This is a genomic window from Moorena sp. SIO3I8 (assembly GCF_010692325.1).
Lineage (GTDB): Bacteria > Cyanobacteriota > Cyanobacteriia > Cyanobacteriales > Coleofasciculaceae > Moorena.
Map to the genome: position 1 here is coordinate 173,015 of NZ_JAAHHW010000003.1, position 41,237 is coordinate 214,251.

Here is a 41,237-nt window from a genome sequence, read left to right on the forward strand (position 1 = left end):
TCCTGTGATGGTATTTTTTTTATACTATCTATAGCTAAGGGAAAAGGGAGTAGGGAGTAGGGAGTTGGGAGTAGAAAGATAGAATAGTTCGGATAGTTTTAAACTATGACTGGTTTTGCATCTTTTAGGATGGTACAAGATATTGAACACTGTGGCATAGTGACAGGCATTATGTAATCTATGCTAAAAATGATTAGAACCAAGCGCCTGGATTACCAGATGAGTTATAAATAGATAAATTTTGCTAGAGATTTTTGCTCTATCGATCGGGTGCATCTCACTTTTGCTGTTTGATCCGGTGGGTGTAACGGGCATCTTGCCCGTTACAATTTTCGGGCGAGTCGTGCCAACAAGGCGCTCAGAGGCTGAAAATCAGGGCTAGCCCCTCCCTAAACCACCACTAGCAACATTTACGTGCGACCTGTGGCGAATTAAATTCGCCAAGGTCAAGCGCACCTTTACAAATATTAGATGCAACCTATCGATCTTTGGAGGAGTGAAAAGGTGTCGGAAGAGAACACAATAGGACTTACGGAACTGATTGAACAGGTCAAGCAGGAACTACTCATCACTTCCCCTGACCAAGAGCCAGACATCCCGCTTTTGAGCGTAGATTCCGTAGAGCTGGAGCTACAAGTTACTGTTAAGAAGGAAGCCAAAGGCGGGGTAAAAATTTATGTTCTTGACTTAGGCGGGGGAGGAAGCCGGGATGATGTGCAGAAGGTCAAGGTTAAACTTTCCCCTCTTGTGAGTAAGGAAACACTTCTGAAAATCTACAGGAAGCGCTATCCAGATCGCTTAAGGGAACTAGTCGAGCAATCTATTGAAGGGACTTTAAAAGGCAGTGAGGACAATTTAAGCGATCAGTTCTGAGCAAACCTAGACTAACAGATTAAATGGAACTATTTGAGCTGTATCTATCTCCCATCAATGGGACTCGGTTCAAAGCCATCGTTACCCAATCTCCTGTCGGTGAGGGTGAAAGCGAGTCAGAGTTACCCTTTATTGAGGGTAGGAAAGACTGGAGGATTAGTTTAATCAAGGCTCTGGAGAGTACTAGTTTTTGTTCTGAAAACTTTCCTGAAGAGGGAGAACAAGAGTGGCTGGTCAAAGCAGGTATTTTAGCTTCTGACCGCAATACTTTTCATCCTGACTATCAAGCCAACATTGGCAGAGCGCTCTATCGGGTACTTTTTCCCTCAAACAGTAAAGTAGAAAAAGCTCTCCAGAAATCTATCAGTCTGGCTGAGGATAAACACACACAACTGCTGATTCGGCTCAAGTTTGAAGCTGATGTGGTACAGCGTTCTCGGTTGGCGGATTATCCGTGGGAATTACTGCATAACGGGCAAAAATTTTTATGCCATCATCAGGTTGGGTTAGCACGATACATTGCTCACGACACCGCCCCTCCGTCTTTACCCCGTGTTGAGCAGGTGAATGTGTTGCTGGTTTCATCGGCAGCTTGTGACTCAGACTTAGGACTCAAGCCGCTTTCAAAACAGGAACAGCAAGCAATCCGTGATGGTCTGGAGAAAGCTAGTGTTGCTGGACATATTCGTCTGAGTGAGCTATCTTATCCCACCCTCAAAGAGCTAAGAGCTTATCTGACCGAATATCAAGGGGATAAAGCTCCCCAGGTACTCCATTTTGATGGACATGGTTTGTTTGGTAAGCGCTGCTCTAACCAAAAGTGCCGTACTATGCACAAGGGTATCAAACGTGAGCGATGCCGAGCTTGCAAGGCACTATTACCGGAGCCTCAAGGGTATTTGGTTTTCGAGGATGAGTATGGCAGAGCTGATTATATCAGCGGTTCGGAGTTAGGAACATTACTCCAGCAGTCGAGCTTAAACGATAGCATTAGCCAAAGTAGAGGCATATCCCTTTGTGTGCTGAGCGCCTGTCAATCAGGCATGGCAGTAGCAGGGGAATCTGCGTTCAATGGTGCGGCACAAAACCTGGTTGGTCACCGAGTCCCTGCTGTGGTAGCGATGCAATACTCTGTCAGTGTTGAGAGTGCTAGCAATTTTGCCGAACAGTTTTATCGTTCCTTAGGACAGAAAAATTCACTGGCTGTGGCTGTCAGTCAGGGACGAGAGGCCATGGGAGTGGAAAACAACCAGTGGTATCGTCCGGTGCTTTACCTGCGCTGGCCAGAAGGGGGTCAACTATTTGCCACTCCCCCAACATCTGCTGGTATTTTACCTGCAAGTATTCCCTCAAACCTGCCCCGCAGTGGTGTGATTAAATTTGTTGGACGTGGCAAAGTTCTTGAAACCCTACACCAACAATTGCAGCAGACAGAACGAGTTGGTATTTGTGCGATCGCTGGCATGGGTGGTATTGGGAAAACAGAATTGGCTCTGCAATACGCCATGCTTCATAAAGAACTGGGTACTTACCCTGGTGGTATCTGTTGGTCGGAGGAAGCAGCAGTAGGTCTTGACATTGTCAGCTTTGCTAAGGTGCAGTTGAATATGCAGTTACCATCGGGATTGGATTTGGAGGAGCAGGTAGCTTACTGTTGGCGAAACTGGCAAGAGGGTGAAGTGCTACTAATCTTGGATGATGTTAGAGACTATCTACAAGTCAAATCCTATCTTCCACCACCTGAGCCACGGTTCAAGGTACTGTTTACTAGCAGGAGGCAATGGTTGGGTGAATCCTTTGAAACACTTTCCTTGGATGTTCTTTCTGAAGAAGCAGCTACAGAACTGTTGACTTCATTAGTTGGAAAAGAGCGTATTGACCTAGAACTTGACCAAGCCAAACAACTGTGTTTGGAGTTGGGATTTTTGCCCTTGGGCTTGGAGTTAGTAGGACGATATTTAAAACGCAAGCCACATTTGTCTATAGCTCAAATGCGGCAGCGACTGGGACTAGAGCATCGTTCGCTACAAAAGCCATCTGGGGAAATGACGGAACAAAGGGGAGTAGCTGCAGCTTTTGAACTCAGTTGGCAAGAACTTGACCCACTGGCTCAGCAATTAGGTTGTTTGCTCAGTCTATTTGCACTGGCTCCCTTTGCTTGGCAATTAGTCAACCAGTGCTTGCCTGACTCAGACGAAGAGGATTTAGAGGATATCCGAGACTATGCCCTTACAGAATATAGTTTGCTGCAACAAACTGGGGAGGAAACCTACAGCCTACATCAACTGATTCGGGAGTTTTTTCAGAATAAATTGAAGCAGTTTGAAAATGGAGAAAAGGCGAAGCAAGTCAATGAAATGAAACAAAATTTATGTTTTGTAATGGTAGCTGTTGCCAATACAATTCCACAGTATCCTACCCAAGAATTTTTGCTAGAAGTAGAAGATATTATCCCTCATGTTGAAGAGGTTGCCATAGCATTAAGGGACTATCTAAGTGAGGCAGATTTTATTACACCTTTCCAAGGGTTAGGAAGATTCTACGAAGGAAAAGGACTTTATAGTCAGGCAGAGATATGGTACAAGCGATGTCGAGATCAGGTTGAGGAACGATTTGGTGCTGAGCATTTTTATCTGGCTAGGACTAGTAATAACCTAGCATCTATTTACCAAGCTCAAGGACAATACTCTAAAGCAGAACCTCTCTATAAACAAGCATTGGAGATTAGGCGCAAGCTATTGGAGCAAGAACATCCTGATACAGCAGAAAGTCTAAACAATCTAGCTTTACTTTACAATTATCAGGGGCGTTATGAAGAAGCGGAACTTCTCTATAAACAAGCATTAGACATGAGGCGCAAGTTATTCGGAGAAGAACATCCTGATCTAGCAGAAAGTCTCAGCAATCTAGCTTGGCTCTACCAGGATCAGGGGCGTTACGAGGAAGCAGAATCCTTGTTTTTACAAACGTTGGAAATGCGACAACGCTTACTTGATGCAAACCATCTTCGTATTGCAGATAGTTTTAATGCTCTGGGATCTTGTTACTACCATCAAAAGCGGTATCAAGAATCAGAAAAGATGTATTTGCAAGCACTAAATCTGTACAAGGAACTTTTTGGGGATAAACATCGTGATGTTGCTATGGCTTCAAATAGTTTGGCGCTAGTCTACTCTGAGCAGGGGAAATACGAAGCAGCAGAACCATTGTTGACAAAAGCATTGGAAATCCAGAAACACATATTAGGAGAGAAGCACCCTGATGTGGCAACTGGACTCACTAATCTCGCAGCTTTATATGAGGATTTAGGTAATACAACTAAAGCTGAATCTCTATACCACCAAGTGTTAGATATGAGGAAGCAACTGTTAGGGGAGATGCACCCTGATGTGGCAATTAGCCTGAACAATTTAGCCAAGTTTAACTACAATCAGAAACGATATGAAGTAGCTAAGCCACTTTATAGTGATGCAGTAAGGATTTTAGAAACAAAGTTAGGATCTAATCACCCCAACACTGTTAAGGTTAAGAACAACCTGGAAGATTTAAAGTCAGTGATGGATAGCAGAGTAGATTAGATGGTTTGTAACTATTTGGTTTCACATGCTACTGTGATACATCCATTAACGTAAACCCTGCCCAATTGATTGGATCTTGATGTTGCTTGTCGTTTTTAACTGTGAGCATTGCCTTGCGTAGAGCTTGAGGTTCATCAATTACTCTGCCCTGGGCAGCTTGTATTCTCATCTGGGTATAAAAATCAGACATTAGGATTTGGGTTGATTCATCTGGTACTGACCAAAGAGAAACAGCTACACGAGGAACTCCAGCTAGACCAAGAGATAGGGGAAGTCCTAGCACTGTACTGTACCCGAATTCCCCATATGCAGTATTGCAAGCACTCAAAACTGCTAAGCTGGCATTCAGTTTTAGATTTAAAATTTCCTGAGAGGTGAGGTAAGAACCATACAATTTAATGGCACCAGGTAAAGAACCTTTGGTTCTAACTATATGCCACGTTTTCTCTTCTTCTCTATCAAACCAGAAACTATAGGATACACCATTACTTATTCGTTTAGAATTTGGAACTCCTTCTATCCTGTGGACAAATGTGCTGTTTTTTCCTGTTTCTATGACCATCATCACATCTCGTGGTTTGGAGGGTCGTACATCCAAGACACCATGTGTAGCAAAGTGCAGAATCTTAGCATTACTGATTCGAGAACGAACTGTGTTCTCATTCGATTCGTTTCTGATAAGAGCATCACTTCCTGATCGCTGAGCAATATTTATAGCTTCCTTTTCAGCTCCTGGCAAGTTAAGTACATTTCGATCAGCCGGGTTTCCTACAATCAGGATATCTCTACCTCTAGGAAATCTATCCAAGGGGCGGCGTTTATGAAGGAGACTGTGTAGATTCGGAGCCGTCCGAATAGTATGTTTTTCAATTAAGTAGCGACCAGAGGAATCTTTTAGAGCAGGGAAAGGCACTAAGAACAGAGAATTTTGTGGTATGAAAACCACATGCTCTTCAGGAGATGCAGGCAATAAGTCTTCTATAGGATCAATAAGACGTTGGTGTAGTTGTTTAAGTTTTTCTTGATGCTCGGACTCACGTACAAATCTTTCCTCTAGATTTCTTAGCTTGAGGTCGCGAACTGGTTGAATTGATTCTTTTCTTTCATTTCCTCGATCTAGATAAGAAGAAGCTGCTCTATATCCACTTTTAACAAGTTTATCCAAAGAAATATCAGAAGGAGTAAAATCTATTTTTCGGAAGTATACTTTACCTGTCGGCTGAGCAATCCATGCAAAAAGTTCGGTTTCAGAAGCCACTGAATAGTAAACTATTGTAGATTTTTGCTCTTGAGCAATTCTCCTAAAATCCTTATAGGATAAATTATCGGGAAATGTCAGTTTTGGTAATAACGTGTTATCGTATACTCTTGTTCCCTGGTATACCTCATCACTTAGAGCATAGGCAGCAAAGGGGACAATTCTAAGTAGCTCAAGATTGCGAATTAATTGTGCAGCTTTGAAGGCTTCTTCTTCAAACTTGTCGTCCTTCCCTTGTGCGACAAATACTCTTTGCAGTAGTTGTAGAGTTTTTAATTCTAAACTGTGAACATCTTCAAGAGTGTCCACTCCAAAGTTTGAGATTTCATTAGTGTTTTCCTCTTGTGGAGTATCATCTAAATTAGGAGAGTTACCTTGTAAGCTTTGTATAAATTCTTCTACTGACTCCTTGATCTCCTCATTACTTACCTGTAAAGCTGCTTCTGAAGGATTATAACCTTGAGTAATAAGATATATTATTTTGGCATAAAGATTATCCAAAGGTACAAGAAAATTAGAGATATTGCTAGCTACTGGAATAGTCTTTGAAGATTCTATATTTAAAATGAACGGAATCTTAAAAGAGAAACCTTCCTGACGTGTTTTAGGGTTATTAAACCCTCGTAATGAACCAGCATCTAATAAATCCAAAGCCATTTTTAGTGATTTTTCTGCCTCTGAATATTGAGCATTTTTATACTGTCGATTTCCTTGCTCAAAAAGTTGCATCGCTTCTCTTAGATTACGTAGTATTGGAGATTTATTAGAGCGGTCTACATCTGCCTCGGAATATAAGTTAGGATTTGAATAATCCGCCACACTCTTAGTTGGCAAATAAAAATTTACACTCAGGATGACAGAAGCAGAAATTAGTGAAGTTAATAGCCTAGTAAGACTTTTCTTGGCAAGGTACATATTTACTAGTAACGCTCATGATTATTTCACGATCCGAGATTTTAACTACTGCCTTGGTTAAACCCACTTCCCGCACTTCAACTTGGATGCATCTGATTAAAGCCTGATTGACCCGGTGGATGGAATGGGCATGTTGGTGGAATGGGCATGTTGGTGGAATGGGCATGCTGGTGGAATGGGCATCTTGCCCGTTATCAATATTTCCGGACGCCCTGTCCTAACACTGGCTACAAAAAAAATGAAGACTCGCCTTTGGGTGGTGCGTTACGGGGCAGGTTGTCTCAAAACTGTCCCTCGGTGTTGAACATGATGGCAAGCCCGCCCCTCACGCACCCTACGCACCCTACGCACCCTCTCAATAATCAAGCCTAGAATCCACTTCCTTCGTTGACAACTCTCTTGTAATAGGTTTGAAGTGCGGAATGTCGATCCAAACCAGTCATAGTTGAAAACTATCGGAACTCTTATATTTTAACTGGGGAATTTGGATTATAGGATTTATATTTGAGATGTAAACAGATCATTAAACGCTTTAGGGAACATAAAACTCCCGATAGGGTAACAGGAGTAAGGAATAGAGACTATTTTTCCTTAGAAAAAATTAAAATATAGTTTTAGAAATCATTTGTAAACCCTATATAACTACCGTAATCAATGGCTCAAAAAACGGCGTTGCTGAATTGAAGTATGAATCCGCGATCCTCTGGTTTTGGGCAAGCCCCCTAAATCCCCCAACCTTGGGGGACTTTAAGAGTTTTGTTCCCCCCAAAATTGGGGGGCTAGGGGGGCTCAATGATACCCAGAATCAGCAAAACCCAAAAAGCTCTAGGGGTAAGGGTAAAACTCAGAAGTTTTAAAGAGGGAACAGAGTAGGAAGTACGATAAAAGCGATGCAGCCCGGTCTTGGGGTAAACCCCCTCAGATCGGCGCTGCATCACTTAAAACCCTCTTTACTTTTGCCTCTTGCCTCTTGCCTTTTGCCTTTTGCCTCTTGCCTTTTGCCTCTTGCCTTTTTACCTAAGAAAGCTTCGTCAGGAATTCTAAAAATGTTTTAGTTCTTGGTGTTAAGAGAGTGCGGCGATAGGCATCTGCCGCTTTTTTAATTCCTTCTGCTTGAGTGGGATAGGGATGAATTACGCTGGAAAGCTTACTCAAACCAATCTTATGGACAATTGCTGTAGTCACCTCAGAAATCATTTCTCCTGCATGAGTCGCCACAATAGTTGCTCCGAGGATTTGATCTGACCCCTTCTTGTGGTGAATTTTAACAAATCCCTCTTCTTCGCCATCTGCGATCGCTCGGTCTACAGTACTAAACGGAATTTTAATCGTATTAACATTAAACCCTTTCGCTTGAGCTTCATGTTCATACATCCCCACATGGGCAATTTCTGGATCAGTATAAGTTGCCCAAGGCATCACCAAGTTACTCAGTTTATATTTACCCAAGCCAAAGGGAGAAAATAGAGTATTCTTAATCACAATCCGTGCGGCTGAATCCGCTGCATGGGTAAACTTCCAGTCCATGCAAATATCACCAGCAGCATAAATTTTGGGATTGGTAGTCTCAAGGTAATCATTCACCTTCACTCCTTTACGCTGGTCATACTCTACCCCTACCAATTCCAAATTTAACCCTTCCACATTGGGCGCACGTCCAGCACCGATCAAAATTTCATCTACTGTGACCGACTCTTCCAAACCAGTGCAGCTATTGAAGTGTAAGGTTTTACCTGCCTCTGTCTTCTCGACCCGCTTCAATTGGGCACTCAGGACTAAACGGATACCTTCTTTTAAAAAGACTTTTTGAACAATATCGGCGGCGTCAGCATCCTCTTTATTTAAAATGTGAGAACGGCGATGGAACAGCACCACTTCACAACCTAAACGGCGGAAAGACTGAGCTAATTCACAGCCAATGGGACCGCCACCAATAACAGCTAATCGATTGGGACGTTCTGTCAGAGAAAATACCGTTTCATTGGTGAGATACCCCGCCTCTTCCATGCCCTCAACTCGGGGTCTTACTGCTCTTGCTCCTGTAGCAATTACCGCTTTCTTAAACTTGAGGGTAGTATCGTTTACTTCAATGGTATCATCACCGGTAAACCGACCATTTCCTAAAAATATATCAATACCATAAGTATCTTTGAAGCGTTTAGCAGAATCGTGATGGCTAATCCCTGCCCGTAGCCGACGCATCCGTTCCATCACTGCGGGAAAGTCTACTTCAATATTATCTGGAACTTTAACCCCAAAGGCTCCCGCATTGCGCATCTCAGCCACTACCCGAGATGACCGAATCAAACACTTGGAGGGGACACAACCTACATTTAAACAATCCCCACCCATCAAATGCCGTTCAATCAACGCCACCTTCAAACCAACACCAATACCTGCTGCACCTGCTGCTGTAACTAATCCAGCTGTACCAGCACCAATAACTACTAGGTCATAACAATCAACAGGTTTTGGATTAACCCAATCTCCTGGATGAACGTAGTTAACCAACCTCTGGTTATACTCGTCCATAGGTGGAACAATAACTCTTTGATATTGAGAACTTGACATTTATAATAACTCCTTTGATAGTTCAAAATTCAATTAATTTTTTAGGGAGTAGGGAGTAGGGAGTAGGGAGTAGGGAGTAGGGAGTAGGGAGTAGGGAGTAGGGAATCGGGAGTAGGGAATCGGGAATCGGGAATCGGGAACAAAAATTTACGGATCTCTATAACCTTTAACCTTCTAACCTTTAACCTTGGCCAATAGGCCACGCTACGGGAACAACTTCCTAACCTTTAACTTCCTAACCTTTAACCTTCAACCTTCAACCTGCTAACCTTAAATCTCCTAACCTTAAATCTCCTAAACTGTCTCCTTAGAAACGCTTTTGGCTAAAGCCTTCTTAGCCAGATTAGTAATAAAAAGTGTTATTGCCACAGTGGCGATAAAACCAATAATCCGAATTGCCCACTGGAAAGTGGGATTGGTGGGTGCGTCACCACCACCGATCATGGCCAGGTCTCCAGCCAGAGAACCGATGTAAACGTACATGACTGTTCCTGGAATCATGCCAATGGAGCCTAAGACGTAGTCTTTCAGAGAAACCCCAGTTAGACCATAGGCATAGTTTAAGAGGTTGAAGGGAAATACAGGAGAGAGTCGAGTCAACAGCACTATTTTGAATCCTTCCTGACCTACTGCTTCATCAATGGCACTAAACTTGTCATTGCCAGCAATTTTTTGAGCAATCCAGTCCCTAGCTAGATAACGCCCAACCAGAAAAGCAGCCGTGGCTCCGATAGTGGCTCCGATGAACACATAGATTGAGCCTAAGGCAACACCAAATACTACCCCAGCCCCTAGGGTAAGGATGGACCCAGGCAAAAATGCTACGGCAGCAATGATATAGATTGCGATAAATGCGATCGCTCCGATGGGTCCAAGACTATCAATCCACTGCAAAGCATTGCGCAGTAGTTCTTGAGGATTGAATCCTCCACTACTAGCGGATTCCTGTGCGAAACTCGGCTCAGCGTGTACCACCAGTACCATCACCATTGCCAGTAATGTTAATGAAACTAACTTGAAACCCTTCATGACGTTTCGGGGATGAGATTGACTGCTTCTTCTTGTACTTATCATGAGTTGGGACCGTTGCAATTCAACTTGAGACATAGTAATCAAATTATCTAGAGATTCTGGTTATCTTAAATGGCTTGTTTGGGGATGAAATTAACAAAAGTTTATAACTTTACAGGTAAGCTATCAGCTATCAGCTAATGCGCTACTTGAGATGCTACTTGAGGTGCTATCAGCTAATCCGCTACATTGGTTTAATCTCTGTTACCTCAGCTGACGGCTGACTTCTGACCGCTGACGGCTGACGGCTGACGGCTGAGGCCAGTTATGGATTCAGCCTTGAGCCTAGGGCGATCAGCTTTCTAGAGAGTGGCCAACAAACAATTGCAGTATCAATTGCTTGTTGATGATCATCATACAATACTTTTTAGGAGCTAAAGCTAGTGAAACTAATTTAAATTTAATAATAATATTTTTTGGGGATTTTCAGCTTAATATTAGCTGATACTCAGGAAAAAATAAGCTTTATTAATATAGCGGATATTAACTATAAAAAAGTCGATGGGAGATTAATTTTGTAACAAAGTAACAGCAGCTCTGAAAACAGTTGTTTTTAAGTTATAGCAAAAATTAAATAGTTCAGCTAAATTAAAGCTAAATTTAAAGTTATGGGGGGTATAAGTCACAATCCTATTAGATACTCATGATAGTCAGGAGTTGCCCAGTAAATCTACATAGCTGTAGCAGTTTTTATTAATGCATCCTAGTAGTTATAGGGTTGGTTTACAAGTTTTGCCTAAGTCCTGTAGCTGTGAAAACCTTTCCTTAGCAGGATTATTACAGAAGGATACTAAGGGATTGAGTAAACAAAAAAAAAAAGTTTTTTTTAATAAAATTTAACTCGATTGGATGGCAAAACTAAAAAAATACTGCTATACTTTCCGTAAAAGCTTGATTTACAAGACATGCAACTGACAACCATGAATCTTAAATCTGCTCAAGAAGACCATATTAATTGGATCAAAACTCAGCTAGAACAAACCCAGCGAGAACTTACTGAAGCGGAAGCAAACCTGGTTGAGGTAAAGGCTTTAGTGGAGCAAAAACGGGCAAACGTTGCCTATTATCAGAATAAGCTTGAAGCCGAACTATCCAGCAACGATATTGCAGCGGAAAACGATATTGCAGCGGAAAACGATGATATTGCAGCGGAAATATCGAGTGCTTTCCGGGAACTTGAGGTTAATGCTAATCATTTATCTGAACAAGCTCCCACTGTGAATTCAAGTGGCAATGTCGGTCAAGTAACTTTTGTTGATGAGGAATTAGAAGAGGAATCCTTTGAAGAAAACCAAAGGGAAAACCAAGACGATGAGGAGGGTCAAAAGCGCAATCCCAGAGATATGTTATATCCAGAATTTAGAGGTAAGACATTACGGGAAGCGGTAGAGATTATCTTAGATAACTTTGCTGCTCCGGTTAACCGAGAACAGATTGCCAGCAGACTATTTGATGCCAAATCTGATCATGAACAACTCCGTGCTAAAAACTCCTTGTCTACGGAATTGCGTCGAGGTGCAAAAGAAGGGAGATGGAAGAAAGTGGGACGAGGTCTTTTTGCTTCTAATTCTTTCCAGGAGCAAGTAACTGATGAAGTTAATAACTAAAATTAATAACTAAGAGTTTTAGGTTCAGATCTCTTTTGCCTGGAAAATGCTCTCATATCAGGAGTGATCGAAATCGAAACCGTACTTGACCCAATTAACCCATAAAAAAGCTGATTCGCTTTTTGCTAACCTATATAATAGACGTTTGTTGACACCTGTACCTATTTCCCCATGTCTGCTAAGGATCAATTCCATGATCTAGTTAAGGATGCTCTAATCAATGACGGTTGGATCATTACTCACGATCCTTATCGCATTGATCTGGGTTTTACCGATATCTACATTGATTTGGGGGCAGAACGCCTGATTGCTGCTGAACGCAATAATGAAAAAATAGCTATTGAAGTTAAAAGCTTTCTATCAACTTCAAGAATTTCAGAATTCCATGGTGCAATTGGGCAGTTTATTAACTATCGTCTTGCCTTAGAAGATGAGGAGCCTGATCGAACACTTCATCTTGCGGTTCCTAACAATATTTACAGTGCTTTTTTCAGTTATCCCTTCATACAAAAGTCGATCAAGCGTAATCAGGTTCCTATTTTAGTTTATGATATTTCTCAACCAAGGATTACTCAATGGATAAACTAGAGGTGTATCGACAGCACATTCAGGACTTGCTTAAAAAACGCGCCAGTATTAAGTCGGCTAATCCGGCCATCGAAACCCAGCTCATTTTTGATACGGAACGGGATCATTACCAGATGGTTCATACCGGTTGGAAAAATAACACCACACGTATTTATGGGTGTTCTGTACATGTCGATATTAAAGATGCCAAGATTTGGATACAGCATGATGGGTCGGAGATTGCGATCGCAGATCAGTTAGTTGAGCTGGGCGTACCAAAGCAGGATATTGTGTTGGCCTATCAGGCACCGATTATGAGGCAGTATACCGAGTTTGCGGTGGGGTGAGCTGTTGTGCATTTAAACTGTATATTAGTCAAATCAAATAAAAACGATAGATCCTAGTCCTCTTTTGCCAATAGCCATGCATGCCTAAAGCCATTGCTAAAACCTTGATCTGAGCTAACTATTCCTGTAGTCACCTAATGTTGTAACTTATATTAACCAGTGGTATCTATAATCTAAAACTTGTTCTCGATGCTAAGGCCAGCTAAGTAATTCATAGACTCTGCCATGATTGCCAATCCCCAGTCCCAGAAAATGACTGTCGAAGCTTACTTGGAATGGGAACCACGCCAGGAACTTCGATACGAATTTATTAATGGTGACATTTTGGCTATGACAGGTGGCAGCATCCCCCACAACGATATTGCGATTAATCTACTAGCTGCGCTACGTCCCCACGTTCGTCCCAAAGGCTGTCGCATCAATATTGCTGATGCCAAAGTAAAGGTTACCGAATCTATCTACCGTTATCCAGATGTGGTGGTGAGCTGCGATCAGCGAGATAGAATAGCGATTAACGCGATCCAATATCCAAAACTTATCGTTGAAGTGCTCTCCCCCGGTACAGAAGCTCTCGATCGGGGGAAAAAGTTCAAAGAATATCGCACTCTACCCAGCCTAGAAGAATACGTCCTGATCAGCTCTACCGAGATCAACGTCGAGATTTACCGGAGGGGCGAAGGGCGGTTGTGGCTATACACGGCATACCAAGCTGGAGATGTGATCACCCTGGAGAGCGTTGGTTTTGAGTTTGCGATCGCACTCGTGTATGAAGATATCCCACTAGACCGGTGAACTATCTCAGACTAAGGTTTGGTGGTGCGATCGCCCAAGCAATGATGAATAGATTCGCTCTAGCATATAATTTTACCAGAAAAGCTTCCTGTTTATTTTAAAAGCTCATGGCAAAGGATCCTTTCCACAATGCAGTGAGAACTGCCCTAGAAAAAGAGAACTGGGTAATTACTGCCGATCCCTATCAACTGAGTGTTGGGGGAGTCGATTTTGAAATTGATCTTGCTGCAGAGCTAATCGCTGCAGAACGAGCAGGAGAAAAAATTGCTGTGGAAATCAAAAGTTTTATTGGTCGATCCGTTGTATCCGATTTTCATACGGCCCTTGGGCAATGCATCAACTATCAATTTGCTCTAAATGAAGTTGATGCCCAACGTAATCTTTACCTTGCCATTCCTGAAACAATTTACCAATCTTTTTTCCAACGACGGTTTGTACGATCAGTCATTGATAAGACTCAAATCAATTTACTCATCTATGACCAAACTCAGGAGGTTATTCGGCAATGGCTGTAGAAGAATCTGTAGAACAATATCGTCAATGGATTCAGCAATTACTTCTAGAACGAGCCAATCGCAAACCCACCTTCCCGGAAATTGAAACCCAAGCAGTGTTGGACACCGAACGAGATCATTATCTGTTACTGCACACGGGTTGGAAAGATAACCGTCGCACCCACGGCTGTAGCCTCCACTTAGATATCAAAAATGGTAAAATCTGGATTCAGCATGATGGCACCGAAATTGGCATTGCTACCCAATTGCTTGAACTGGGTGTTCCAGCTGAGGATATTGTCCTTGGCTTCCACTCCCCCAACATGCGCCAATACACTGAGTTTGCTGTTGATTAACTAGATTTCGGGCGTTGCTGAATCTTTCAATGAATAGGAGTAGAGTGGGCATCCTGCCCGCCCCAAAAGATCGCCAAACAGGCAAGATGCCTATTCCCCAAACAGGCAAGATGCCTATTCCACGGGTAGAGTGGGCATCCTGCCCGCGCCAAAAGATCGCCGAACAGGCAAGATGCCTATTCCACAGGATTTTTTCCCAGATCCGCTGTTCCCTGTTACCTAAAAACATGTACTTCACCAATTGAAAACCGCTATATTAATAATAATCATAAATAACAATAGCAATTAAAGCCATGAGTAGCTCGAATCAAAAACACTATAAAAGAATCGGGAGTATCTATGATGATTTGTGGAGTTACTCAGAAGACTACATTAGATTTATGGGGTTAAAAATCATTGAATATTTACGCTTAACCTCAACAGATAGTCTTGTGGATTTAGGCTGCGGTACAGGACTTTTTAGCCAATCAATTCCGAAGGAAATACAGTTAGATAATCCGATTATCTGCGTCGATCCTTCTGAAGAAATGCTCTCACAAATCCCCTTAAGCCCTCAATACCAAATTAGGGCAGTAGATGCGATTACTTTTGTTTCTGAAACCTCAGGTTATAATAAGGTCTATATGAAGGAAGCAATTCATCATATAGACAATAAAGAATTACTATTTAGTAGTTTGTTTCAAAAGCTAACTAGTGGAGTAATTTTCTTGCTAATCCTTCTGCCTCCTACTATTGAGTATCCTTTATTCAAGAAAGCTTTAGAGCGATATGAAAGAAGGCAGCCTAACTATAACGATCTAACTAGTTTACTTGAAAAAGTCGGCTTCAACGTCTCAGTTGATTTTGTTGAATATCTTCAGTCAATTCCTAAAGAACAATACTTGAAAATGGTAGCAAATCGCTATATGTCCTTACTGTCATTATTTGATGATCAACAGTTACAGGAAGGTCTAGCAGAAATCTCAGAAAAATATGCTCAACAATCTATCCTTGAATTTCCTGACCGTTTTGTTTTTATTACAGCAACTAAGTAGTGAAAGAGGTTTGCAATTCGGTGAGGTACAAAGTTCGGGATTTTAGGGAGCAGGGAGCAGGGAGCAGGGAGCAGGGAGCAGGGAGCAGGGAAGAGGGAAGAAGGATAAAATTCTGTGTACTTGATAGTTATGCAAACCGCCGTAAGCTATCAGCTATCAGCGATTAGCGCTACGCGCACGCTACTTGAGGTGCTATCAGCTATCAGCGATTAGCGCTGCATCGCTACTCCATACTCCCTGTTCCCTATTCCCTGTTCCCTATTCCCTTTGCTGTAGTCGCGATCGCATCAGCTCTAGCATTCAATCGCTTGAGTAAGGTTGTATGGGAGAGATTGGGATCATCCTCAAGATTGACCAGACCAAAACTAATCGGGGGTGTATGACCGGGCAAATCTACCCAACGATACCAGGTATAACCGACAAGAGCGGGATGAGTCAAAGCCCTGGCTAAGGACTTAGCGCCATTACGCATCATCCGTGACCTTTCGGAAAACCCGTCTTCTGGTTCATCGGGTAAGGCTCGTTGAGTAAACCTGGTGTGTCCCCAACTAAACTCAGTGTTGAGCACTGGCAATTTTGTAGCTTGGTAGTATAGGTCTATCCGCTCATACATGTTGTAGCGATAATTGTTAGCAGATACTACATCTACCCAAGGTCTTTTGATGGCGGAAAATACAGCATTAGAAGGAGGTGCCCCAAACCGACATCCCAGGATTAAATGATTGTGGTCATAGCGGTGGATTGCTGCTGCAGTTTCCTGAAAATAGCGTCGAGCAAATTCTGCTTGAAACCCATTCTGATCCACTAAGTAGCCTTTAGAAACAATCCCTTGTTTTGTCTTAGTCCATTCTTTAATCGTGTCTCTAGATTCAATAGGGACCTGCCAATCTTTTGCTAACTGCTCTAAACTATTACCATGGCGCTTTAAAACAAAATCCCAAGCAGCACTATAGGCGGGTTTTTCTGGATTGAGGCTAAGGCAAAATTGCAGTAAAGATGCCTTAGCGTTATTGGTGAGCAACAACTCTGAGTTAACCTTTCGGTCTGGTGTTTCAGCGTGTGCCCAATTGAGTTCATTGTCAGTAAAATATCCCACTAGCAGCTTACTACTTGCCACCGGTGCTACGATTTCCTTAGCTTTAGCATCAATCCCTTCAATCCATTTCGGATCAAACACATCGGGTAACTTTAGCTTCCTGTCATCAACCCTAAGTTCGCTGTCTGGAGCAGCTTTGACGAAATTTAGGATAACCGTGTAGGGCATACCCTGATCCCACAATTGAGGTGGTGTCCATGCTCCTAGGGCATTAAAATTCCAGCTCCGCAGCCGCTCAAAGGTAGCTTCCCGAAATGCAGCGGGGTCTTGACCATATTTATCCTCGACAACCGGAACATAGGGATCAGGATAGCCAAAGTTGACGGAGGTGACACCCCGGTAAAGGAAGGGTTTGCCATCGGGGTCAATCAACCACCAACGACCTTTGTGGGATTTGCCAACTCGGAAAAAATCCTGCTGACCTACTACGGTTTCGGTCTTGATGCGTACTTGGGCAAGAGGACTAGCAGCTTGAGAGGCAAGAAGACTATTGGGTAGGGCAGAGCTCAGCAGTACGATAACTGCTGAGAGGATGAATAGAATAAATCGGGATAATACTTTCCAATGTCGCATTTCAGTTTTGTTAATCCCTGATTGAGATCCCCCGTTGGTTCCCCTTAATAAGGGTAGGGCTGTTTCATTTCATTTATAAACCCTATATAGGCCGGCGTTGCTGAATTAAGGAATGAATGCGCGATTATCTGATTTTATTACAGCCCCCTAAATCCCCCAACTTTGGGGGACTTGTCTTGATGCAGTCGCTCATGGGGGAAACCCCCAAGACCGCGCTGCATCGCTTGAGAGTTTTGTTCCCCCCAGAATTGGGGGGCTAGGGGGGCGAAAGCATACCCAAAATCAGCAACGCCATCAATTTTTGCAGAGATTGCGATCGCTCTCGTCAAGATTGGGATTCGTCTCCAAATAGTCTCGGACCCAATTACAACCCTTGACTATTAGTTCATCCAATCCTCCTATACGCCATAACTTGGCATTTCCGGATCTGTCAAGAGTGGCTAATAAACTGCCATCAGCACTAAGACTTATACTTGTAACTGTACTTACATCAACTGTACTTTCATTAACTTTACTTTGATGCCCATCTTTGAAAGCAGTCAATAATTTTCCTGACATATCCCATACATAGGTATAACCCTTCTCCTCCATATGAGAACCATTATCCTCCAAATAACGCCGCTCCGCACTAACCACTAAGCCACCCTGGGTACTAAAACCGATACTATCACTATCAAACCTGGGATTAGCACTCTTAAACTTAACTAATTCCTGACCAGACTCCAATTCTTTTAAAAAGATATTACCTCGCTCTACATAGTGATCAGGTAAAGCATTCTGCGCCACTAACAGCTTGCCATCGGAGCTAAAAGCGATTTCACCCCATAGCTTAGGTTCAGTTTTCCAGATTTTACTGTTCAAATTCAACCGATGGAGAGTACTAGTATTCTTATCATCATAACCCTGCGGATATACAGTACTATCGTTCTCCACAACAAGCAATTGTGTACCATCAGGGCTAAAAAGAAGCTGGCTAATTGTTTTATTAAAATTTTTAGATTTATACAACTGATTGCCATTCAAATCCAATAAGCGAATCCTATTATCTTTACCAACTCCAGCCAATTGTGTACCATCAGGGTTGAAAATGATTTGCCTTATTTTTGTTTTAAGATCGGGAAATCGCTTCAACACCTTACCAGTCAAATCCAACCGACGAATAGTGTCATCACTTCCGACAACAGCTAGTTGCTTACCATCGGGGCTGATGCTGATACTTTTTAAATTCGGAATTAGCTCTAACTCCTCTAATGGCTTCTTATCTAGTTTCCACCAGACCAGGGTATTGTCATCACCTAAACTAGCAAGTTGTCTGCCGTTCGACGAGCTAGAAATCACCTCACGAATACCACCTTGATGCCCTTTCAGTTCAAATTCCAAGGCGTCTGACAAAGAGTCATTAATCTTATATGGTTCATCATAAACACTAATAATACCCTCACCCTCTTGCCCAATAATCAGACGACCTTCGGTATCAAAAATGATACTGCTAGCTCTACTTATGGGTTTAAACTCCTTCCAATATTCGCTATCTAAACTACGAAAGTAGGCAATGCTTACATCATCTCCAAACAATCCTGCTAAGTATTCACCATTAGGACTAATAGGACTAAAAACCAGATTTCCCGAGAGTGTAGGACTAAAAGCCAGATATCCAGAGGGTGCCTGATTAAAATTTTTAAACTCTGCCAACTGATTACGACTCCTGTAGTCCGACAAGCTGAGGGTATTGCCAGATTGGTTAGCTACTACTAGCTGGTTATTGGAGTTAAAGCTAATACTATAGAAATTGCCTTCCTGTTTCAATAGCTTCGGTTTATCTCCCGTTTCCCACAGGCAGATAGTACTGGAATTGCCCTTCTCAGTTACCCTTTGTAAATAGGCTAGAAGCTTCTTGCTATCAGGACTGAAACTGATCCCTCTGTCATATACACCGAAACCAGTAGGAGATAGATTTAAATCAGTATATGTAAACCCTGAAATACAGTCTGTAAGCTGACGTGGCTCTTCCTGTTTTCCTTCTAAGTTCCAGAGGCGAAAAGTCCCTTGCTGGTCAATTGTTGCTAATAAGCGACTATCCGGACTAACATCAAGATCTACGTCCCCCTCATGTCCTGAAAATACTTTGGGTTGTTGTCTGCCTTTGAAGTCTTGTAAGCGGACAGTACCATCCTCTGCTGTAGCAATCATTAACGTACCATCAGGCTTAAAAAACATCTTCTCAAAACCTTGAGGTACTTCTCTGCGGTTATATTCTCTAGTTGAATATAATGCCATTCGTAAAGTTTGTAACACTTCAGCTTGAATCTTACTGTCTGGCTTGAATAAGGATAAGTATCCCGGCCAATCTTGAATAGATTTTGCTGCCCGTAAACTGGCAAGCAAAGCTTCTAAATCTGGATAGAATCCAAATTTGGCTTCAGCGGCTTGCCGATCGGCCTTAATTTGACCGAATAGGGCGTTTCTTTGACCAATTAAGGAGAATAAACCTGTAATTAACCCTACTATAACTGCGATCGCAACACCCGAATTACGATTAGTATTGAAGCTTTTTCGTCGGACGCTACACCGCACAAACTCAGCTTCTACTTGGTTAAGCCAGTTATTATCAGAATTGAGTACCTTTTTCAACAAATCCAGACGTGGGTTAGTATGCCAAAGAAACCTTGCCGTCTGCTGGCTTTCCCACTCCTGGGCTGCGGTCGTTAACCGCCGTTGCAGAAGTAAATTTTCCTCCTCCTGTTGCTTCCATCCCAGCAATCTTTGCCATCCCCGCACTAAAGCATCATGGGCTGGTTCTACATAGGGATTCCCCTCAGCATCTTGTCCTTCTACTAATAACCGTGCTGTGCTAAAACCCTCAATTACTTCCTTGACTAAATCATGTTTCTGAGGCGGATATTCCAATTCCCATAAAGGTACTTGCCTACGGGCTAACTCACCTCCACCTAGTGCCACCATCCGCAGCATCACATGACGGATCACTTGGTCATAAGCGGGATTTTCTTGAACTAGCTTCTGATACTCCTCATCCGCCCTTTGAGTTAGCGATCGCATTACTCCCCCCAATTCAATATAATCGGCTTGAGTCAACGCCCGGTCAATAGTCATACCCATATATTGTGACTGCCGTTGCCGCCTTAAATACTTGAGATACAGTTCACTCAAGGCAAAAGACAGCAGGGGTAATGCTCCCGGCATATCCGCCACTTCATCAATTAATTCTTCTACTAATTCGTGGGGTTGAAAATACATTACCCGTGCTTGAGCCGGTTTTTCTATCGCTTCCCTTAGTTCCCCTCGTGTCATGGCTGGTACAATAAATCGTCCACTTTGCCAAAGATTTATCAGTACCGTGGTTCCCAATTGATTTAGTACTTCCGGTGCCAACTTTAAGCCCACATCTGTGATTTGGGGTTCAAAATCAGAACGTAGGCTTAATACTACTCGTAATTGCTCCCGATAGCCATGAATTGCTGCCAGTATCTGTTGAAAAAATTCCTGGCGCTCCTGCTCATCTTGACAGAGTGTAATGATTTCTTCGCTTTGGTCAATAAAGATTAATAACTTGGATTTGGGATTGTTTTTAACCCAAACCGCAATACTTTCAGTGAGAGTTTTTTGTTTGTTCCCTAACTCGACTTTTGGTAATCCCGCCTCAACCAGGGCTTTATTGAGAGCTTGGAAGGGGGTTTCTCCGGGACGAATTGGTGACACTATCGACCATTTATCGGTATTTTCCTGTTTCAACTGGGGAATTAATCCGGCTTTCACCAAACTCGATTTACCCGAACCGGAAGCACCTAAGACCACAGTTAAGGAATGAGTATTGACAAAATCCTGTAACTTTTCTACTAGTAATGTTCTACCAAAAAATAGTTGACTGTGTTCCTCTTCAAAGGAGTTTAAACCCCGATAGGGATTTTTCGACTCATCTAATGGTGGTGCGGGGGGTAAGTTGAGTTCATGTCCTGGAGACAGAAAGATATACTCGCCTTTATCGTGCTTGTCTAAACACCAAATACCAGGGGTTTGCCGCACACGGCATTTTTCTGTGGGAATTTCGACTCTATCCCGTAAATATAAATATAATTTTGTGGCTGTAATTACCCCATCGACCGCCGGTTTGCCATTCGTGGCAGGAGGATAGATATCTGCTGCACCTTCTAGGGCTTCTAATAATGCACTAGCAAAAGGGGAATGATTGCCGATTTGACCGCGTTCGCTATCTAAATTAAAGTTATCTAAAGCCTTTTGATCCGAAGCTGAGGAAGTAATGATTTGCCAGGCCGGGTCAGTAATAAAACGGTCATAACGCTCTTGGTGAATTACTTCTGGCGATGTGAGTAAATCCCTGGTACTCGACCAACGGAAAGCACCAGCAAAACAGCAGTCTAGGATACCCAAGAAATGACGACAAGGTAATTGATGGAAAGCATCGTGTAACTTGGTCATGGGCAGATAACTATTAGTATCCCCCAGTTTGGCATCTTGAGGAATTAGGTAACCAGCCGGGCCATCATCCCCATTGAGGGCAACTCCATGACCAGCGAAGTAAAATAATAAGCGGTCATTTTCAGTGACTTGTTCGGGTAGGGTTTGGTCTAAAAATTTGTTGAAGTTAGAGAGGGTGGCTACTTCGTCTAAGCATACCCAGACTTGATAACCATGCTTCTCGCGCAGAATTTCTATTAGTTTTTTGGCATCGTTTACGGCGGTGTTCAGGGGGGAAATGCCGTTTTGGTAGTTGTTAATGCCGATGATCAAGGCGAGATTGCGGAAGCCATGGGTCGAATTGGTGATTTCCTGAATCCGAAAGCCTTCTATGTCCGGATTCACCAAACCATTTACGAAGCTGCTTTATTACTTTATAGCCAGGGGAAACCGACGGATTTGATGAGTGTTACTACCTGGCTTTATGACAATGACTTATTAGAGAAAGTTGGGGGTCAAGCTAAGTTAGCTCAGCTAGTTGAACAAACGGTTTCAGCGGTCAATATTGACAGGTTCGCTAAGTTAGTGATGGACAAGTACCTGCGCCGTCAGCTAATCGAAGCCGGTAACGAGATTTTTAAGTTGGGTTATGAGACATCCTTGGAATTGGAAACAGTCCTTGACCAAGCGGAACAGAAAATTTTCAGCCTCACCCAATTGCGTCCTCAGCAAGGTCTCATCCCGATTTCTGAAACCCTAGTCCAGACGTTCCAAGATATAGAAAATCGGAATCAGGGTATTGATTTGCCTGGTATTCCATCAGACTTCTATGATTTGGATGCCCAAATTGGGGGGTTAAGTCCGTCTGACTTAATTATCATTGCTGGTAGACCATCAATGGGAAAAACTAGCTTAGCGTTAGGAATTGCTCGTAACGTAGCTGAAAAATTGCCAGTGGCGATTTTTAGCTTGGAAATGTCAAGAGAACAACTAGTGCAGCGGTTGTTAGCTAGTGAAGCGAAAATTGACAGTAACTTTCTCAGAGCTGGGCGCATTGCTCAAAATCAGTGGGCACCCTTGAGCGAAGCAATCGGTATGTTATCAGAGTTGCCGATTTATATTGATGATACCGCTAACCAGACTGTGATGCAAATGCGATCGCATGCTCGTCGTCTTCAAGCAGCCCAAGGGAGCCCATTGGGGTTAATTTTAATCGATTACTTACAGTTAATGGAAGGCAGTGGTAGTGAAAATCGAGTTCAGGAGTTGTCTCGGATTACTCGCTCTCTTAAAGGATTAGCTCGGGAACTGAAAGTCCCAGTGGTTGCTCTGTCTCAGTTAAGTCGAGCTGTGGAATCTCGCACCAACAAACGACCCATGATGTCGGATTTGAGAGAATCGGGTTCCATTGAGCAGGACTCGGATTTAATCATGATGCTTTATAGAGATTCTTATTATAACCCAGATTCACCAGATGGAGATACGGCAGAAGTCATCATTGTTAAAAATCGTAATGGTCCGACAGGAACGGTGAAACTTATCTTTAAACCTGGGTTAACCAAGTTCCTGAATATGGCCAATCAAAGAGTGTGAACTCCTACAACTCAGAAGTGAACGTTATGTGATCTAACGTTTGGAACCGCTACGCGATGCTCAGCAAAGAGCCGCTACGGGAACGCATTTTATACCATTAACCTCTAGTTTAGTTGTGCATTTTAGTTCTGCACCCAGATTGTCTTAATCTTTTGTAACAAAAATGCGATCCTATTTCTCGTGTTCTTCTGTTAACTAAAACTCCCAATCAGCGAGAATTCACCAACTGGGAGAAAGTATTCAGCTCATCGCTGAATTAGCTAATTTATTGCTAATTTATTAGTTAATTTTCAACAATTCCACATCAAAAATTAACGTAGCATTAGGCGGAATTACCCCACCCGCGCCACGGGCACCATAACCCAATTCTGGGGGAATGATCAGCTGACGACGACCACCAACCTTCATAGAACCAACCCCTTCATCCCAGCCTTTAATCACTTGTCCTATACCGATTTTGAAGGAAAAAGGACTATTGCGATCGCGAGAACTATCGAACTTGCTGCCATCCTCCAGGGTACCAGTGTAGTGAACCACTACCGTCTGTCCCGTCTCAGGCATTGCTCCCTCACCCTCAACTATGTCAATGTACTTCAAGCCCGACGGTGTTGTAACCGCCTGATCCAAATTGCTTCCGCTTTCTGAACTAGAATCCATAGCTAGATCTTGTTTATCATTAACATCTGGGTTAGCACTGTTAGCTGTTGTCACTACTTCCAGCTGAGTGTTGGTAATTTCTCCAGCAGTGGTAGATTTTTTACCCATACCCACTTGAGCCACAACCAACAGCAACCCAAAGGCTACTATAACGCCTATGCTGATCAGAATTTGTTTCAAAATCTGTTCTCCTAATTGATTATCAACGCCAGAGCTTATTTTCTAAATCCCGCACCTGACGCTCCAGACGGTCAATACGACCTCGCAATTCATCCATTTCTGATTGGCGAGGAACCCCTAAATCCTGCAACATATTGCGCAACTGCCGTTCCATGTTGCTCTCAAAGTTACCCTGCTCTGACTTGATCTGATTCATCAGATCATCTACAAAAGCGGTAGCTTGGTCGGAGTTAATTTTACCATCTTTAACCCATTCATCACTTACCTCTCGCAGTTTTTCGGCAACCATTGAGGTTGTGCCAACCCCAACCAACAATAACTGCTTGAGCCAGTCGTTATTATCCATAATTGTTATCCTGTTATCCTGTTATCCTGTCACTCGGCACTTTATGGGGCTGGGATCAGCTAGGCTTTCCTATGATTGGAGAAGTTTCATTGATTCCCAGCCTACAGTTCTATTCTGTGACATCTTTCCTAGAACAGGAGAAGAGGGAGAACAGTCGGAGGAGAACGGAAGAGGTGCAAGAAGGTTATATATAAAGCAACCTAAATATAAAGCAAGCTAGTGACATACTCCCACACTGACTCGTTGAGTTCAGTGTGGGCTTCTTGCCAACTCCACCTATCGGTATCGGCTTTCGCCGACGCTGCGCGAACGGATACTCGGCAAGCTTTATTAACGATACGGTCAGAAGTTACCGCAAGAAGAGTGGAGCCTTTATGGTTAGCAGGCTATGCATAAAAGGGTTAAAACTTTATGATTAAGGCTCCACTCTTCTAAGGTTTCGTCTCCGGGATGCCCCTCCGCACGCCTTACAATACAGAAAAGTTCGATTTTAAAGCACGTAGGTGGCGGTTAGCTCTTAATTTGTCTTCCCTACTACTTTCATTATAGACGATCTCAAAACGATGAATCGCGGTCTTAGCTAAAACGCTTTGGTGAATCAGTGGTGATGGTGATGGTGATGATGGTGCTCTAATGCCTGCACAGCTGCCAACTGGGGGTTGATAGATAGAGCATTTTCTGATATAAGTACCTCAATTTGAGGATTAGCCCACTCCGCTGCCATCTGTAAAAATTCTGGATGATCATTAACACAGGGCATCTCTACGTAGGTAACCTCTGAGTTACGACGTTTTAGAGCGTGAACAATGTGATGCACATCTAACAGGGTTTCGTGATTCTCTGTGGCAAAGCCAATAGGCATAAACACAATCGCTTTAGCCCCTAAGTTAATCAGGTTCTGGGCTGCTAATTCCGCGTGAGGCTGAGTCCACTTAATTAAGGGAGTTTGGTGGTTAAGCCAGCCCACAGAGATTAGGGGATACTTATACATCAACTGTTCCCTTACTGCCTCATACAATGCCTGACTTTCGTCAATCCCAGAGACAAATCCTTTAGCTTCGTGGGGACAGCCATGGTTCATCAGGACAATGCCAATTTGGGAGGGCAGATAGGCTTGAGCTAAATCGGTAGTAATTTTCTCTTCCACCAATCGAGCAGTTAGATTAATGTATTCTGGTTCGTTATAGAAAGACGGGATGTAACGCAATCCGTGAACCCAGTGTTGATCTCCATCCTCTAATTTACCTAGGGCTTTATTGACTTGTTCCACCGCAATACCGCTAGTAAAGATGGAATCCACCACTAGCAGGGGATAGATCAGCAGTTTTTGGAAACCTTGCGCCTTAATTTCACTGAGGACTTGTTCTGGCAGAAAGGGAGCGCAGAAGTTAAAGGCTTTGAATACCTTCACCTGATCGCCCCATTTAGCTTGCAGTTGTTTTTCAATACCTGCCCGTTGCTGTTCAAAAATCTTGTTGTGGGGTGAAATAAAGTTGTCATGCTGGTGCCCCCACTCGTGGAAGTCAAACATTGCCAATATTTTGGCTAAGGGTGGATAGATCCAGTTGGGGACTGGGGCAAATTTGGCAGTGAGCAAGTTTAAGGCTTGTTCGTTGTAGTTGGCGAAGTCTTCATAGCTTTCGACTTCTCCATAACCCATGAGTAAAACCGCAACTCGCTCGTGACCATGGGTTGGGGAAGGTTTTACTGATTGAGATTTTTCTGGAGTGGCAACCACTTGGTATTCCTGCTGGCTAAAGGTCGATTGCTGGGGTATCCCTGCCTTGTTTTTGGTGGAGAATGTACCCCTGGCATTTATTAGGCTAACATCCCCCATGGGGGGATAAAGGAGATACCAAAAACCCCGGAAAAGTTCGGTAAAGATACTAATAACAAAATCTCGATTAGGTTATAATAGGATTTCTGGTCTTAATTAAATCTTATTAAATGAGCTGATCAGTCCGAGATTAGCCCCCTAGCCTCTACCAAACGCGCAAGCTTTGCCCCTTGGTTGAAGGTTGAGGTGGTGTTTTTTGACGGAAAGCTCAGGTCAGGTTTTGTCTAATAACTTATAATGGACATAAATTGGGGTAAATTTATGTCTATTTGATAACCAAAGCCGAAAATGCCCTTAGGTTTTGACAGTAGACCCAAAACCTGATTGGAATAGAGCAATTAAAATCAGATCAGATTCAGATCACAAACTTGGCGGTGAGGCATCCCGTCAAGAGTAAAGCTTGTCGAGTACCCGAATGCGGATCGGTTTCCGTAAGGAAATAGCGATAGCTGGGGTTGGCGAGAAGCCCACACCTACCCCCTTACCCCAACAGGTGTGGGAGATGTCACAAGTAGGACAACGCAATGTCGGTGTAAGCAGCACAATGCTGACGTGCTTGTACATCAACAGGAGGCATAGTCATTAAAACCAAATCAAACTAGGACAAACAACGCACATGCTCAGTCAGAAAACAAAAACTACAGATATAGGATTCACTCACGAAGATTTTGCTGCCCTTCTGGATAAGTATGATTATCATTTTAACCCAGGGGATATAGTTCCGGGTACGGTATTCAGTCTAGAGCCGAGGGGCGCTCTGATTGACATTGGTGCGAAAACCGCAGCCTATATTCCGATTCAGGAAATGTCAATAAATCGAGTTGATAATCCTGATGAGGTTTTACAATCCAACGAAACACGGGAATTTTTCATCCTGACCGATGAAAATGAAGATGGACAGTTGACTCTCTCTATCCGTCGCATTGAGTATATGCGAGCGTGGGAGCGAGTGCGCCAACTACAAGCAGAGGATGCTACGGTGCGTTCTCTGGTATTCGCCACTAACCGTGGTGGAGCGTTGGTACGTATTGAAGGGTTGCGCGGTTTTATTCCTGGTTCTCATATTAGCACTCGGGCAGCCAAGGAAGATTTGGTGGCCCAAGAACTGCCCCTAAAATTTCTGGAGGTAGATGAAGACCGTAATCGTTTGGTACTATCCCACCGTCGTGCTCTAGTCGAGCGCAAGATGAACCGCCTAGAAGTCGGAGAGGTGGTGATTGGCTCAGTACGAGGCATCAAACCTTACGGTGCATTCATTGATATTGGCGGGGTCAGCGGATTGCTGCACATTTCGGAAATTTCCCATGATCATATCGATACGCCTCATAGTGTGTTTAATGTCAATGATGAACTAAAAGTGATGATCATTGACTTGGATGCTGACCGAGGTCGGATTTCTCTGTCAACAAAGCAATTAGAGCCAGAACCGGGAGATATGATTAACAACCGGGAAGTGGTCTTCGAGAAGGCAGAAGAAATGGCTCAGAAGTACCGGGAGAAGATGCTAGCACAAAAGCAAGGTATAACTCCAGAAAGTATGACTCCACAAGAGTCCCCAGAGCCACAAGAGTCCCCAGAGCCTGTTCAGGCTCAAGAGCCCCAAGAGCCTGAACAGGCTCAAGAGTCCCAAGAGCCCCAAGAGCCCCAAGAGTCCCAAGAGTCCCAAGAGCCTGTTCAGGCTCAAGAGTCCCAAGAGCCTGTTCAGGCTCAAGAGTCCCAAGAGCCTGTTCAGGCTCAAGAGTCCCAAGAGCCTGTTCAGGCTCAAGAGTCCCAAGAGCCCCAAGAGTCCCAAGAGTCCCCAGAGCCTCAAGAAGACGCAGTGCCAGAGGGAGAGTTTGTAGCAGCTGCCATCGACGAGTAACAACCAGGTGCAGCCACAAGAATTAGCCGTTAGCTGAGGCTAATGGCTAATCTGTATTGATGGCCCTGTTCCGGAACAAGAGCAAAGAAATTGGCAGGTGCGAATCTTGATCAACTAGCTAGTAGAATAAAGTTGATTAAAATAAACAACGGCATAAACCCTTGGTAAGCATTCGTTGTGGGAAGGTGACTTTCCCCAATATTGAAGCAGTCATATTTGATAAAGACGGTACCTTAGAGGATTCACAAGTTTATTTAAGAGAACTAGCCTATAAGCGATCGCGTTTAATTGATGCCCAAATCCCTGGTATTGGAGAACCCCTCCTGATGGCCTTTGGTGTCCAAGATGACACCCTTGACCCTACCGGGTTAATGGCAGTAGGTAGCCGTCGGGAAAATGAAATTGCTGCTGCTGCTTATATTGCTGAGACTGGTCGGGGATGGTTAGAGTCATTGGCAATCGCTGGCAGTGCCTTTGTTGAAGCCGAGAAGTACTTGCAAGATGCGGCTGGAACTTCCCCAATGTTTGCCGGTAGCCTGGAAGTCCTTAAATTCCTCTCGGAAGCTGGTTTAAAGCTGGGTATTCTATCGGCAGACTCTACGGCTGGCGTACAAGCCTTTGTCCATCGACACCAGCTAGACCCCTATATCCAATTACAGCAGGGTGTGGATTCTGAAATCAGTAAGCCTGATCCCAGGTTGTTCCTACAAGCGTGCCAATCTTTAGGGGTAAAACCTGCTTCGGCCCTAATGGTAGGAGATTCAGCAGGTGATATTGAGATGGCAAAAGGTGCTGGTGCAGCGGGTTGCATTGGTATTTGCTGGGGAAAGCCAGAAGCTGCCCATTTAGAGGGAGCTGATATAGCGATCGCGAGCCTGGATGACATTAAAATTATTTAAAAACATATTGGTACTTATTAATTGAATTCCTTATGTTCGGTTGTTCGCCTTTGGCGAACAACCTGCTAACCTGCTAACCTGCTAACCTGCTAACCTTCAACCTGCTCACCTGATCGAGTGATTATTTCAATCCTGGTAAGTCCAAATTTGCCACGACTTTTGTAATCGCATCCCGACTGGCTTCGGCACCAAACCCCCAAGCCAGGAGGACGCCATAGTCACCCCAGAGGTTAGCGCCAAAGGTGGATTTATAGGTGTATAGCTCAATGAAGCCACTACCAGCAAGCAGGACAATTGCGATCGCATAACTGATTGCAGAGAAAATCCAAAGGCGAATCTTTGCTAGTCTTGGCTCTTGGATAACTATGCGTGGTGTCTCGATCCCTGGTGCTCTCTGCAATAATTCAGGTTGGGTGATGAGAAAGCCTAACTTAGTGGAGTTAGGTGGTATTTGTTTGACTAGTAGAGTGATCGCTTTTTCGATTTGACCATTCAACTCCTGAGCAGCTTTTTTATCGGTAGGTTCGAGATTATTCAACTTACTGCGCAAATTCTTTTGCTGACGTTGCCAACTCTGTAACTCTTGTGTTGATATTGTGGTTTCCAGCAGCAAGTTGTCCAAGTCCCTGAGTTTAGCATCCAGTTGCAGGTATTTATTAATCTGTTTTGCACAGTCATCTAACTGCTCATACAAGTCTTGAGGATTTTGGTCAGGTGCCTCTCGGATTGCCAGTGGCAAATTACGGCGTACTGACTGTAGATAAGGGGGGTCAAGATCAGGAGTGGTGGGTATTTTTTCTTCCAGGGTTTGAGAATAGTTCAGGAGTGCTAGCCAGTCTTCACGACCTTTGCGCCATTTCAGCCACACTGACTCTGCTTGGGTAATTGCCTGATTACCATCGTTCCAACGTTCCCCCTGCAAAGCCATCTCGACATCTAGCAGATGGGCTTCAATTCGGGTCTTGAAGGGATTTGGTATTGAGTTGAATTGATCGACTAGTGATGTTTCAGCTAACTGGGGGTCACTGCGCAGTTGGGTACGCAATTGACCAACCCGCACCAGAATTTTGTCCCGTAGTTTCCCTCGATTACGGTAGCTGGACACAGCTATGCTCAATATAACCCCAATGGATATGACTGCCAGAGGTATGGGGAAGGGGTCTTTGATTCGGACTGTTAATGGTACGCTTAGTTCAGTTTCTGAGAACTTGATCAGGAATTCACCACTAAATTCTCCACTTTTGGGGGCATCATCTAATTGAAACTGGATCGGGAGAGATAGTAGACTATTGGCCTCAATCTCCTTGTCTGGTAAAGTAGGCTGAATCAATTTAGCGGGGAAAATTTCTTGGCCATCCTGAGTATTCAGGTCTAGGGAGATGATTTGTAAATCCTTGACGGCGTTAGTCGTGCGCAAGAGTAAGCTGCGGCTTGTGCTAGAACCCCTGGTACCTGCTACAGTCATACTTTTAGGGGTGATGGTGAGATCAGCTTGGGCAAGGGCTGGTGGGGCCGATAGGAGTATTAAAATTGGGAGTATTAAAGCAATTAGAGGGCGTTTAGCCCAGTAATGGTGTTTAATCATACCTGTCTTAGTCAAGTGTGACCTCCGATTGTTGATCTGGTACTAAAGCTTAATATAGACCCATAATTGAGAGTAAAATTGGTGATGGTACCTGACAAAAGGCAATAAGCAATAGGTAACAGGCATGCTAGCAATAGGCAACAGGCAACAGACAACAGGGGATAGGGGATTTAACGAATGATTAATCATTAATGATTAATCAATTATATAGCGTTAATTATAATAATCAGATAGATTCAATACCTTGTAAGCCTGCTGGAGACCCCCAATACCGCACTACCTAACGACTCCCGACTCCCGACTAACGACTCCCGACTCCCGACTCCCGACTCCCGACTCCCGACTCCCTAAAACTCAAGACGAAAGTCCCTTACCCGATTGATAACTGCTACAATAGTAAGGTTGTGTTCTGCGATATTGGAATTGATTGAGCGCTACACCCTACCCGAGATGGGGGAATTGTGGACGGATACCTACAAGCTCAAAACCTGGCTTCAGGTGGAAATAGCTGTTTGTGAAGCACAAGCGGAACTGGGTAAGATTCCTAGTGAAGCTGTAGAGGAAATTAAGGCAAAGGCGAATTTTGACCTCAAGCGGGTGCAAGAGATTGAGCGAGAAGTCCGCCATGACATGATTGCCTTTCTGACTAATGTGAATGAGTATGTAGGGGATGTGGGACGCTACATTCACTTAGGCTTGACTAGTTCCGATGTTTTAGACACTGCCTTGGCACTGCAACTGGTTGCTAGTCTAAATCTTATTCTCGAACAGATCGAGAAGCTTGCTCAAGCGATTCGCTACCAGGCACAACAACATCGCTACACGGTAATGATTGGTCGTTCTCACGGAATTCATGCTGAACCAATTACCTTTGGTTTTAAGCTGGCCGGTTGGTTAGCAGAAGTTTGCCGCCATCGCGATCGCTTAGTGGCTCTGCGTCAAAACATATCTGTGGGCAAGATTTCTGGTGCTGTGGGAACCTATGCCAATATTGATCCTCAAGTGGAAGCGATCGCATGTCGAAACCTGTCACTGCAACCTGATACTGCCTCAACCCAAATTATTTCCCGCGATCGCCATGGTGAGTTTGTCCAACAGTTAGCTCTGTTAGGGGCAACCATTGAACGGTTTGCTGTGGAAATTCGCAATCTCCAAAAAACTGATGTCTTAGAAGTAGAAGAATTCTTTTCTAAAGGACAGAAAGGTTCTTCTGCTATGCCACACAAACGTAATCCAATTCGTTCTGAACGGCTAAGCGGGATGGCACGAATTCTGCGGAGTCATGCGGTGGCTGCTTTAGAAAATGTTGCCCTATGGCATGAGCGGGATATTTCTCATTCCTCTGTAGAACGAGTGATTCTGCCAGATGTGTGTATTTTAACTCACTTCATGTTAGTGGAAATCACAGATTTAGTGAAACACTTGTTAGTTTATCCAGAAAATATGAAGCGGAATATGAATGTTTATGGCGGTGTCGTCTTTAGCCAAAAGGTGTTGTTAGCCTTAGTAGAAAAGGGGATGACTCGAGAAGATGCTTACAGTATTGTTCAGTCTTGTGCCCATCAAGCCTGGAATAAACCTGAGGGAGACTTCTACAATTTAATTACTAAGGATCCTCAAGTTACTAGTAAGCTAACCCCTTCAGAAATAGAAGAATGTTTTAATCCCCAGCACCATTTGCAACATTTGGAAGAGGTTTATCAACGGTTGGGAATCTAGCTCGCTTTCAGCGGTTTTCAATTCGGTCAGGTACAACTCTCTGGGTTTTAGGGAGTAGGGAGCAGGGAGTAGGGAGTAGGGAGTAGGCAGGGCGTTGCTTAATAATGGAATGATTTTAATAGTTTTGTGCAATGGGCATCAGGCGTGGAACTGGCATCTTGCCAGTTTCATGCTTATTTTCGGGCGGGCAGGATGCCCATTCTACTCCTATTCATTGCTTGATTCAGCAACGCCTATTTTTTTCCTTTTTCCCTGTTCCCTGTTCCCTACTCCCTGCTCCCTACTCCCTACTCCCTTTTCCGATCAATCCTATGTTCACCTATCAAATACAAACGCTATAGAATAGTAAGTATACCTAAATCATTTCCCAAGATGAGGTTGTCATGACCCAGAGCTTAGAGCGAAAAGGTCTAACTATTTCGTTACCGGATCATACTCAACTACCAGAATCCAATGGCGAATTTGTGAAGAACTTCCATGAGCATCCCCAAAGCATTATTTTAACTGATTCTATTGAACCGGTTCTCCAGAAAATTCATCCCGACAAACAATACGCTATTGGTCAAGACTCAGGTATCTATTGGCGGATTACAGAACCTTTAGAAAGAGGAGCAGAAGCTCCGGATTGGTTTTATGTACCGGGAGTACCTCCTTTGCTAGATGGTAAACTTCGTCGTTCCTATGTACTTTGGCAAGAACACCTAGCACCTCTGATTGCTCTGGAATTTGCTAGTGGTAATGGAGACGAAGAAAGGGATTCTACTCCTTTATCTGCTACTGGGGAAGAAAAAACTAAACCAGGTAAATTCTGGGTTTATGAACAAATTATTCGCATTCCCTACTACGGCATCTATATCTTTGATACTGGAGAGTTAGAGGTCTATCATCTAGTTAATGGTAAATATCACCAGATGAAGACTAATGAAAGGGGACATTATCCTATTGAACAGTTAGGGGTAGAATTAGGTGTATGGGAAGGCTCATATCAGAATCTTAATCAGAATCACTTGTGGCTAAGGTGGTGGGATACGGAAGGTAATCTACTGCTGATGGGCAGTGAACGAGCTGAACAAGAAAAACAACGGGCTGAACAAGAAAAACAACGGGCTGAACAAGAAAAACAACGGGCTGAACAAGCTGAACGTTCACAACGAGAGGCTATTCCTAAGCTATTGGCAATGGGACTAACAGTGGAGCAAGTGAGTTCAGCGTTAGGCTTATCTATTGAGGAAGTAGAAAATGAAGAATTTAGAATTTAGAATTTAGAATTTAGAATTAATTTCGTAGGGTGCGTTAGGGACGGGCTCGCACTCATTTTCAGCCTCGTCGTCACCGTTGGAAAAGCCCGTTCCGTAACGCACCACCGGGTCAAACTACTTTTAGGTGCTACACCTAACCGAATTTTACTTATCCCTAAACTGGTTCAACCAATTGGTCAAATCCACTTCGGTTTCAAAATCTAACAAGGCTTCTCCTAAATCCTCCAACTGGGAAAAGGATAACTGCTCAATTTGATTTTGTAATTGGGGATTTATTTCACCGAGGCGACGGTTAAGTAGACGGATAATTAAATTAAGCTCATTGCGCTTTCCTTGTTCTAATCCCTGTCCTAATCCTTGTTCTAATCCTTGTTTTAATCCTTGTTTTAATCCCTGTTCTAATCCTTGTTCTAATCCTTGTTCTAATCCTTGGCGAATAATCCGTTGATAAACTACTGACTCTTGCATCATATCCTCCCGAAAATAAGCTTGAATTAACTGCTCATCAAATTTCACCCCAGCCAACAGTTGCACGCACGCAGATAAGTTACGCTGCTGTTGTCTATCTTCAATCATATCGATTCTGGCTGCTACCTGGGATAGCAAGGTTTCTGGCACTTCAGTTTGTGCTAATACGGCCAAGGGTAGTAACCCTGGGGTGGTAAGTAATGGTTGTGGATCACATTCCCAAATCCGAATTACCCGGTAGCGGAAGGATAGGTTCCTCTCAGTAAATTGATTCACAAATACTCCCGCTAATCGGGTTGGTTTCAGAAAAATTATTACCTGCTCAATATCACAGCGGTACTGGCGATATAACCTTACCCAATAATCGAGCATCCGCAGGGGTAAGGGAGGTTCAGATTGGGGTAAGGTTTGAAATTCCAAATGCAAAATAGCATCAGCAACTCGCACAAAAAACAAGGCATCTGCCCGAATTGGTTCTGTGCTTAATTCGGTGTTGAGAATTTCGATATCCTCTGCTGGTTCTTGATTAAACAACCAACGGGTAAAGGCTTGGGGATATTGTTCAACTAAATATTTTAGGGTACTGTCGTAAGTCATTCACTTAGGAAAAGCAAGACCAAGTCAGTATATAGTATTTCTAACTAATTAATGAATAATATTACTGATTACTGTGACAAATCATTGCGCAAACTTTCTAGATTCTCACGGCAGGTTACAGTGTTAGGATGATTTGACCCTAACCTGTGTTCTAAAATATCCAATGCCTGTTGATAGAGGTGTTCGGCCTGGTCATAGCGCCCCTGATATCGGTAGAGTTCAGCCAGGTTGTTGAGACTGGTGCCTACATGGGGATGGTCGTGACCCAGCAGCTGCTTTTCCATCTCCAAAGCCTGTTGATAGAGGGGTTCGGCCTCATCATAGCGCCCCATTGAGGAGTAGAGTAATGCCAGGTTGTTGAGACTGGTGGCCACCAAAGGATGGTGGTGAGCCAGCCGCTGCTTATACAGCTCCAAAGCCTGTTGATAGAGGGGTTCGGCCTCATCATAGCGCCCCTGATTATAGTAGAGTAATGCCAGGTTGTTGAAACTGGAGGCCACATCGGGATGGTGGTGACCCAGCAGCTGCTTTCTCATCTCCAATGCCTGTTGATAGAGGGGTTCGGCCTGGTCATAGCGCCCCATTTCGTCGTAGAGATTTGCCAGGCCGTTGAGACTGGTGGCCACATCGGGATGGTGGTGACCCAGCAGCTGCTTTATCATCTCCAAAGCCTGTTGATAGAGGGGTTCGGCCTGGTCATAACGCCCCATTGACTTGTAGAGAAATGCCAGGTTGTTGAGACTGGTGGCCACATCGGGATGGTTCTCACCCAGCAGCTGCTTTCTCATCTCCAAAGCCTGATGATAGAGGGGTTCGGCCTGGTCATAGCGCCCCATTTCGTCGTAGAGAAATGCCAGGTTGTTGAGACTGGTGGCCACATGGGGATGGTCGTGACCCAGCAGCTGCTTTCTGATCTCCAATGCCTGGACCAAGAGGGGTTCGGCCTGGTCATAGCGCTCCATTGACTTGTAGAGTGCAGCCAGGTTATTGAGACTGGTGGCCACATCGGGATGGTTCTCACCCAGCCGCTGCTTTCTGATCTCCAATGCCTGTTGATAGAGGGGTTCGGCCTGGTCATAGCGCCCCTGATTATAGTAGAGTGCAGCCAGGTTGTTGAGACTGGTGGCCACATGGGGATGTTCCTGACCCAGCAGCTGTTTAAACAGCTCAAATGCCTGTTGAAAGAGGGGTTCGGCCTGGTCATAGCGCCCCATTGAGTTGTAGAGTCCAGCCAGGTTGTTGAGACTGGTGGCCACATCGGGATGGTGGTGACCCAGCAGCTGCTTTCTGATCTCCAATGCCTGTTGATAGAGGGGTTCGGCCTGGTCATAGCGCCCCATTGAGTTGTAGAGAAATGCCAGGTTGTTGAGACTGGTGGCCACATGGGGATGTTCCTGACCCAGCAGCTGTTTAAACAGCTCAAATGCCTGTTGAAAGAGGGGTTCGGCCTGGTCATAGCGCTCCATTGACTTGTAGAGAAATGCCAGGTTATTGAGACTGGTGGCCACATCGGGATGGTTCTCACCCAGCAGCTGCTTTCTCATCTCCAAAGCCTGATGAGAGAGGGGTTCGGCCTGATCATAGCGCCCCATTGAGTTGTAGAGTAATCCCAGGTTGTTGAGAGTGGTGGCCACATCGGGATGGTCGTGACCCAAGCGGGTTCTAGTTATTTCTAAACATCGCTCATACCATGATTCAGCCTGGTCATAGTGGGACTAAGCGCGAAATTCAAGCCCAAATATAGCCCTTACTCGCTTTATAAGCGACAAATACGTCCCAGTTCTGATGGATCCAATGGACAAAACGGCAAGACATAGCACTCCGAAATGCATCTATTGCTTCAGCAAATGTCTTTAATGGTTTGTGGCTCCATCGCCTTCGCAATCCTCCTGTGAGTTGATGCCAAAGAATAAAAGTATAGGCACACATCACCAAGATGAAATGTCTCATCAGGCTACGTTTGTGCCTGACTTGATATTCTTTGAGTCCCAACCATCCCGCTTGCTCCCGATAAAAGACTTCCACCCAATTTCTTTGAGCGTAAGTCTTCACCACCCATTCTGCAGTCACCACATCCGCTTCAACATTTGTCAAAAAATAGTCAATCTCTGTGGCTTCACGCTTATGTCGGTTGATTCATGACGATGGCCAGACTTCGTTTTCCACTCAAGCGGGAAATTTTAACTTCCATTGTTGCCACCCACAGGGCTTTTGACTTATTGAGATTGAGTTTGACTTCGGTGAAAGCCTCTTTGGGTAAGCTTTCGGCTAACTTATCCACTCGATAAGTTTCCACAGATTCCTGGGCTCGGGTGACAGTAACTTTTCGTTCGCGTAGCGTGCGCTTTTGGCGCATTTTTGGCGATTCCTCCTAAATACTTTAATTTTCGATTTTCTAGTTCATTAAGGAAAGATGTATTATTTCCATAACCGGCATCAATTAGGACAATTCCCGGATGATAGCCTCGACTTAACGTCCGTTCAATTAACTTTAATGCCCGCTCTGGTTTTTTGAGAAATGAGGGGTCTTTCTTTCCTGAGGGTAAAGAATTCTCGTGCTCATATAACTCAATATCCAACGGCAGGCTTTTTCGACCATCATACAGATGGGTTGTTACCACCACTATGCCGTTATCTACTTTGCCAATCTCTCCGATATATTGCCTTCCCACACCATCGGTGAAATTCCCACTCTTTCTATGTCCACTGTCGTCTACAATCAAAGAGAAACCACGGGGAATTTTCGTCTGACGACAGCTATTCATCACCTGCAACCGGCGTTCGTTGATGTCCTGTTCACACCAGGAAGCCCGAACGGTAAAATGCCGTAAGCTGTGGTAAGACACATCTACGGCATTCATAGCGAGCTGAGATAGGTTTTTCCTTTCACTTTCTCCCAATAATCCTCCCAGATAGTGTCTAAACTCTTTTCTCTGGGCTTTATTGTGGAAGACATCGTCAAAACGCTGACACCATCTCTCAAAGCAAGGAGGCATGGCTGTCGAAATTGTTTCTCTCATTGGATTGATTGGGACAACCGACTAACCTAAAAAGGTTATCCTATATATATTAGCACTATTTCTGTCCCTGATTATCGCGCTTAGTCCCAATAGGTACCTTGACCGTAATAGAATTTTCCTAAGCCCGTGAAGGGCGAGATTAAATCTTCATCCTTCAGCCAGTCAGTTAGAACTGTGGCAGCTGCGGCTAAATGAGGGATAGCGGGGGTAACTACTGCAATCTGATCTTGAGTTGGTATCTGGGGAATTTCTTTTGCCTTAGCCACCATTGTCTTACAAAAGCTTCGCTTGTAGCTATCGGCCTCTGGTAATTGAGCCAGCTTGGTCTGGAAAAATTCTCGAATTAATTGATGGAGCCGATAGGTTTGCTGTTCGGTCAGTTGCAACAGATTACGATTGACCAGATAGCGATCGCGTAATTCTTCCAATTCTTCCTGTTCTTCTTCCCATTCCTCTTCATCTTCAGTTTCGATCACACAATTCTCTACCAGGTACCACTCAAAAGGAGCTTGAGCAAACAGACTCAGACGACATCCCAACTGCTGGGCTTCTGGACAATCTTTCAAATCTTCCGAGGATAACTCAAAGGCTGCTGCTACACCCAACTGGGCTGTGATCTCCCCTTGTTCTTTTGGATCAAGTAATGCCCTTGCTGCTAATTTCTTTTTCTCTAAACGTTTCTGAACTTTAGCAATGGTTAAGCTCGGATGTATATCTAAATATCGTCCGACTAACTCCAAACCTAAGGGCAAATAACCCAACCATTCACATAAGACTTCTGCTTCTTTTCGTTCCTTCTCAATGCGCTCTTTTCCAACAAGGGATTCCAATAATTCCAATGCTGCCCCTGGGGATAGCACATCCAGGTCAATTCGTCGGTAAGAAGCCCCTGGACGCTGACGGCTGGTGACCAGTACTTTGAAGCGGGATTGGGCTGGAGGTAAATAGGGCTGAATTCTCTGTTTATAGTCGTTGCTGAAAGAAGGCACATCATCCAACACGATCAATGCTGTTCCTTCTGGCCAATTTCTCCAGCAGTATCTTACCTGCTCGTTGAATTCTAGTTGATCTGGAATGGTTAATCCTAATTCTGTACGGGCAAAACTAACAACTTGAGTCCCGAGATCCAACCCTCGCACTTGGAACCAGCACAAACCACCAGGGTAATTATCCTGATTTTTCAAAGCATATTGTAGAGCTAACTCGGTTTTGCCCACACCACCCATTCCGGCAATGGCACAAATTGCTAGTTTATTGGTCTGTTGAAGTTCCCGATGGAGCTGCTCAAGTTGAGCATCCCTACCGACAAAGTAGGGAGTGCCACGATTGATAATGTTAGTGGGGGGATTTAATTTTTTTTTTATTCCCCTTGGAATCGGGTTGTTTGGTCGTTTGCGCAATAACTCCACTGGTATTGGTTTTGTGCCGTCCTTTCCTTTGGGCAATCTGAAGGTACGATCGGGACCGATATCCCGCCCACCGTCCTGTATTTTGCCTGCTTGACGGGGGTAGATGCGGAGGGAGGCGGTGTTTCCTTCGATCTTCAATTCACATAGTGAATAACCATGGAGCCGTTTCTCTTCTTCTTTCCCCCAGCTTTCAAGGCCGAACAGGGAGCAGCCTTGCAGTGTGCTTCGAGGATTAGCACCACCTTCCGCCCAGCTGCTCAGGTTGGACTTGTGCATATGTCCGAACAGATGTAAAGCGAATCGTTCCGGCGAGCTATAAATCTCCCCTTTTAGCTGCTCTTGGGCTTCTTTGTTTAGCCAATCCTGGGGGTGGTGGGTAAGTAGCAAACAGGCATCGTGGTCTTGTGCCCAAGACGGCCCATGGTCATGACTTTCATTACATGCCTCATGGAACTGGCACATATCTAGAGCCAGCTTACCGTGTCTACCGTCCATCAGTTGCAGAAACGCGCTATTGAGTCCTAAAATTCCGAGTTTGAACCCATCCTTCTCAATTGTTGCTGAAAAATCTCCTGGCAGTATGCCTTTTGAATAGATGTCGGGCTTAGGTACGGTCGTATTTTGCCACCATTGAAGATAATTATCGAAAGCCTTGTCTACAAGTTGTCGCTCAGGACATTTGCTGTTAGCCCAAAATGCCTGTTGGAATTCATGATCGTCCCACCGATCCTGGAGATTAATCAATACGGAGTCAGACTGATCTGGTCGAACCAGGTCGTGGTTGCCAGGTACAGCCAGAAACTTTGGCTCAAATTCCATCTCGCGAAACTTTTTCCAGAACTTATCTAAGAGTTTGTCTAGCTGTTGGAATTCCGATTCACTGCCGCGCTGAGTGAGATCGCCAGTAAACATTACCAAATCGATTGGGCCTACCGTTTCACAAAGGTACTCTAAATCCTTAAAGAAAATTTCCTCAACATTTGGCCAGAGAGTTTTTGAGCCTTTCATACCCATGTGAAGGTCTGTCAGATGTAACCACCTAAGGATCACCTCCGTGTGATCATACATTTTGACCAAGCTAGTTGAATCACTCACCGATTAGCTGCCAGTTAACTATATTGCATTTACCAGTAGATGCTTGAAACCCAATTTTGATTTAGTCTAACACAGGAAAATCAGGGAACAGGGAACAGGGAACAGGGAACAAAAGTTATAACAATTCATTTTATATACCTATCACAATTTATCTGATATCTATCATTTTTTTTAGTTACTGTTGCCGATGATATCAGTAACTAAACTCAAAAAAAAACGCGATTGACCGAAGGCAACGCTACGCGATCGCTAACATTTTTATTCTGTTACCGATTCCCGATTCCCGATTCCCGATTCCCGATTCCCGATTCCCGATTCCCGATTCCCTAAAAAAACAATATCCCATTTCATTACCGTAGGATTTCTTTCAATACCCCCTCAAAAAAAAAATTCTAAAAACCCTTGACAATTAATTCTATAATCGTTATGATTATATCTATTAATTTCAAACACGAGTTTAATTATGACTGAAGACTTTGTGCCAAACGAAAACAACAATCCTGAAGAGACCACTCCCGATAATACTCCTCAGGAACCTTCCCAAAAAAAATTCCCAGTTAAGCACATTTTGAAGGGGTCACGTAAAGCAATACTCAATACCATGCATACCCTTTATGCACTGCGTTACGCGGAAATCTCGGAGTGGAGCCCCCTTCAGCCCACTGGAATCCCAGGGGAATTCATTACGATGATGACGAAGTACTTAATTATCGGTTAAACTAATTGGCGGGGGGTTTTACCCCCCTGGCAAAAAAATCAGGTCTGATGTCAGTGGTCAGTGGTCAGCGGTCAGCGGTCAGCCCTTGGCCTTTGGGTAATAGCTAATAGCTGAATGATAATAGCTGATAACTGTTCGCGTAGCGCTTAAGCTGACAGCTTACGGTCTGATTAAATCGGATTATGTCTGGTTTGGTTTACAAAGTTGAGTCATAAGGATAACTCCTAGCCGTGGAAAGTATTTCTGCGGCTATTTTTTTTGGTTGAAGGTTGGGAGGTTGAAGGTTAAAGGTTATTCGGTTGAAGGTTTAAGGTTGGGATGTTCAAGGTTTAAGGTTATTATCCGGAAATTCCCCTTAATAAAAATTCTCCCCATCTCCCCATCTCCCCATCTCCCCATCTCCCCATCTCCCCATCTCCCAATCTCCA

General features: G+C 44.0%; 31 protein-coding genes and 2 pseudogenes. 17 read left to right on the plus strand and 16 right to left on the minus strand.

Going from position 1 to position 41,237, the window contains the following annotated elements; translation table 11 throughout:
• Nucleotides 1-24: 24 nt before the first annotated feature.
• Nucleotides 25-150: a hypothetical protein gene (locus F6K51_RS02635; RefSeq protein ID WP_293017845.1), complete on the minus strand. Its 126-nt coding sequence runs from the start codon at nt 148-150 to the stop codon at nt 25-27.
• Between the two features lie 354 nt (nt 151-504).
• Here F6K51_RS02635 and F6K51_RS02640 point away from each other — a divergent pair, with 354 nt between their 5' ends.
• Nucleotides 505-873, plus strand: coding sequence for a trypco2 family protein (locus tag F6K51_RS02640; RefSeq protein ID WP_293017846.1), 369 nt, complete (start codon nt 505-507; stop codon nt 871-873).
• Nucleotides 874-896: 23 nt separating this feature from the next.
• Nucleotides 897-4,451: a tetratricopeptide repeat protein gene (locus F6K51_RS02645; protein WP_293017847.1), complete on the plus strand. Its 3,555-nt coding sequence runs from the start codon at nt 897-899 to the stop codon at nt 4,449-4,451.
• Between the two features lie 28 nt (nt 4,452-4,479).
• On the opposite strand, the gene F6K51_RS02650 is transcribed toward F6K51_RS02645, so the two are convergent.
• The 4 genes from F6K51_RS02650 to F6K51_RS02665 form a co-directional block, all read right to left on the minus strand.
• Nucleotides 4,480-6,624, minus strand: a complete 2,145-nt coding sequence (locus F6K51_RS02650; RefSeq protein WP_293017848.1) for a CHAT domain-containing protein — start codon at nt 6,622-6,624, stop codon at nt 4,480-4,482.
• A gap of 1,017 nt (nt 6,625-7,641) precedes the next feature.
• Nucleotides 7,642-9,195 (minus strand): mercuric reductase, encoded by a 1,554-nt coding sequence (locus F6K51_RS02655; RefSeq protein WP_293017850.1) that lies wholly within the window; start codon nt 9,193-9,195, stop codon nt 7,642-7,644.
• Between the two features lie 41 nt (nt 9,196-9,236).
• Complete coding sequence (locus F6K51_RS02660; RefSeq protein ID WP_293017852.1) at nt 9,237-9,398, minus strand: hypothetical protein; 162 nt, start codon at nt 9,396-9,398, stop codon at nt 9,237-9,239.
• 91 nt (nt 9,399-9,489) lie between these two features.
• Nucleotides 9,490-10,179: a TVP38/TMEM64 family protein gene (locus F6K51_RS02665; RefSeq protein ID WP_365939894.1), complete on the minus strand. Its 690-nt coding sequence runs from the start codon at nt 10,177-10,179 to the stop codon at nt 9,490-9,492.
• Nucleotides 10,180-11,186: 1,007 nt separating this feature from the next.
• On the opposite strand from F6K51_RS02665, the gene F6K51_RS02670 reads away from it, so the two are divergent.
• The 8 genes from F6K51_RS02670 to F6K51_RS02705 all read left to right on the plus strand — a co-directional run bounded on the left by F6K51_RS02670 (nt 11,187) and on the right by F6K51_RS02705 (nt 15,463).
• Nucleotides 11,187-11,873 carry a hypothetical protein gene (locus F6K51_RS02670; RefSeq protein ID WP_293017854.1) on the plus strand — a complete coding sequence of 229 codons (687 nt, stop codon included), beginning with the start codon at nt 11,187-11,189 and terminating at the stop codon, nt 11,871-11,873.
• Between the two features lie 171 nt (nt 11,874-12,044).
• Nucleotides 12,045-12,461, plus strand: a complete 417-nt coding sequence (locus F6K51_RS02675; protein ID WP_293017856.1) for an element excision factor XisH family protein — start codon at nt 12,045-12,047, stop codon at nt 12,459-12,461.
• A complete protein-coding gene (locus tag F6K51_RS02680; protein WP_070395931.1) occupies nt 12,449-12,787 on the plus strand; it encodes a XisI protein in 339 nt (112 codons plus the stop codon). Before F6K51_RS02675 ends, F6K51_RS02680 begins: the two co-directional genes overlap by 13 nt.
• A 225-nt stretch (nt 12,788-13,012) precedes the next feature.
• Complete coding sequence (locus tag F6K51_RS02685) at nt 13,013-13,579, plus strand: Uma2 family endonuclease (RefSeq protein ID WP_293017857.1); 567 nt, start codon at nt 13,013-13,015, stop codon at nt 13,577-13,579.
• Between the two features lie 107 nt (nt 13,580-13,686).
• Nucleotides 13,687-14,094 (plus strand): XisH family protein, encoded by a 408-nt coding sequence (locus F6K51_RS02690; RefSeq protein ID WP_293017858.1) that lies wholly within the window; start codon nt 13,687-13,689, stop codon nt 14,092-14,094.
• Entirely contained in the window at nt 14,085-14,429 is a 345-nt protein-coding gene (locus F6K51_RS02695) for a XisI protein (protein ID WP_293017859.1), read from the plus strand. The genes F6K51_RS02690 and F6K51_RS02695 overlap by 10 nt, the downstream gene beginning before the upstream one ends.
• 29 nt (nt 14,430-14,458) lie before the next feature.
• Nucleotides 14,459-14,674, plus strand: a complete 216-nt coding sequence (locus F6K51_RS02700; protein ID WP_293017860.1) for a hypothetical protein — start codon at nt 14,459-14,461, stop codon at nt 14,672-14,674.
• Nucleotides 14,675-14,809: 135 nt separating this feature from the next.
• Nucleotides 14,810-15,463, plus strand: a complete 654-nt coding sequence (locus tag F6K51_RS02705; protein ID WP_293017862.1) for a methyltransferase domain-containing protein — start codon at nt 14,810-14,812, stop codon at nt 15,461-15,463.
• 244 nt (nt 15,464-15,707) lie between these two features.
• Here the strand turns inward: F6K51_RS02705 and F6K51_RS02710 are convergent, their stop codons facing one another.
• Together F6K51_RS02710 and F6K51_RS02715 are read right to left on the minus strand one after the other, a co-directional pair.
• Nucleotides 15,708-17,132 carry a hypothetical protein gene (locus tag F6K51_RS02710; RefSeq protein ID WP_293017863.1) on the minus strand — a complete coding sequence of 475 codons (1,425 nt, stop codon included), beginning with the start codon at nt 17,130-17,132 and terminating at the stop codon, nt 15,708-15,710.
• Between the two features lie 294 nt (nt 17,133-17,426).
• Nucleotides 17,427-21,971 carry a caspase family protein gene (locus F6K51_RS02715; protein WP_293017865.1) on the minus strand — a complete coding sequence of 1,515 codons (4,545 nt, stop codon included), beginning with the start codon at nt 21,969-21,971 and terminating at the stop codon, nt 17,427-17,429.
• Between F6K51_RS02715 and dnaB the strand changes: the two genes are divergently transcribed.
• A complete protein-coding gene (gene dnaB, locus F6K51_RS02720; protein ID WP_293017894.1) occupies nt 21,918-23,159 on the plus strand; it encodes a replicative DNA helicase in 1,242 nt (413 codons plus the stop codon). The two genes, F6K51_RS02715 and dnaB, sit on opposite strands and share 54 nt — an antisense overlap.
• 279 nt (nt 23,160-23,438) lie before the next feature.
• On the opposite strand, the gene F6K51_RS02725 is transcribed toward dnaB, so the two are convergent.
• The 3 genes from F6K51_RS02725 to F6K51_RS02735 form a co-directional block, all read right to left on the minus strand.
• A complete protein-coding gene (locus F6K51_RS02725; protein ID WP_293017867.1) occupies nt 23,439-23,996 on the minus strand; it encodes an FKBP-type peptidyl-prolyl cis-trans isomerase in 558 nt (185 codons plus the stop codon).
• 22 nt (nt 23,997-24,018) lie between these two features.
• Nucleotides 24,019-24,342: a phasin family protein gene (locus tag F6K51_RS02730; RefSeq protein WP_008180024.1), complete on the minus strand. Its 324-nt coding sequence runs from the start codon at nt 24,340-24,342 to the stop codon at nt 24,019-24,021.
• A gap of 598 nt (nt 24,343-24,940) precedes the next feature.
• Nucleotides 24,941-26,080 carry a ferrochelatase gene (locus F6K51_RS02735; protein WP_293017895.1) on the minus strand — a complete coding sequence of 380 codons (1,140 nt, stop codon included), beginning with the start codon at nt 26,078-26,080 and terminating at the stop codon, nt 24,941-24,943.
• 715 nt (nt 26,081-26,795) lie between these two features.
• Between F6K51_RS02735 and F6K51_RS02740 the strand changes: the two genes are divergently transcribed.
• Complete coding sequence (locus tag F6K51_RS02740; protein ID WP_293017871.1) at nt 26,796-28,040, plus strand: S1 RNA-binding domain-containing protein; 1,245 nt, start codon at nt 26,796-26,798, stop codon at nt 28,038-28,040.
• 161 nt (nt 28,041-28,201) lie between these two features.
• Nucleotides 28,202-28,939, plus strand: coding sequence for an HAD family hydrolase (locus F6K51_RS02745; RefSeq protein ID WP_293017872.1), 738 nt, complete (start codon nt 28,202-28,204; stop codon nt 28,937-28,939).
• 121 nt (nt 28,940-29,060) lie between these two features.
• Here the strand turns inward: F6K51_RS02745 and F6K51_RS02750 are convergent, their stop codons facing one another.
• Nucleotides 29,061-30,539, minus strand: a complete 1,479-nt coding sequence (locus F6K51_RS02750) for a hypothetical protein (RefSeq protein WP_293017873.1) — start codon at nt 30,537-30,539, stop codon at nt 29,061-29,063.
• A 408-nt stretch (nt 30,540-30,947) separates the two neighbouring features.
• Between F6K51_RS02750 and purB the strand changes: the two genes are divergently transcribed.
• Entirely contained in the window at nt 30,948-32,243 is a 1,296-nt protein-coding gene (gene purB / locus F6K51_RS02755; protein ID WP_293017896.1) for an adenylosuccinate lyase, read from the plus strand.
• Here purB and F6K51_RS02760 read toward each other — a convergent pair.
• Nucleotides 32,166-32,375, minus strand: a complete 210-nt coding sequence (locus tag F6K51_RS02760) for a hypothetical protein (RefSeq protein ID WP_293017875.1) — start codon at nt 32,373-32,375, stop codon at nt 32,166-32,168. The genes purB and F6K51_RS02760 overlap by 78 nt on opposite strands.
• Here F6K51_RS02760 and F6K51_RS02765 point away from each other — a divergent pair.
• Together F6K51_RS02765 and F6K51_RS02770 are read left to right on the plus strand one after the other, a co-directional pair.
• On the plus strand, nt 32,375-32,584 hold the full coding sequence (locus F6K51_RS02765; RefSeq protein WP_293017877.1) for a hypothetical protein: 210 nt from the start codon (nt 32,375-32,377) through the stop codon (nt 32,582-32,584). The genes F6K51_RS02760 and F6K51_RS02765 overlap by 1 nt on opposite strands.
• Nucleotides 32,585-32,626: 42 nt before the next feature.
• A complete protein-coding gene (locus F6K51_RS02770; RefSeq protein WP_293017879.1) occupies nt 32,627-33,502 on the plus strand; it encodes a Uma2 family endonuclease in 876 nt (291 codons plus the stop codon).
• 144 nt (nt 33,503-33,646) lie between these two features.
• Here F6K51_RS02770 and F6K51_RS02775 read toward each other — a convergent pair whose 3' ends face one another.
• The 4 genes and pseudogenes from F6K51_RS02775 to F6K51_RS02790 form a co-directional block, all read right to left on the minus strand.
• Nucleotides 33,647-34,567, minus strand: coding sequence for an Rpn family recombination-promoting nuclease/putative transposase (locus F6K51_RS02775; protein WP_293017881.1), 921 nt, complete (start codon nt 34,565-34,567; stop codon nt 33,647-33,649).
• 68 nt (nt 34,568-34,635) lie between these two features.
• Nucleotides 34,636-36,267, minus strand: a pseudogene (locus tag F6K51_RS02780) (tetratricopeptide repeat protein); the annotation flags it as partial.
• A gap of 28 nt (nt 36,268-36,295) precedes the next feature.
• Nucleotides 36,296-37,587, minus strand: a pseudogene (locus F6K51_RS02785) (IS701 family transposase).
• Nucleotides 37,588-37,667: 80 nt separating this feature from the next.
• The gene (locus F6K51_RS02790) at nt 37,668-40,091 is read right to left on the minus strand and encodes an NB-ARC domain-containing protein (RefSeq protein ID WP_293017883.1); all 2,424 of its coding nucleotides are present in this window, start codon (nt 40,089-40,091) and stop codon (nt 37,668-37,670) included.
• Nucleotides 40,092-40,554: 463 nt separating this feature from the next.
• Between F6K51_RS02790 and F6K51_RS02795 the strand changes: the two genes are divergently transcribed.
• Nucleotides 40,555-40,809 carry a hypothetical protein gene (locus F6K51_RS02795; RefSeq protein WP_293017885.1) on the plus strand — a complete coding sequence of 85 codons (255 nt, stop codon included), beginning with the start codon at nt 40,555-40,557 and terminating at the stop codon, nt 40,807-40,809.
• The last annotated feature ends 428 nt before the right edge of the window (nt 40,810-41,237 follow it).

Coding starts and splice junctions, on each gene's coding strand:
- F6K51_RS02645 (WP_293017847.1), top strand. CDS start 897: ATGGAACTATTTGAGCTGTATCTATCTCCCATCAATGGGACTCGGTTC.
- F6K51_RS02650 (WP_293017848.1), bottom strand. CDS start 6,624: ATGTACCTTGCCAAGAAAAGTCTTACTAGGCTATTAACTTCACTAATT.
- F6K51_RS02655 (WP_293017850.1), bottom strand. CDS start 9,195: ATGTCAAGTTCTCAATATCAAAGAGTTATTGTTCCACCTATGGACGAG.
- F6K51_RS02665 (WP_365939894.1), bottom strand. CDS start 10,179: ATGGTACTGGTGGTACACGCTGAGCCGAGTTTCGCACAGGAATCCGCT.
- F6K51_RS02670 (WP_293017854.1), top strand. CDS start 11,187: ATGAATCTTAAATCTGCTCAAGAAGACCATATTAATTGGATCAAAACT.
- F6K51_RS02675 (WP_293017856.1), top strand. CDS start 12,045: ATGTCTGCTAAGGATCAATTCCATGATCTAGTTAAGGATGCTCTAATC.
- F6K51_RS02680 (WP_070395931.1), top strand. CDS start 12,449: ATGGATAAACTAGAGGTGTATCGACAGCACATTCAGGACTTGCTTAAA.
- F6K51_RS02685 (WP_293017857.1), top strand. CDS start 13,013: ATGATTGCCAATCCCCAGTCCCAGAAAATGACTGTCGAAGCTTACTTG.
- F6K51_RS02690 (WP_293017858.1), top strand. CDS start 13,687: ATGGCAAAGGATCCTTTCCACAATGCAGTGAGAACTGCCCTAGAAAAA.
- F6K51_RS02695 (WP_293017859.1), top strand. CDS start 14,085: ATGGCTGTAGAAGAATCTGTAGAACAATATCGTCAATGGATTCAGCAA.
- F6K51_RS02700 (WP_293017860.1), top strand. CDS start 14,459: ATGAATAGGAGTAGAGTGGGCATCCTGCCCGCCCCAAAAGATCGCCAA.
- F6K51_RS02705 (WP_293017862.1), top strand. CDS start 14,810: ATGGGGTTAAAAATCATTGAATATTTACGCTTAACCTCAACAGATAGT.
- F6K51_RS02710 (WP_293017863.1), bottom strand. CDS start 17,132: ATGCGACATTGGAAAGTATTATCCCGATTTATTCTATTCATCCTCTCA.
- dnaB (WP_293017894.1), top strand. CDS start 21,918: ATGGGTCGAATTGGTGATTTCCTGAATCCGAAAGCCTTCTATGTCCGG.
- F6K51_RS02730 (WP_008180024.1), bottom strand. CDS start 24,342: ATGGATAATAACGACTGGCTCAAGCAGTTATTGTTGGTTGGGGTTGGC.
- F6K51_RS02740 (WP_293017871.1), top strand. CDS start 26,796: ATGCTCAGTCAGAAAACAAAAACTACAGATATAGGATTCACTCACGAA.
- F6K51_RS02765 (WP_293017877.1), top strand. CDS start 32,375: ATGGGCATCAGGCGTGGAACTGGCATCTTGCCAGTTTCATGCTTATTT.
- F6K51_RS02770 (WP_293017879.1), top strand. CDS start 32,627: ATGACCCAGAGCTTAGAGCGAAAAGGTCTAACTATTTCGTTACCGGAT.
- F6K51_RS02775 (WP_293017881.1), bottom strand. CDS start 34,567: ATGACTTACGACAGTACCCTAAAATATTTAGTTGAACAATATCCCCAA.
- F6K51_RS02795 (WP_293017885.1), top strand. CDS start 40,555: ATGACTGAAGACTTTGTGCCAAACGAAAACAACAATCCTGAAGAGACC.